The sequence below is a fragment of the Coprococcus sp. RTP31081st1_H1_RTP31081_211007 genome (assembly GCF_040227275.1).
Taxonomy (GTDB): Bacteria; Bacillota; Clostridia; order Lachnospirales; family Lachnospiraceae; genus Coprococcus; species Coprococcus aceti.
The window spans coordinates 1-57,671 of the sequence record NZ_JBEHVP010000007.1; the positions used below are offsets into that span (position 1 = coordinate 1).

Genomic DNA, 57,671 nt, shown 5'->3' on the forward strand with positions numbered 1-57,671 from the left:
GTTGTCATGTTGTTAATTTTTCAAGGTTCTTTATGTTTTCGCCTCTCAGCGACAACTTCTATATGTTATCACATCTGGAGTTCTTTGTCAACAACTTTTTTATCTTTTTTCAAGACCTTTTCGGTTGCTGATGTCCGACCTCTTCGGCGACAACTTCTAAATATTACCACACCGAAGTGTGTATGTCAACAACTTTTTTCAGGTAATTTATAATCATGTCTCAGTGACATATCATGTTGTATACCTATAAAAGCTGTCGTCTGCTGCCTGCTCATGCGACAGCTTTTATAAGATACCACCACTGCAATCTTATGTCAATGACTTTTTTTATTTATCTGACAATTGTGTGCAATTATTCTAAACAGCCTCCCCTACATATGACAATCTACCTATTCTTCCTCTGGATATGTAAATCGCCATGATCTTCTGAACTCTGTCATCATATCCATGACATCCTTTGTATATTCCAGATACATATCTCCATCACCGGATATCGCACTCTCCATGTCCTGAAGCTCATACGCAAGGGCATCCGCATTTTCTCCGGCTGCAACAGTCTCAGTTTTGCCTGTATCTGTGTATGTGACTTTCGCCTCCCACGCTCTTGGATACTCCATCACCTCTATATATCCGTTTTCACATGATACCATTCCACGTTTCGGCTGCTTCGAGTGAAGGGACAGCATAACGGTTGCCATCTGTCCTTCCTTATTCATAAGCAAAAGTCCTGCCTGCTCATCCACTCCAGTAGGCGCAGGCTTAACCTCTGAAAGAAGCTTGTCTGGCTTTGAGTCCATGAACCACCTTATAAATGACAGGGCATACACACCTATATCCAGCATTGCCCCTCCCGCAAGGTTTCTGTTGAAGAATCGATTGTTCATATCATAGTCTTTGAAGCTTCCAAAGTTCATGGTTATGAGATTGACTTTGCCAAGTGCACCCGAGCCCAGTAGCTCCTTAAGTTTTCTGTAAATAGGCATATGATAAATAGTCATCGCCTCTCCTATGATCACATTGTGCTGCTCCGCCAGTTCCAGCATCTCTTCAAGCTCATCGCTGTTCAATGTTATAGATTTTTCCACAAGTATATGTTTTCCATTCTCTATCGCTCTTCTCATAAACTGTATGTGTGTATTGTGCGGAGTCGTTATATATATCACGTCCACTTCCGGATCCGTGAACATCTCATTGTAGTCTGAATAAACCTTACCTATGCCATACTTCTCAGCAAATGCCACCGCTTTGTCATACGTCCTGTTACCAACCGCATAAATGTTCCTGCCATTCTTTTTGAGTGCCACTGCCATCTCATTTGCAATAACTCCTGTTCCGAGAACTGCCCATTTGATATCTTTCATGTCTGTTTCCTCCATATATAATTATGTATTTGGATTGTATATACACTTTTATTCGACAGTATTCCTCTCAGAGAACCTTCCATATCATCCACAGATATATGTCCAGATATCTCTCCGTCATCCTTGGCATCCACGAGTTCTCTCGCCAGCGATATCTTGAGATGGTGAAATCCCTTCAGCTCTATTCGTTTGCAGAATCTCGACACCGAGGCCTCGCTGACACCGCACTCCTTTGCCAGCTCCCCGACTGTCATATCCACAACCTTCTTGGGATTCCTAACGATATAATCGCCTATTTTCTTTTCTGTATCAAAGAATGAATCCATAGATGCGCATATCTGATTTATAACTGATCCCTCTATATTTTCCTATTTTCTTTCTTCTTTCGAAAATAATCCATCATATAGTGTCTTCTATACAATGCCACTAATAGTTTTCTTAGTTAAATTTGTTTTCATATTTGTTGCAGACTTTAAATCTATTTTCATGCCATTTACAACTCTACCATTCTTCTCCCATCCAGTCAAACAAATGTATTTTCACTTGAAACTCATTTATCAAATAAAAACAGAGTATCTGGAACCCCTATCACGATACTCTGTTTTGAATGACTTTCTTCTATATAAATATCTATTCGTTTTATTCGCCATGTGCAATATTTCTTGCTACGTATACACCGCTTGCAGATGCGTGTGAAAGGGAGTGTGTTATTCCGCTGCCATCTCCTATGATATACAGCCCCTTGTATCTTGTCTCAAGCTTATCATCTACTTCAACCTCCATGTTGTAGAATTTGACCTCAACTCCATACAACAGTGTATCTTCATTTGCCGTTCCTGGGGCTATCTTATCAAGAGCGTAGATCATCTCGATTATTCCATCCAGAATTCTCTTTGGAAGGACAAGGCTCAGATCTCCCGGTGTGGCATTGAGCGTAGGTGTGATGAACGCTTCCTCTATCCTGCTCTGGGTGGAGCGCTGTCCCCTTATGAGGTCGCCAAATCTCTGCACTATTACTCCGCCGCCCAGCATGTTGCTGAGTCTCGCTATGCTCTCGCCGTATCCGTTGGAGTCCTTGAACGGCTCTGAGAAATGCTTTGCCACAAGGAGCGCAAAGTTTGTATTATCCGTCTGTTTTGCAGGATCCTCATAACTGTGGCCATTTACCGTTATGATTCCATTAGTATTCTCAGTAACCACGGCACCCCTTGGGTTCATGCAGAAAGTTCGCACCTTGTCTCCATACTTCTCCGTTCTGTATACTATCTTGCTCTCATAGAGCTCATCCGTCAAATGTGCAAATATAGCTGCAGGGAGCTCTACTCTGACTCCTATATCTACTCTGTTAGATTTTGTGGGCACATTAAGATCCTTGCACACTGTCTCCATCCATTTACTTCCGCTTCTTCCAACGGATATGATACATTTGTCACAAGCAAATGTACCCTTCTTGCAGCATACACTATATGTTCCATCGTCCATCTTTTCCACCGTTTGTATAGGAGTGTCAAAATAGAAATCCACCTTGTCCTGAAGATATGCATACAGATTCTCTAGAACTATATAGTTGATGTCCGTGCCAAGATGTCTGACCGAAGCATCAAGCAGATGAAGCCTGTTCTGCAGACACACTGTCTTGAATCTTGTGCCGGCAGTGGAATAAAGCTTCGTACCCTCTCCGCCGTACTCCATATTGATATCATCCACATACTTCATGAGGTCTATGGCCTCGTTCTTGCCGATGTACTCATACAGACTTCCGCCAAAGTCATTTGTAATATTGTACTTTCCATCGGAAAATGCACCTGCACCGCCAAATCCACTCATGATCGAACAGCTATCACATCCCACGCAGCTCTTGATCTTTGTGCCGTCTATCGGACATTTTCTTCTCTTAAGCTCATGTCCAGCCTCAAACACTGCAACCTTGAGATCCGGAGCCTGCTTTGTCAGCTCATATGCAGAAAATATTCCTCCTGGTCCTGCTCCAATAATTATCACGTCATACCTCATACGCGCACCCTCCAAAATCATTTTATATTTTTTGTAAAACCCTATCCATACTCTGTATCCACACACATATTTTTACACAAAAATATAGTTGACCACGGCAATCCATGTCGTAGTCAACTATTATCGGTAGCTGGTAGATACGCCCAACCATATTATGGGCTTATACATATATAATTGTAATTCTTTCGTCATAAAAAATGATTGCACTATTCATATTTACTATATCTCACGTAAAATATCTGTGCTCATGTGGATGCCACAAACTGATCGTCCACATTGCATCCTTAAAAATTATAGCATATTACATTTAGTTTGCGCAAGCTCAACCGTCGCAATGCTCATTATATCATAACGATGCTATGATTGCCGCGATGAATGTTCCAAGCAGGAATAATATGCTTATTACCAAAAGCACTTTCATAAGCGTTCTTTTCCGCTTCCTCATGTTTTCTAAAACTCCGGTTGAATAGAACACCGCAACCAGCAACGCACCTATAGCAACTCCCATAAGCGTCCCCATCAAATAATCATAGACTGGAAGATTGTTATCTCTGCTGATCACCATCATCGTCAGTCCTGCAATGAGCGAAACCAATCCCACTATGCTGATTATACGCAATCTCATCAGCAATGTATTCTTCTCATTTTCTGCATAATCCGCTACAAGCTGCAATCGCTCTTTCTCTTCCTTATTCACGTCCTCACCCTTTCTTTCTCCATCAATGATATCCCTGATATCAACATCATAGAAATCTGCCAGCTCCACCAAAATACTGAGATCCGGCATATTGCTGCCTGTCTCCCACCTTGACACACTGCGGCTTGTTACTCCAAACCACTCTGCAAGTTGTTCCTGGGTAAACTGTTTTTCCTTTCTCAGTTCTCTTAGGAATGAACCGGCCTTTTTCTGATCCATATCTGTTGCCTCCTTTCTATTGAACATCAGCCCATTTTAAGTTGCCTTCAGCAAGGGCTGATGCTACATGTCAAGCTTTTGCTAAAAACTTGACCCATTCATTGACAGAATAGTGTTTTTCGGGTGTTTTTTACAGGACACACTGCGGGAATTGGCTGTTTTCAGCAAATATGTAAATACACCAGATCACTAAATCAGGTTTAGTCTTTTTTATCATTTTAAGTCCCATACATAAAAATATAGTTGACCACGACATTTTTATTGTCGTAGTCAACTATTATCAGCAGCCGATAAATACCCCGGCCATATTATAGATCTATACGTATTATATTATTGTTTTTCTTCTATATTGCGTCTCTTCTATATAAATAATAATTAGCTATTTTTATAATTACCACCATATCCGGCACCATACTGAGCATTGCCATACGGATTGTAATTGGCATTGCCATTCGCCGGACCAATGTACTGGAAATTGCCATAACCGGTGAGTAGAAATTTTTCATTTACTCCCCAAAATAATATTTAACAATGTTCTATATTACAATTCTTATAAATCTAGCTATTACAATATATAATCTCCAATTATTGTAATTATTTTCAGCTACTATATATCACATTCTATTAGACACACTTTTTATTTTTGTTTCAATTTGCTTTACATTTATTATTTAACGATCCAATTTTTTTATTCAGATAAACTACATCTGAATTTTGCTACTATATTATCATCATTCAAGTACTCATCATAATTATACTTGGTTATTTTTTCAAATGCATTTTCTTCCATTATATAAAACTTATTAACGCTATACAGTTTATGAGATTCTAAACTTTCTTTGTATTTCTTATTAAGCTTGTCAAGCATTTCTTTATTATCATCTGTGTTGAGAATAAAGATTTTATTCATTGCAGAAACATTGTTATCATATTTCGAATTATTCTTATCTTTAACTTCAGTTATCTCTGAATATACTTTTACATTTTCTGAATTAACTATTTTTACTATAATATTTTTTATATATGATTCATAATCATCTCTTAATAATAGATTCAAATAATCATCAGTTATAATCTCTTTATCATCTATCTTAGAAACCGTTACTGTTACAATATCACTTTCTGTTAGTCCTTGGGGATAAACTATTAATTGTTCATCTTGTAGCGAGTTTGGAGCAATATAACCTTCATAAATAAATTCTTCATCATATTCACTATCTAAATACTTATATAATTCCTCAATTCTTTTGATTGCAATCCTCTGTGAAGATAACAAATCATCATAATTGGTGGATAATCCCGCTTCCTTTAATATTTTCTTCTGTCTACTTGTTAATTCTACTTGAGAATTCTTCTGTGAATGTTCTGTTTTTATTTTTACACCACACCCTACTAAACATATAATAAAACAACAAATCAAAAATAATGCACTTTTTTTTCGCATGTCGCTATCCTTTCCAAAACTTAATATTATCCTTATCTGTTTTTTCAAATGCTACTCGAGTATCTATAATTGCTTTATGAGTTTCTTTAACTAAAGTATCTAATTGTGTTTGAACATTATTTAAAGTTTCTATAACGTTTTTTTTTTATTTTTCGACGTTTTTCAACTTTTTCCGTGTTGCCCTCATAATTACAGGATGCTACAATCTGGACATGTGTGCTACCATAACGTTAGGCGGTTAGTCCTTCACCAGAGGGACTGTGGTCTACACTCCATTACGGTCGGTGCTAAACGAGTGCCACCGGCACACAGCACCCCTCTGATTACATAGAAACCTTTTACAGGGAGAATTGGAAAGGAGGGCTAAGCCAATGAGTATCATGGATTTCATTGCAGTAGTTGGCTTCGGCATCACCTGCTTTTGTGCCGGATACACATTCGGTAAAGATAGTAATAAACCACAAAAGTAACCGCCCCAGACTCACAAACCTAACGGTTACCTTTGTAATCAATTAGTATATGGGCTGACCGTCTATCGGTAGCACCTTTTTCTGTATTCACATTAACACGCATCTACGTGTATGTCAAAGTATTTTATCCCCTGTACCCTTAATATCCTATCCTTAGATCTTCCCTCTGAGATTTTTATGTCATTTGTAGGGTCAGAGCTCATTTTTTGCTCTAAATTAGGGTCAAAATATGGTCAAAACCCATTTTCGAGCAGAAAAAAAGACCCCCGAGGGCGAACCCTCGAAGGTCTGAAAATCCTTTATTTATGCGGTTTATCAACGATTACTCGATGATAGTTGCAACTCTTCCTGAACCTACAGTTCTACCACCTTCACGATATCAGACCGGTGTATTGCAGTGTGCAAATGGCGATTTTTCGTGTGATTTTCCACTGTGTCCGTGTAGTTTTTGGAGATTTTGTTATCATGGTGTTATCACAATATCTCTGTATTTATCTACATATCTGTATTTATACTATCTGAAAATGGTTTCAATTGTTGAGCATACATTGAACTAAACGATGTCAACGTTGCTCTCAATTGTTTAGCTGCATTTTGTGTGGCTTCCTTACTTTTTAAACCACTTACAATTGCCGATTCAAGCGTAGAATGCCATGGCATCAAAACATCTAATATTGCTTTCCATTCTTCAACTAACTTATCAAAATTTTTATTATCTTTAAACACTAACCTCCAAGAATCTAAAATCTTTTTTCCAAGTAAGCTTTCCATACAAGTGCTTACTGCTGATATCAATAACATTTTAGAGCCACGCTTACTCAAAAAATTAAGTTCATCATCTTCTATATCCGTTCTTTGTTCTTTCTTATTTTTTAAGTTAATTTTAAATTCATCAATAGCTCTCCCCAATGAATATACGAAAATAATATGTTCTGCAGTTAATTGATCCGAAAAAATATTTGTGTATTCTTTATCCTCGTCCCATATCAATTTCTTTGAGTTATAAGCAGTTACACAATCTCCATGAAAAGCCAATAAAGTTTGTGCAACCAAATATGGATCAAAGACTTCTTTGTTTCTAACCCTTGTACTATCTCTTCTACCACCGCTATAATACAGTTGTGGATATTTTTCAAACTCTTTTCTAAGTCTTACTTGTTGTTTATCATTACTTCTTAAATCAGATGGCAAAATTTCATTTTGTTTATTGTTATTATTAATAATTTCTTCTATGATCTTAGGATCACTACATACAATAAAACGTATCGGCACAAGAAAATCTTCTTTTAAGCTTTCAACAGCTCCAATAGCTCCCGTTGATTGTGCTCCATTAATAATAGTTATTCCATGTACCTTTGTTATATTGTCATCATCTATTTCATAATCATTCACTAATGCTGTTAATCCATTGTTATATGCCCAAAAATTTTCTGGTTGCTCTTGCACTGTGTCCATAATGCCTAAATTAATTTTATTTTTTCTTTTTCCCGCCCCTAAATAGTTTCTTGGATTTCCAGAAAAAAGATCATCTTTATACATTAAGTAAAGTTTTCGTATCCAGCTACCTTTTACAGCTGTTACACAAGATTTCCACTTTCCTCCCTTGATTTCAAAGGCTTTTCCATTTCCTTCTACATCAATCTCTTCTTCAATTGTAATTCGTTTACTAGAGCTATTATACCAACGTTCAATCGTATCATTTCCAACTTCTAATGAAACTATTTTAACAGAATTATCTCCAGCCAAATTATTTACCAATTTTTGTGCTGCAATCTGAACAGTATTCAATTCCTCCTGAACTTCTGGATTATTTTTTTCATTCATATTATGAACATACCAAAAATAAACTGTGTTAATATCGCCATCTTTAATAGCTTCTTGTAACTCACTAACTGAATCTTTTATTCTATCTGGTATATCATTTATATCTCTCGTAAAAATCCATGATGCTGCCGTATTTAAATCACTTGCTTTATTTACCTTCGCCAAGTCTGTTTCCGTCGGATTTTTCTTCATATAAGCTTGCGCCACAACTGCAAATCCCGAATCTCTATCTATATAAATCAAATCACACTTTTTATCATCACTTCCATCTGTCAACGCTTCCGAAGCAACTGATATTATATCTTCAATGTCATATCTCAATTGTAACGCATACAATAGCAATGAATTATCTCCATATAAATCGACCAAATCAGTTCGTCCTTTATAATTACTTATATAATTATACATTATCTACTCCTTATCTTATGCAAAATTATACTTTTTATCCTTCATTTACAATATCTTTACACATCCCTCACTAAACACTTTAGGAAAACATAATGGTATTATTTCATTTTGAAAAGCAACCACATATGCACGTATTATACCTTCGCCATATCTTTCATGCAATATAGTTTTTCCATCTGCATACAAACTAATTTCATCTGGAATCCCCACTAAATATGGAATTTTTTTATCTTTCACCTTTGCTTCGGGAAAATACACATCCATTGCAACCACTCGTCCTTCGCCATATATCAGATGACATATGTTTGCTCCTGGTGGCACTATCGGTAATTCTTTACTTTTACTTACTAATGGTCCTTTTTCCATTCTTTTTATTTTTTCATCAACTGCATTTCCTATATACGCCTTCCATCCCGGTGCATTCAGAATATCTCTTCTAGTTTCGCATAGCAAAATCAATTCTCGTAGTTTTTCTGGATTAGCATGACCGGTTCTAAACATTGCCATAAAATATTCCCTGTACTGAGCTAATGTTAGTGGCACAATGTCCAATCTCTGCTTTAAATCTCCTCGTGCGTACCAAATTCCATGTCTAAATGTTTCCGCCGTATTTGTATCTATTTTCACAGCAATAAACATTCCATATACTGGCTTATCATATTTTAAGACAGCATCTGACACATGCCTTCTTACAGGCTCGCCCTCCATTGCTTCTTGGCGTGATGACGTAGACATCGTAACTTCCGTTAGGATTGTAAAATCATTAAATTCACAATATAGATCACCTTTTCCTCCACCAGCGGCAGATACTGGAAGAAAATCAGAATCTAATTTAAATCCTCTTACTTCATAAGGTTTATTGACCATGTGATCAATAGCTAAAGAAGCTCTCCATAAAATCCACTCCAAATATGCCGGAGTCTCATCTTTTGGTACTTCAATAACATTATCATCATCGTATGTACGCTTTCCTCCACCTTTAATCAATAACTCCATATAATCTGCTATTTCCTGCCATTGATTACATTGTTCTTTCGCATACTGGATTTCATCTGTCTGAGATAAAAGATTTTCTAAACTTTTTCTAGCAATATTAATTTCTGTTGCAGTATTTAACGGTAGATCACTAATATCAAACAGAATATGTCTTTCCTTCATCTGCTTCATTAAATCATTCAATAAAGCTTTAGCAGTATCCAAATTATCCGTCGGTAATTCTGCACCTTCACACAATCTTTTATATTGAATCATTATTGATTCTTCATTGGATGTTGATTTTGCCAGTTTTTCAGCCAAAATATGCTTAGCTGGGACGATAATCATTCCCCTACCTTTTCGCTGTAGCACTCCAGAAATACGTAAGTATCGCATGTTCATGTCACTGTAATCAAGAAAATTATCTGATTTCTTATCATAGTGTTTTCCACGTTCTGCAACTTCTTTCTTGTCAAAATTACGTTTTGACGGTGCTTGTTTTCTACGAATACGCAGATCCAAAATATTATCCACGACTTTTTCGATTGAATAACTTGGATTTGTCGTATGACCCCATAATGCAAATTCTATTCTGGCGATCTCGGAACTTCCCGTTCTTCTTTCTAATTCCAACATAATCGCCAGTATCCATCTCAATGGCGAAAAATAAGAATTCCCATCTGGCATAGCAAACTGTTCAACACTTAGTGCCCTTAAATAACATTCTTGCACTGCTGGATATGTATCTGCCTTTAAAAAAGCTCGTCCAAATGGTGGTATATCATCTAACTGACCCAGTTCATCTTGATCTCCATCTTTTTTCTTTACTTGTGGATAGATAAAACCATTTTTTGAAAACATCAAACGCCATTTCCGAGCATGACTACCAGATGTATCCTTACCTGCTTCATTTTGGATAATTCCTTGGTCATTAAGGAAATTCATAAAGCCAATTTCATTTTCTTTCCCACGAAGTTTTCCCACATACGGTGAATTTGCAAATGCTTCAAAGCCTTCCTGTATTCTATTTGGATTTCGTAATCCAGTATTTCCTACTAACCAGATATCTATTTTTTCTTCCATACATCTTCTCCGTTAAATCCAACAAATAAATATTCCTGTACCTTATTTCGATTTGTCTTAGCACGTTTCTGATTTCCAAAAGAATATGTATAATCTATTGGAACTACCTCTACATGTTCTTTGTATTTAGACATAAGTGCAACCATTTCATCTTGTGTTGGTTGACTATTAGAAGAATAAGATACAATCAAAATACTGTCGGAAAACTTTTTAAACAACTTATCGAATGCATCCGCAGCACCTTTTCTAGTTGAAAACGGTGTCGGATATGACTTAAATTTCTTTGTTACTGTATTTTCCTGTATTTCGACACCTTTCCAATCTCGTGCCAGACCTTCGACAAAATGATATCTACGTACATATTCATTATCTGACAATGGAGAATAATACGGTGGATCAATATATACTAAATCAGGATGCTTAATTTTTACTTCCATTGCATCGCCATGTTTAGATTTATTTTCACAACCATTATCAAAAATTGCATTATTAATACTTTCCACTGCTTCCAAAAATTGCTGTTCTAAAGATTTCTGCAAATCTTTTCTTCCGTCATTATACCGATCTCCAGTATATGTGAAAATTCCTCTTGGTCTTTTCTTTGTACAAGCTCTAATCAATGCTGTCATTGCAATTGCTTTCTTATATTGATCTCTAATAGCAGCAATATTAGTCCGCAAAACATCTATTAGCCTATTTTCCTCATCTTTATAATATAAGCCTCGAAATGTCTCTTCTACAAAATGATCAGACTCTCTTTTTTCAATCAATAATTTTTTCGCCTCGTCCAATGGCAATACAACATTATTGTTTTCTACCATTGCCTTGGTAAAGGTTGCTGACATAGCCATATAATCATTGCTAATTACAGTTTTTCCCTGAACTTTAAACATGTAACCTACAATGCCAGAGCCAGAAAACAGATCCACTACTGAGTCAAAATTGAATTGTGAAGCAACAGCCCAAATTTGAGGCAATAATTTACTTTTAGAACCCATATATCTAGTTGCTGGATATTTCATTACCTGTTCAGGTAAAGGTTTCGGAACTATTTTTAACATAGTTTTTTGTTTTGGCAAAATATCTACTATAATATCCTCGCCTTTTCTTTTACTTCCGTTGCAAGAAATATACCTTTTGGTTTGGATAACCTCAATCTTATAATCCGCATATAGCTCATGTACCAATGGATGATTAGAATTGGTCAATATTACATGACAACCTAATTCCTGTAATCTTTTAACCTCTTTCGCTAATTCTACATGATCTTCTTCATAAAATTGTTCTTTTGTATATCTCTTAAAATCCGAATATTCTGAAATTGGTAAATACGGGGGATCTAAAAAGATAAAGTCCCCCTGTTCTGCATATTCTTTCAATACTGACAAATAATCTCCACATGTTATAGTTGCTTTTTTCAACACATCTGATGCAGCATATAAATTTTCTTCATCACAAAAGTTTGGAGCTTTATATTTACCAAACGGAACATTAAACTGTCCTTTCTTATTGACACGATATAAACCATTAAAACATGTTTTATTCAAATAAATCGTTCTCGCTGCTGCTTCTTCTTTTTTTAATTTAAGCCAATCTAACGAACGTACTTCATAAAAATCCTCTTTAGTATTTTTATATTTTTTCAGATATGAAATAACAGTCTCTACGTTATCAGCAACTTGTCGATACATGTTAATCAATTCTGGATTGCTATCTGCGATTATTGCTTTATCTGGACTTAATGCAAAAAACAATGCGCCACCGCCAATAAATGGCTCTATATATTTTCCATATTTCTGAGGAATTTTAGGCATGATATCCCCTAACATCTGGGTTTTCCCGCCGGCCCATTTCATAATAGGCTTTGCCTGTATCTGTTTTTCTTTCTTTAAAACTTGTTCCATCACGCCTTTTCCCTTTCAACCTCTTTTATTTCCATGATATCACTGATATCACATTTTAAGGCAGTGCAAATTTTCACCAGCACATCCGTTGTAACATTTTCATTTTTTCCAAGTTTAGCCACCGAAGCATGACTAATACCTGCAGCCTCACATAAATCTTTCTTTTTCATATCTCTATCGATAAGTAATTTCCATAATTTTTTATAACTGACCGCCATATTTTAACCTCTAAACCATTTTTTCTAAAATATTGCTATGTCGTTATTCTATCATGTGATTTCAGTCATATCAACATTAATTTCAGCGATCGCAGACTTCTTTGCAAACATGTGTTTTTATTCAACAAAGACTATTTCTTTCATTTCAAATGGAATTATGATCGTTTGCTTTCTCCAATATAAAAATATATTCATGTGCCAACATTAAGAATTTTCTTTCTCTTCCCTCCCAATAATCACTAGAACGACAATTATGTTGCTCTTTTATAATAATTTCTTTAAGTCTAAATCCTGTATCAACAAATTTTTGCATAGAGTTCATTCCCAGTGGTAGCACATAGCCTTTCTTACGTATATCCCCAATCATAAATGTACATATTCCTTGCTTTTTTAATACTCTATATGATTCTTTTGCAACCTGTTCCAGTTCCTTCAAAAAAACCTCATATTTTAGATGCGAAATATCTCCAGGGGTTTCTTTACTATACTGTATAATATCTGCATATGGTGGATGTGTACAAATAAGATCTATACTTTCGTCTTTTATAAATGATAAATTGTTTGCATTTCCTTGTTTGGTGAATATTTTTGATTTTTCTTGACAAGTAAAATTTAGATTTGTGTTAGATAATTTGACAGCTTCAGAATTTATATCAACGCCGATTGCATTTCTTCCCAATAACTTTGCTTCAATCAACGTTGTGCCACTGCCTAAGAATTGATCTAGTATCCAATCTTTTTTCTTAGAATATCGTAAGATGATATTTCTAGGAATATACGGAGACCAGTTTCCTCTGTATTTTCCTGAATGTGTAGCCCAATTTCCTCTTTCAGGAAAAGACCATATTGTCGTATCTTCTAATTTGAATCTTTCAGGTGCTTCTATTATAAAAACTTCCCCCTTCTTTTTCTGTTCATTATACTTCTATGGTGTTTATTTGTCTATTAAAAATCTTCACTCAAATATTAAATAACAGTAAACATTTTGGCAGGGATTTCATATTTATTACAAGTATTTTCCTTAATATTATTCATCGTTCCCACCTGTTCCACCCGCCCCTACATCTTCAATTTATTTATCGCTCCCAACCGTTCTTCCATCACTTGTATATCTTGGGGTATAGGGCAAATTTTTGATATCTTTCTTCTGAATGTTCTCGCCTCACCAGGCATCCCCGATTGTGACTCTTTACCAAACAACCAACCCAGGAATATTTGTAATTCCTTTGAATTGTTATCCTATCTTGTGTGTTAACGATGATTTGCATTCTCTACAAAAACAACGCTGTGATCCAGTTTTTGTCTTTACTGATTTTACACATTTCGTTCCACAAATATGGCATTTTACTTGATCCATTTAATCTTCCTCCATGGTTATTATTTCAAGAAAGATTAAATCCCATTTTTTGTCAGAAAAAAAGACCTCCGAGGGCGAACCCTCGAAGGTCTGAAAATCCTTTATTTATGCGGTTTATCAGCGATTACTCGATGATAGAAGCAACTCTTCCTGAACCTACAGTTCTACCACCCTCACGGATAGCGAATGTAAGACCCTGGCTCATAGCGATTGGGTGGATGAGCTCGATTGTCATCTCTACGTTATCACCAGGCATGCACATCTCTGTACCAGCTGGAAGGTTACATACACCTGTAACGTCTGTTGTTCTGAAGTAGAACTGTGGACGATAGTTGTTGAAGAATGGTGTATGACGACCACCCTCGTCCTTTGTCAGAACGTAAACCTGTGCTGTGAACTTTGTATGACATGTAATTGAACCTGGCTTACAAAGAACCTGTCCTCTTACGATATCCTCTCTCTTGATACCACGAAGAAGGGCACCGATGTTATCACCAGCCTGACCTTCGTCAAGGAGCTTTCTGAACATCTCGATACCTGTTACTGTTGTCTTCTGGATCTCTGGCTTGATACCAACGATCTCAACTTCATCATTGAGGTGAATTACACCAGCCTCTACTCTACCAGTAGCAACTGTACCACGACCTGTGATTGTGAATACGTCCTCTACAGGCATGATGAATGGCTTATCTGTATCTCTCTGTGGATCTGGAATATATGAATCAATTGTATCCATAAGCTCCATGATCTTGTCTCCCCAAGGTCCCATTGGATCCTCAAGAGCCTTAAGAGCTGAACCCTTAACGATAGGACAATCATTGAATCCGTACTCCTCAAGCTGCTCTGTAACTTCCATCTCAACGAGCTCGATAAGCTCCTCATCGTCTACCATATCACACTTGTTAAGGAATACAACGATGTAAGGAACACCAACCTGACGTGAAAGAAGGATATGCTCCTTTGTCTGAGCCATAACACCATCAGTAGCAGCAACAACAAGGATAGCACCATCCATCTGAGCTGCACCAGTGATCATGTTCTTAACGTAATCAGCATGTCCTGGACAGTCAACGTGTGCGTAATGTCTCTTCTCTGTCTCGTACTCAACGTGAGCTGTAGAGATAGTGATACCTCTTTCTCTCTCCTCTGGAGCCTTATCAATGTTCTCGAAATCTGTAGCTGTGTTACCAGCAACTCTCTCTGAAAGAACCTTTGTGATAGCAGCTGTAAGAGTAGTCTTACCGTGATCTACGTGTCCGATTGTACCGATGTTACAATGTGGCTTACTTCTATTAAACTTTTCCTTTGCCATGATATAAAATCCTCCTTAAAAATTATACCCCACGCGGGTTACTCGGCTAAAAATCATTATATAGAAAATACTAGAGATTTTCAACCATTTTTTATCTCTTTATACCAGCAGGCTAACGATATGTAATCTTTAACCTGCCAGCATATATAATTTTTTATTTATATGACCTGAAAGACCAGGAAAATGTCTTTCGTCAAATATCTTACTTAGAATGCTCTGCGATAACCTTCTCCTGAATGCTCTTTGGACACTGAGCGTACTTCTCAAAGAACATTGAGTAGTTACCACGACCCTGTGTTGATGAACGAAGCTCTGTTGAGTATCCGAACATCTCTGCAAGTGGAACGAATGCTCTGACGATCTTACCACCGCCGATATCATCCATACCCTCGATCTGGCCTCTCTTAGCATTTAAGCTTCCGATTACATCACCGAGGTACTCCTCAGGCATTGTAACCTCAACCTTCATGATAGGCTCAAGAAGAACTGGGTCAGCCTTAGCCATAGCCTCCTTGAATGCCATAGAACCAGCGATGTGGAATGCCATCTCTGATGAATCGACCTCATGGTATGATCCATCGTATACGTTAGCATAAACACCAAGTACTGGGTAGCCGCCAAGGATACCAGCCTTAGCTGCCTCTTCGATACCCTCTCCAACTGCTGGGATGTACTCCTTAGGAATAGCACCACCGACAACTGTTGACTCGAACTTGAATGTCTCCTCACCGTTAGGATCCATAGGCTCGAACTTAACCTTACAATGACCGTACTGTCCACGACCACCTGACTGCTTAGCATACTTGCTGTCGATATCAACTGGCTTTGTGAATGTCTCCTTGTAAGCAACCTGAGGTGCACCAACGTTTGCCTCAACCTTGAACTCACGGAGAAGACGATCAACGATAACCTCAAGGTGAAGCTCACCCATTCCGGCAATGATTGTCTGTCCTGTCTCTTTGTCTGTATGAGCCTTGAATGTAGGATCCTCCTCAGCAAGCTTTGCGAGCGCCTCACCCATCTTACCCTGATCATTCTTGGTCTTAGGCTCGATAGCAAGCTCGATAACTGGCTCTGGGAATTCCATTGACTCAAGGATAACTGGATGCTGCTCATCACAGATTGTGTCACCTGTAGTTGTAAGCTTGAAACCTACAGCAGCTGCGATATCTCCTGAGTAAACCTTATCAATCTCTTTACGAGCGTTGGCATGCATCTGTACGATACGTCCTACACGCTCCTTCTTATCCTTTGTTGCATTCAGTACATATGAACCTGAGTTCAGTGTACCTGAGTAAACTCTGAAGAATGCAAGCTTTCCAACGAATGGATCTGTCATGATCTTGAATGCAAGAGCTGAGAATGGCTCATCATCTGATGAATGACGAACAACCTCGTTACCGTCTGGATCAACACCTGTGATATCAGGGATATCTGTTGGTGCCGGCATGTACTCGATAACACCGTCAAGCATCTTCTGAACACCCTTGTTCTTGTAAGCTGAACCAAGGAATACAGGAACTGCCTCACATGCGATAGTTGCTCTACGAAGAACCTTCTTCATCTCATCGATTGATGGCTCCTCGCCCTCAAGGTACATCATCATTAAGTCGTCATCTAACTCGCAGATCTTCTCGACAAGGTTCTCATGCCACTTGTCTGCAAGCTCCTTAAGGTCATCAGGGATAGTTGTGATCTCGATGTCCTCGCCCTTATCATCTTTGTAGTAGTATGCTTCCATCTCGAACAGATCGATCAGACCGATGAAGTCTGACTCTTTTCCGATAGGGATCTGTACTGGAATTGCATTCTTGCCCAGACGATCAATGATTGTCTGAACTGAGTAGAAAAAGTCTGCACCCATTTTATCCATCTTGTTGATGAATGCCATACGAGGTACATTGTATGTGTCAGCCTGACGCCATACGTTCTCTGACTGAGGCTCTACACCAGCCTTAGCATCAAATACACCTACAGCTCCGTCAAGTACACGAAGTGAACGCTCAACCTCAACAGTGAAGTCAACGTGTCCCGGAGTATCGATGATGTTGATTCTGTGCTCTAACGCGCCAGCCTTTGGTTTGTGATGATCCTCAAGTGTCCAGTGACATGTTGTAGCAGCTGAAGTAATTGTTATACCTCTCTCCTGCTCCTGCTCCATCCAGTCCATGGTAGCTGTACCGTCATGAGTATCACCAATCTTATAGTTAACACCAGTATAGTATAAGATACGCTCTGTAAGAGTTGTCTTACCTGCATCGATATGAGCCATAATACCAATGTTTCTTGTTCTGTCCAATGGATATTCTCTTCCAGCCAACGGATTGTCCTCCTTTTGCTAATTTTCGTAACACATCTATTGTGTCCCATATACACATAAGCATGCATGCAAATGCATTCTCACACAGATAATTAGAATCTGTAGTGAGCGAATGCCTTGTTTGCCTCTGCCATCTTGTGCATGTCTTCTTTTCTCTTTACAGATGCACCTGTGTTGTTAGCTGCATCCATGATCTCCTTCGCAAGTCTCTCTTCCATAGTCTTCTCACTTCTTGCACGTGAGAAAGCTGTTAACCAACGAAGTCCGAGAGCCTGTCTTCTGTCAGGTCTTACATCGATAGGTACCTGATATGTTGCACCACCGATACGTCTAGCCTTAACCTCGAGGAGTGGCATGATGTTGTTCATAGCCTCTTCGAATACCTCTAATGCAGGCTTACCAGTCTCTTCTGCGATACGATCAAATGCACCGTAGACGATCTTCTGTGCTACACCCTTCTTACCATCTAACATAATGTTGTTGATAAGCTTTGTAACGACCTTATTGTTGTAAATTGGATCCGCTAATACGTCTCTCTTTGCGATATGTCCTTTACGTGGCACGGTTCTTCCCTCCTTAATTATTTATTAAATCTTCGGTACTCACATTCTCTCTATAATTATGGAATGTGTTCGTGCTGTTATCTGTCTTAATTGTTTCTATCTGAATTATTATCTATATAAAAACATGACCTTACCAGCACAAATTAGAATTGTGTTCTAGCATGTTTTATTTTGCATCCTTAGGACGCTTTGCACCATACTTTGAACGAGCCTGACGTCTCTTTGCTACACCTGCTGTATCAAGAGTACCTCTGATGATATGGTATCTTGTACCAGGTAAGTCCTTTACTCTTCCACCACGGATAAGTACAACGCTATGCTCCTGAAGGTTATGACCCTCACCTGGGATATAACTTGTTACTTCGATTCCGTTTGAAAGACGTACTCTGGCGATCTTTCTAAGAGCTGAGTTAGGCTTCTTAGGAGTAGCTGTCTTAACTGCTGTACAAACTCCTCTCTTCTGTGGTGAGCTTGTCTCTACTGGCTTCTTCTTGAGTGAGTTGAAACTTCTCTGAAGAGCTGGTGCAGTTGACTTCTTCTCTACTGTCTGTCTTCCTTTTCTAACTAACTGGTTAAATGTTGGCATGTTTTCACCTCCTGTATATAAATTAAAAATGATAAAGCATGTTTTTACGCATGCTTTATCATTATATAGTCGAGTATTTTCTCTGTCAAGCATTTATTTGACAAATATTTTCTTAACGAACTCAAAGACTCTCTCTGTTTCCATTGCCAGTCTGGCTTGATCAAATTCTGTATAACCTTCATTTACAAGAAACGCCTGTCCCATTATATATTTGTGCATTTCCTCATTTATCTGATCTGCAACAATCTCATCACAGTGAAGTGTCTCAACTAACATCTTCTCTGTCCTGGTATCCTTAAACAGTCCATGTCCCGAGTCATTGTCTGCAACGAGCTGTCTGAACAATACCCTCTCACTGTCTGCAAACTCACAGACAATAGTGGTCTGGCTGACATAATCCGCATTCTCTTTCTTACACAGACTTGTCTTCAGGGAACCGTAAACCTCATTTATACGCTCTGTTGTAATCTCTATAACAGCTCCCATATCAACAAAATTCTCATATATTGGTTGTGTCGAACAGGAAATCTCTTTTGCCAGTTTTCTTGCTGTTATTGCGGCAATTCCTTCTCTTCTGGCAAGGTTATACGCCGCTTCTAATATACCTTCTTTATTGATTTTCTTTACAGCAGCCATATTATTCCATTTCTTTCTTACTAAATATTTCCAAAAAGAAATCCGGCATATTCTATTTCTCACAGGTATATCTGAATACCTTTATGAGAAATTGACATATCCCGGATTCCCCTTATATCCTTCATGTCGAGCAGCTACGCAGCCACTACTTTTTTATATACATCCAAGCAAATGAGTGATTACTCTTCGTCAGCATCTCCGGCTGTATCGAGGGTCTCAAATACGATCTCCTCTGAATTTACATTCTCTAACTCTTCGTAATCATCTGTATCCTCATCTTCATCAAAGAAGTTAAGCTCTTCCATATCAGTGTCAAGCTTTACTGAACGATATCTCTTCATTCCTGTACCAGCAGGTATAAGCTTTCCGATGATAACGTTTTCCTTAAGTCCGATAAGTGGATCAACCTTACTCTTGATCGCAGCATCTGTAAGAACCTTTGTTGTCTCCTGGAATGATGCAGCCGACATAAATGAATCAGTTGCAAGTGATGCCTTTGTTATACCAAGCATTATCTGTGTTCCAGTTGCAGGCTCCTTGCCCTCTGCGATAAGCTTCTCATTTGTATCTTCAAACTCAAGCAGATCTGCCTGTGTTCCTGGAAGATAATCTGAATCTCCCGGCTCATCAATTATGATCTTCTTAAGCATCTGTCTTACGATGATCTCAATGTGCTTATCATTGATATCAACACCCTGAAGTCTGTAAACCTTCTGAACCTCACGGAGCATGTAATCCTGAACTGCACGAACACCCTTTATCTTAAGGATATCATGTGGATTAACTGATCCCTCTGTAAGCTCATCACCAGCCTCAAGTACCTGATCATCAAGAACTCTGATACGTGAACCATAAGGAATAAGATATGCCTTTGACTCACCTGTCTCATCGTTTGTTATGACAACCTCTCTCTTCTTCTTGTTGTCACGGAGCTGTACCTTTCCGCCAAACTCTGCAATGATTGCAAGTCCCTTTGGCTTTCTGGCCTCGAAAAGCTCCTCAACTCTTGGAAGACCCTGTGTGATATCGCCACCGGCAACACCACCTGTATGGAATGTTCTCATTGTAAGCTGTGTACCAGGCTCACCGATTGACTGTGCAGCGATAATTCCAACTGACTCACCAACCTGTACAGGCATTCCTGTTGCCATGTTCGCACCGTAGCACTTTGCACACACACCGAGGTGTGACTTACATGTGAGGACTGTTCTGATCTTAAGCTTTGCATCTGATCTTACAACTTCGTTTCCATCGTCATCCTTAACGGTGAATGGAACGCCGTTGGCATCGACACCCTTCTTAACAATGAGCTCAGCTCTCTTAGGAGTTACCATATGATTTATCTTGACAAGCATGTTGCCCTCTGCATCATATACAGACTCTGCAAGGTAACGTCCTGTGATTCTCTCCTGAAACTCCTCGATCATTTCCTTGCCCTCTCTGAAGGCCTCAATGACCATACCCGGAATTGAATCTCTTCCTATACTACAATCAGGCTCTCTGATTATAAGATCCTGTGATACATCTACAAGTCGTCTTGTCAGGTATCCTGAATCGGCTGTACGGAGAGCTGTATCTGACAGACCCTTACGAGCACCATGCGCCGAAATGAAATACTCCAGAACGTCAAGTCCCTCTCGGAAGTTAGACTTGATTGGGAGCTCAATGGTCTTACCTGTTGTATCTGCCATCAGTCCTCGCATACCTGCAAGCTGCTTGATCTGCTGATTAGAACCACGGGCTCCAGAATCAGCCATCATGAATATATTGTTATATTTATCAAGACCTGCGAACAGGAGATCCTGCAGATGCTTATCTGCCTTCTCCCAGATCTTAACTACTGCCTGATATCTCTCCTCGTCTGATACAAGACCACGTCTGAACTTCTTGGTGATCTGGTCAACGAGCTTCTGTGCATCCTCAAGGATATCCTTCTTCTCATCAGGCACCTTCATATCTGAAATAGATACTGATATAGCACTTCTTGTTGAATACTTATATCCTATTGCCTTGACATCATCAAGAACCTCTGCAGTCTTTGTTGCACCGTGTGTATTGATACACTTGTCAAGGATTGGCTTGAGCTGCTTCTTTCCTACATGGAAATCTATCTCAAGCTTCAGAGCGTTCTCACGAACAGTTCTGTCTACATATCCGAGATCCTGTGGAATGATCTCATTGAAGAGGAGCTTTCCAAGTGTTGTATCGATAACACCTGTAACTTCCTCGCCCTCGAACTCACCGGTTCTTCTTACATGGATCTTGGTGTGAAGTGTAATTCCACCATTCTCATATGCAAGTATTGCCTCATTCTTGGACTTAAAATATCTTCCCTCTCCGATCTCGCCTTCCTTTTCCATTGTCAGATAGTAGATACCAAGTACCATATCCTGTGAAGGAACGGCAACAGGCGCACCATCTGATGGCTTCAGCAGGTTGTTAGGCGAAAGCAGAAGGAATCTACACTCAGCCTGTGCCTCTACTGTAAGTGGAAGATGGACAGCCATCTGGTCTCCATCGAAATCGGCATTGAAGGCTGTACATACGAGTGGATGAAGCTTTATAGCCTTACCGCCTACAAGCACTGGCTCAAATGCCTGGATTCCAAGTCTGTGAAGTGTAGGGGCACGGTTAAGCATAACCGGATGCTCCTTGATGACATCCTCAAGAATGTCCCAAACCTGTGGCTCGAGCTTCTCTACCATCTTCTTTGCCTGCTTGATATTGTTTGCCTTACCTGTAGCTGTAAGCTCCTTCATAACAAATGGCTTGAACAGCTCGATAGCCATCTCCTTAGGGAGACCGCACTGGTAAATCTTAAGCTCTGGTCCAACTACGATAACTGAACGTCCTGAGTAGTCAACTCGCTTACCAAGAAGGTTCTGACGGAAACGTCCCTGCTTACCTTTCAGCATCTCTGAAAGTGACTTCAGTGCTCTGTTACCAGGGCCTGTTACCGCACGTCCACGTCTACCGTTATCTATAAGTGCATCAACTGCCTCCTGAAGCATTCTCTTCTCATTTCTCACGATGATCTCAGGAGCACCGAGATCAAGGAGTCTGCGGAGACGATTATTTCTGTTGATAATTCTTCTGTACAGATCGTTGAGGTCTGATGTTGCAAATCTTCCACCTTCAAGCTGTACCATAGGTCTGATATCTGGTGGGATAACAGGTATTACATTCATGATCATCCACTCAGGTCTGTTCTCTGATGTTCTGAATGCCTCCATTACCTCAAGTCTCTTGATGATCCTTGTACGCTTCTGGCCGCTGCATGTCTCAAGCTCTTTCTTAAGCTCTGCGCTCTCGGCATCAAGGTCTATTGCCTTGAGAAGCTTCTGTATAGCCTCTGCGCCCATCTCTGCAACGAATGAACCGTAACCATACTCCTTCTCTGCCTCTCTGAACTCCTGCTCGTTGAGGATCTGCTTGTAAGCAAGCGGAGTATCCTTTGGATCTGTTACTATATATGATGAGAAGTACAGTACCTTCTCAAGCACTCTTGGTGATATATCAAGGATCAGTCCCATACGGCTAGGGATTCCCTTGAAGTACCATATATGTGATACAGGAGCAGCGAGCTCAATATGTCCCATACGCTCTCTACGAACGTTGGACTTTGTTACCTCAACTCCACACTTATCACACACGATTCCCTTGAATCTGATCTTCTTGTACTTACCACAATTACACTCCCAGTCCTTCTGTGGTCCAAATATTCTCTCACAGAACAGACCGTCCTTCTCAGGCTTAAGTGTTCTATAGTTGATAGTCTCAGGGCGCTTTACCTCACCATGTGACCATTCTCTTATCTTTTCAGGAGATGCAAGTCCGATTTTTATTGCGTCAAAGTTCAATGACTTTTCCTGTTCTGCATTGTCTACATTGTATTCTGGCATCTTACAAAGCTCCTTTCTTATTCTTCCTCATTATTATCCATATAATCTGAATCGCCGAGGTCTTCCATATCACTTATATCGCCGTTCTCATCAACCTCTGAGAATCCGCTTGCCTGAAGCTCATCTGCGTCATCGCCTCTGAACACCTCAGGTGCATCGCTCTCATCCATATCATCGTCTCTGTCTGATGATCTGTCGCTGAGAAGTCTCTTGATACTTGTGTTGTAATCATAAGCTTCCATGGTCTCGCTGAGATCAACTTCAACCATCTTCTTGTTGCCTTCCTCGTCCTCTTCCTCTCTTACGACTCTTACATCAAGTCCAAGAGCCTGGAACTCCTTGAGAAGTACCTTGAATGACTCAGGCACACCAGGTGCTGGTATATTGTCGCCCTTGATAATAGCCTCATATGTCTTAACACGTCCTACAACATCATCAGACTTAACTGTCAGAATCTCCTGCAGTGTGTATGAAGCACCATAAGCCTCAAGAGCCCAAACCTCCATCTCTCCAAAACGCTGTCCACCAAACTGAGCTTTACCACCCAGTGGCTGCTGTGTTACCAGTGAGTATGGACCGGTTGAACGAGCATGGATCTTATCATCAACCAGATGGTGCAGCTTGAGGTAATGCATGTAACCGATAGTTACAGGGGCATCAAAGTTCTCACCTGTTCTACCATCACGGAGCTGAACCTTACCTGTTCTGTTGATAGGCACGCCCTTCCACTCTGCTCTGTGGTCTCTGTTCGTGTAGAGGTAATCCATAACCTCAGGCTTTACTGTATCCTTGTACTTAGCCTCGAAGTCTTCCCATGTACCATTTGCATAGTCATTGGCCATCTCCAGTGTATCCATGATGTCAAACTCTGTAGCACCATTGAATACAGGAGTGGATACCTTGAATCCAAGAACCTGTGAAGCAAGTCCGAGATGGATCTCGAGGACCTGTCCGATGTTCATTCGTGAAGGAACGCCCAGTGGGTTAAGCACGATATCAAGAGGACGTCCGTTTGGAAGGAATGGCATATCCTCAACAGGGAGCACTCGTGAAACTACACCCTTGTTACCATGACGACCAGCCATCTTATCTCCGACCTGGATCTTTCTCTTCTGTGCTATATATACTCTGACCTTCTTGTCTACGCCTGCCGGAAGATCGTCTCCATCAGCACGTGTAAATACCTTTGCATCTATAACAATACCGAATGCTCCGTGTGGAACCTTCAGTGATGTATCTCTTACCTCTCTTGCCTTCTCACCGAAGATGGCACGAAGAAGTCTCTCCTCTGCTGTCAGCTCAGTCTCTCCCTTTGGAGTAACCTTTCCAACGAGGATATCACCAGCACGAACCTCTGCGCCGATTCTGATGATACCATTCTCATCAAGATCCTTGAGGACATCATTTGACAGACCTGCAAGATCTCTTGTGATCTCCTCCTTACCAAGCTTGGTATCACGAGCCTCACACTCGTATTTCTCTATATGAATTGATGTGTATACATCATCCTGTACAAGTCTCTCGCTGAGAAGAACCGCATCCTCGTAGTTGTAACCTTCCCATGTCATGAAACCGATCAGTGGGTTCTTACCAAGTGCGATCTCTCCGCCAGATGTTGAAGGGCCATCTGCGATAACCTCTCCAGCCTTTACGTGGTCACCCTTGAACACGATAGGTCTCTGGTTCATACAGTTACCCTGGTTGCTTCGTGCAAACTTGATGATGTGATATACATCCTTTGTTCCATCCTCATCTGCTCTTACACAGACCTCTGTGCTGTTTGAATATTCTACAACACCGTCTCTCTTGGCAACGACGCAAACACCTGAATCTACAGCAGCCTTTGCCTCCATACCTGTTCCAACCACTGCTGACTCTGTCATCATAAGAGGAACCGCCTGACGCTGCATGTTTGATCCCATGAGGGCACGGTTAGCATCATCGTTCTGAAGGAATGGGATCATCGATGTAGCAACTGAGAATACCATCTTAGGTGATACATCCATGAGATCAACCTTTGACTTAGGGAACTCGGTTGTATCAGCTCTGAATCTTCCTGATACATTGTTCTTGACAAAGTGTCCATTCTCATCTATAGGCTCATTAGCCTGTACTACTCTGTATCTGTCCTCCTCGTCTGCTGTAAGGTAAACAACCTCATCTGTAACAACAGGGTTAGAAGGATCTGTCTTATCAAGCTTTCTATATGGAGCCTCAACGAAACCATACTCGTTGATACGCGCATATGTAGCCAGCGAGTTGATAAGTCCGATGTTAGGACCCTCAGGGGTCTCGATAGGACACATTCTACCGTAGTGTGTATAGTGTACATCTCGGACCTCGAATCCGGCTCTGTCTCGTGAAAGTCCACCAGGACCAAGGGCTGAAAGTCTTCTCTTATGAGTCAGTTCTGACAGAGGGTTATTCTGATCCATAAACTGTGACAACTGTGAACTTCCGAAGAACTCCTTAACAGCAGCCGTTACAGGCTTGATATTGATAAGGGACTGAGGTGTGATAGACTCAGCATCCTGTGTTGTCATTCTCTCTCTTACAACTCTCTCAAGTCTTGAAAGACCGATTCTATACTGGTTCTGAAGAAGTTCTCCAACCGCTCTGATACGTCTGTTGCCCAGATGGTCGATGTCATCGTCATTACCAATGCCATACTCGAGGTGAATGTTGTAATTTATGGAAGCAAATATGTCTTCCTTTGTAATATGCTTTGGTACGAGGTCTGACATGTCTCTCTCTATGGCAGCCTTGAGCTTCTCTGTATCATCGCCATACTCCTCGAGGAGTCCCTCGAGAACCGGATAATATACTCTCTCCACAATGCCAAGCTCAGCAGGATCAAAATCCACATAATTGGCAATGTTGACCATCATATTAGAAAGAACCTTAACGTTTCTCTCCTCTGTCTGGATCATAACATAAGGAACTGCTGCATCCTGAATTGTGTCTGCAAGCTCCTCTGATACTGTTGTTCCAGCTTCAGCGATAACCTCTCCTGTGCTAGGATCGATAGCATCCTCAGCAAGGACATGTCCTGCTATACGAGCCTTGAGAGCAAGCTTCTTGTTGAACTTGTAACGTCCAACCTTTGCAAGATCGTATCTTCTCGCATCAAAGAACATAGCATTAATAAGGCTCTCTGCATTCTCAACTACTGAAGGCTCGTCTGGTCTGATCTTCTTGTAAAGCTCTACCACGCCCTCTGCATATGACTTTGCAGGATCCTTGTTAAGACTCTCCATGATCTTTGGCTCCTCGCCAAATAAATCTATGATCTCCTGATCTGTTCCAAGACCAAGTGCACGGATAAGAACAGTCACAGGTACCTTTCTGGTTCTATCCACACGAACATAGAATACATCGTTGGAATCTGTCTCATACTCCAGCCATGCACCTCTGTTAGGAATTACTGTACATGCATACAGCTTCTTACCAACCTTATCATGTGTTATATCATAGTAAATACCAGGTGAACGCACTAACTGGCTTACTATAACTCGCTCTGCACCATTGATAACGAATGTTCCTGTCTCTGTCATAAGAGGAAGATCACCCATGAATATCTCATGATCTGACATCTCCTTAGCATCTCCGACTCTGAGTCTGACCTTGACTCTGAGAGGCGCCGCATATGTTGCATCTCTCTCCTTGCATTCCTCGATACTGTACTTCAAGTCATCTTTACAGAACTGAAAATCTACGAACTCAAGACTATACTGTCCAGAGTAATCAGTGATAGGAGAAATATCCCTGAATGCTTCCTTCAGACCGTCAGTTAAGAACCAGTTGTATGAATTCTTCTGAACCTCTATGAAGTTAGGCATCTCCAGGACGTCCTTCTGCTTAGCGTAGCTCATTCTGTAGCCTTTTCCAGACTTGACAGGACTAATTCTGTTCTTTTCCATCGACACATTCACCCCTTGGAATTTATTTTTATGCTTTTTAAGACAAACCTTAGTTTAAATAAGTGTTTTAAAGCCATTTATCACCCTATTATGATGTGTATGCACACGAAGCCATAATAGTGACAGTTTACTATCCTAACAGCAAATGCAATATTTGTCAACTATATTTTGGAATTTTTTTAGATTTTTTTATTAATTGAGAAAAGATGTATAGAAAAACCGGCCCGGCGGGATGAGATCCACCTCCGCCAGGCCGAATAAAGTCTGATAATAAAATAAGGATCAAATTACTTTAATGTAACCTTAGCGCCCTCAGCCTCGAGCTTTGTCTTAGCTTCCTCAGCCTCTTCCTTAGTAGCGTCCTCCTTGATTACCTTTGGAGCACCATCTACAGCGTCCTTAGCTTCCTTAAGACCTAAGCCTGTAAGCTCACGAACAACCTTGATAACCTTAACCTTGTTAGGACCAACCTCTGTAAGCTCTACGTTGAATGAATCCTTCTCCTCGGCTGCTGCTGCACCGTCTGCACCTGCTGCTGCAACTACAACACCTGCTGCTGCTGATACGCCGAACTCCTCTTCACAAGCCTTAACTAAGTCGTTTAACTCTAATACTGATAAACCTTTGATTACTTCAATAATTTCCTGAGTTGTCATTATGTTTTTCCTCCATATAATATAATTTGTTATTTTGTAATGTATCCACACATCATTCTCGTATCATGCGGATACCATTTGTCCATGATATAGACAGTTGAATATCTGACAGCATATGATCCCGGCAGTGCCGATATATACATCAGATGTTCTATCAGGCTTAATATTAAGCCTCCTTCTGCTCTGCGATCTGCTTGATAACACGAGCGAAGTTTGCGATAGGTGACTGGATACTTCCAAGGAACTTGGAAATAAGCGCGTCTCTTGAAGGGATCTTTGCAATAACCTGGATTCCTTCTGCATCGTAGAATGTACCTTCTACAACGCCGCCCTTAAGCTCAAGAGCTGGGGCATTCTTTGCGAAGTCTGCAAGAACTCTTGCAGCCGCTGTAGCGTCATCCTTGCAGATTGCAAGACCAGTTGGTCCCTCTAAACAACCCTTAAGGCCTTCGAACTCTGTTCCCTCGATAGCGAAGTTAACCATTGTGTTCTTGTATACCTTGTATACAACACCAGCTTCTCTTAAATTCTTACGGAGCTGTGTATCCTGCTCAACTGTAAGACCACGATAGTCTACAACTACTGCAGTAGCAGCGCCTTCAAGATTTGCCTTGATCTCTTCTACTATTGGCTTCTTTAACTCTACCTTTGCCATAATGCGCCTCCTTATTTTACTAATGACTGCACATTCCAAGATATAAAAAAACTCTCAAAGCCCTAAGACCTGAGAGTAGATTGTTAATTCAATAACGATATCTTTCCTCGGTAGGTGATATAACATCTTACGCCCTAGGGCACCTACTGTCTTCGGCAGTTCATCGTTGCTTAATGTAACACACTGCAAATGCAATGTCAACAATTTTTTTATTTTTTACCCGGCCTGACTCAAATCCGTTTATTGCCAGGCTCACGCTCGCGCGCCGATCGTCTCATCCACAGCATTTGCTATTGCGTCTGCTATGGCTTCAAAATTGTAATCATACAGGTAATTGTCGTAATCGTTGTTGATAAAGCCTGTTTCTATGAGCACTGCGGGCATTTCAGTCCGGCGCAGCACGGCCAGCCCCGGCCTCTCCTCAACATTTATATTTCGAAAGCCCAGCTTTTCAAGCTCGCTGTTGATCTCCTGTGCAAGATTGTATTTCACTCCGCTTTTATCGTAGACAAGGGTCTGCACTCCGCTGTACTTGTTGGCCTCCGGTGCAGAGTTGCGGTGAAGCGATATAAAATAATCTGCTCCGCTCTCATTTCCCTTCTGTGCTTTGCGGACCGGAGAATCGTATACATCCTCCGTTCTGGTGTATACCACATCATATCCCCTGCGGGTGAGTTCATCCCCAAGTGCCAGCGCCAAGTTCAGGTTATCGTTTTTCTCAAGCCTGCCCTCATACGATGCACCGTTGTCATATCCGCCGTGCCCAGCATCTATCATAATTTTTGTTGCCATATAAAACATCCAGCCCCGGTTGTTTATTCCATTTATAATATGTAACAACCGGGGCTGTGATAACACGTTTATTCAAGGTTTATTATTTGAACCAGAGATCCAGATCCACGTCTCCGGATATACCGTCAACGGTTCCGGACTCGGTGTACTGCCATCCTGTATATTTGTATGGGAAATTAGGAACATTTGCATAGTGTGCAAGCCACAGCTCGTAATCCCCGAGTCTGTCCATGTCAAGGCACTGTGCGAACATATTCCTGCTGGCATATATCATCGGCGTGTAGCCTGCCGCCTTTATCGTCTCACAGAAGCCGACTATGCCATCCGTTCTCTCATCATTCGATGCGTTGTCGCCTCTCGCCTCACTGTCGCCGATAAGCTCCGAGTCGATAACTATAGGATACTTGACGTTCATCTTGCCTATCTGTTTGAGGACAAAATTCGCTTCCTCTACACCCTCGTCATATGTTATCGCCTGGGTGAAGAAGTAAAGCCCTGTCGGTATTTTGTATTTGATGACGGCCGCCTTGCTGTCCTCAAAGCTTGAATCCAGCATCAGTCCGCCCTGCGTGTAGCCTCTGTAACCCACTCTGAGCATAACAAAATCTATGTCTTTGTTCTTCGCCAGAGTCTCCCAGTCTATGTCTGACTGGAATGTTGACAGATCCACACCCACCAGTGTGTCCTTTATATTGTCATCGCTGTAATGCATATATCCATCGTCGCCCGTGTAGAACTTCTCAACATCGAGATTGTTTCTCTCCACCTTGTCGCTGATCTTGTACAGCAGCGCATCAGGGCCGAGTTCTCCGACATTGATGTACGCTGTCGGTATATAGTTCCAGTAATTGTCATATATAAGACTGGTTATCTCCGTATCCTCGAGCGTATATCCCGATTCATAGGAAAGCCCCGGAGATGCCTTGGAGTTGGTAAATCCTCCCGCTCTTCCTATAAATATTCCTATAACAATTCCAGCAATAAGACATACCGATCCAACCAGTATGCACCAGTTTCTGGTAAATTTCTTTATCTGTTGTGTGTCCATATCTCTACCTGTCTCTTCCTTCTTAGCTTAGTCCGCATACACTGATTACATATTATCAAGGAAATGTTCCGTGCCAAGCCGCAAATGTATGACCTTGTCATACTTCTTCTTTATGGCATGTCTGAACCTTCTCGCCTCACTGTGTGAGAACATTCTCTCAAGATCCGCTTCTCTGAGTATCGGTTCATCACAGAGTATCTTGTACTTGATGTTCCAGTCATACATAAGACTTGTGCAATTATCTATGCTCACCCGCAGCATCGTTCCTTTGTTTTTACCCACGAACACGCTTCTGTTCCATCTGTGTTTTGCAACCGAATTCTTGGCATCAAATACAACCTCAGCCCCCGGATACTTCTTCCATATCGCATCCAGGAACAACTTCAGCTTGTCCTTGTCAAAATATCTCATCATATCGTATACAACAAACAGGATCGCCACATCCTGAGGCTTCTGCACTTCATCAAGCCATTCGTAATCAAATATTGAACTTCCTATGTTGACCTCTCTGTCCCGGATCTCCATGTATTTTCTTCTTATATCTATGCGCTCCGGGAGATCAACATTGTACCACTTTATACGGCCGTTATCCACACGGGAAAACATGGTATCCAGTTCGCATCCGACATTGACGATAATTCCGTCCGCATATCTGTTTATGAAGTTTCGAACCCTCTCGTCCACAGCGACCAGCCTCTCCATCATGACTGTCCTGTCGTAAAATGTGTATCTGGCATTCCTCTTCTTATGCTCGATGCCTAATTTGTCCGTGAGCTTTATGGCCTCGTTGTCCTCATATAACTTTGGATAACGCTCCGCCATCATCGCCCTGCACCAGATGTCATTCTCTATGTCAGCAGGTACAAAATCCGAATCTCCCTTGATGCAGCCGGCGATCTTCTTCATGATGGTCTTGCACTCCGGTATGAGGGGATGCTCGAGATAATCGTGTGTCACCGCATAATACTGATAGTAATGCACCTTCATATTCGTCCTGCTCGCGTTATCATACAGCCTTCTGGCATAGCAGTTAAGCATGTCGTCATTTGTCGTGAATATATCCATCTCATCGCATATATCCGTTATGTCGTAATACACGGGACTTGTCATATCCGTCCTGCCTGCCGCATCCTTCACCCAGTAAGCAGAGAGAAAATGCTTTATCCCCGGCGTGTAGTAATATCTGTACATAAAACGGCTCTTGTCACTCATCTTCTGTTCAAGCTCCGTGTCCTCAAATTCCGTGTCAAGAACCGGGGAGCACAATATGAGCTTGTCCGGTCTTCTCCTGCCCTTCTTCCACAACTGTATGGCAAGCGATAACGCCAGACAGCCTCCGGATGAATGTCCGAGAAGCACCAGACGCTGGACATCCTCCGAGTCACACAGCTTGTCATACGCACCCGTAAGCATATCCAGTGCCTCTGTCACCGAATGCTCCGGCGCAAGCGGGTATATCGGAACCACCGCCCCATAGCCGGTTCTCTCCACCGTGTCGAACACAAACTTCCATTCATTGTGTGTTATCCTCGACACAAATCCTCCGCCGTGTATATACATGAAGAACTCCGTCGCCCTGCCGTCTTTAGGCATCACATAAAAGCACAGTCCGTCCTTCTCAAACACCGATCTGACCTTAAACTTATCTTCATTATAAGAAGGCGGATTATAATCCTCTTTTTTGTGAAGCTTAACCGCTGTTTTATATATGTCAGAGGCTTTCATATGCCTGTCATCAAGCATGACGTGCCCCATCTTTTCTATTGCAATAGTTAAGTAATTCTGACTCTCCATTGTCCACCTTTCCAAATGTCCGGTCTACAACTCTCTTTCAGTTATTTTTGCACATGTCAATAATATAATCAAGAAATGATTTTATTTACTGTTGCAATATTGTCAATTTATGATATTATAATTGCGGTAAACAGGATGCATACAGCATAGAAAGGCAAATCTTATGAATATTACGATGTTAAAGAGTAAGATACACCGCGCAGTTGTAACTCAGGCTGAGCTCAATTACGTAGGCAGTATAACTGTAGATTCTGAGCTTTTAAAGGCCGCCGGAATCCTTGAGTATGAATTAGTACAGATTGTTGACATAGAAAATGGTAATCGTTTCGAGACATACACCATAGCAGGAGAGCCGGGATCAGGAGTTATGTGCCTCAACGGTGCTGCTGCCCGTCAGGTCCAGGTCGGAGATCACATCATTCTCATGTGCTACGCATCAATGACACCTGAGGAGGCAAAGGAGCACACGCCTAAGGTCGTATTTGTAAATGATGACAACTCCATCTCACGTATTACCGATTACGAGAAGCACGGAGAGCTTTTCAGCTAGATCATATATAGAATAAAAAGAACTATTCGTTTTAACTAAAGACGAATAGTTCTTTTTTATATTCGGATATGACCGGTCTTATCTGTCGGCATCCTCAAGGATAAGTCTGCACATCTCCGGCACATTTACCTCATCCATAATTATGTCTGCTTTTATGTCTCTGTCGGCATCATCCACCGGGGATATATTGGAGTGTACATAACAGGTGTGGAGTCCGACCTGCTTCGCCGCCAGCACATCACATACCGCGTCATTTCCCACCATTATGGATCTGTTCGGATTGATATGATTTCTGTCCAGGAGCTGCTGATAGAACGCTGCATCCGGCTTCATTGCACCGAAATCCGAAGAGAGCGATATATCTGTAAAATATCCCTCTATGCCAAGTGACTGAACCTCAGGGAAGGTGAAAACTCTCTGTGCATTTGACAGAATGTATAATTTCTTTCCGGCCTGCTTGAGCTGTTCGAGCATATCCGTCACGCCGTCATACAGTCTTATATATCCTGTAGACGCCTTGCGGAACTCCTGAGCCGCAGCCACTGTCAGCTCTGCACAATCGGACGGTGTCTGATCTTTTTTCAACGTGAGCTGCTCAAATACCTCAAGTATCTGTATCTCAGGGAATTTGAACCTCTTCTTTGCCATGGCCTGTTCTGCGCGTCTGATCTGTCTCTTGTACCTTGATCTGAGTCCTGCCGGATTGTATTTCACTCCGTGCTGCGCATAGAACTCACACATATGTTTCCACACAGCGATGTCCTCCTCATCAGTGTGAATGTCTATCAATGTTCCATATAAGTCAAATATAATATTGTCGTACACGTCATACCTCCGGGTAATTCTTTATTTTTTAGCGATAGCAGGCTCTCGCACCGCCAATGTATTTTGCACGGGTTCTCGCCATAACCACATGTGCACTTCCGACCATGCTGTGCTCAGATCTGACCGGAACGGCCACCGGCGCAAGATGCATGCCTATGAGAGTATCTCCTATATCAATGCCTGCCTGTGCCTGTATAGCCTCGATAGCCACTGGCTCCTTCATATCTGCGTATGCCGCTGTGGCAAATGAACCGCCCGCCTTGAGCTGTGGCACAACATTGACTATCGGTATCCTGTTCGCCTTTGCATATTCCTTCTCAACTATTATTGCCCTGTTCAGATGTTCACAGCACTGCGCCGCCATGTAGACACCTGTGTCTTTGAGTTCATCGAGTATTGCTCCCGCTATACATTTGCCGATCTCCTCACTGGAGAATGAGCCTATCCTCATATTTGCAACTTCGCTGGATGAGCAGCCGACCACCAGTGCATCGCCGGGTTCAAGTCCCGCAACTGCAAGAAGATCCTTCACTGCGCCGCGGACCTCATCTTTGATCTCCTTCAAATGGTCAAAGGCTTCTGTTGAAACGCCCTGTCCCGCAGGTCTGAGTCCTTCCTCAATGCTCGTAGGTTCAGCTTTCTCCGGCTCAGAAATATCCTGAACCTCCTCATATTCATCCTTATCTATGGACACCGGCACACCGGTCTTGCCGAGCACAGTCACGCCGCCGTACCATGTGCTGTCCACCTTGAGCACATCGCCCACTTCATATTCCATTGAGTATTCATCTTTCTTTTTTATTATCTTCACCATCTTTGCCATGTCACAGATCTCCTTTCCTGTACATTTGCATTTACATGCGCTTTATTATCTTATATAGAAGAGAGCCATACATAACTCTCATAACCTCTTCGTATTCGTCCCGTGTCACGTACTCTCCGTAGGTCATCATCTCATATGTAACACCGGCTTCTCTGACCTGGTAATCCAGGCAGGACAGGCCATTGCGCTCGTAGAACGCCTTTCTCCGGCACCTCTGGTCGTAATTCGGCGCATTCTCATCAAGGGGCTCGATATTCAGAAACAGCTTCTGATCCGGATACTCTGTTCTCACCTTTTTTAATATTGCAGAGCCGTATCCACCATCTCTTGCCGATTCATCTATCGCAAGGAACATGAGCGTTTTCACCCTGTCATCACCTATCACATATGTCAGTCCGACAAATCTGCCCGAGTCCACAACCGCACGAAACCTCGCCTTTCCCTGTCTGCATCTTCTGGTGAGCATCCACATAGGAGGTCTTTCTTCCCTTGGGAACGCAGTCACGAACAGGTGCTTTACCTGTTTTCTATAATCATCAATATCAACAAATTTTAATTCCATATTATAACCTTCTAAGCTCAGTTGTTCTATCTGTCAACATATTTTATCTGGACATCGCCCGATGCGGTATCGACAATGCACTTGTTTTCATTTGCCATATGGGGCTCAGGTATGTCCATCTCTCCGCTCTTGCTGTTCACAAGGAAACGTTTCTCCGACAAGAATGATATATCCACGTTACCACTCTCCGTCGCAAACCAGAGCATATGTCCATCGCACGCATCTACATTTATATCTCCTGAAGATGTCATGAACTGTCCAACCTTTGCCGCCTTTATATTATACCCCTCAAGCAAACCCTTGCCCGCGGATATTATGACATTGTCGCCGTGAACGTTCATTATCGAAAAGTCGCCGCTGCTGCCATTCACCTTCACACTGTCCGCATCCACAGAAGCCATGGTGACCTCACCGGAATCTGTGACGACATTTACATTTTCTGCGGTTATATTGGACAGATACGCTCCGCCATTCACCTCAGTTACTTCAAATGTCCCACAGGATATCTGCACACTGGACACCAGAGTTCCCGTCTTCGAGGTCATGGATATATCTCCATACTCTCCCTCAGGTATACTCACCACGACATAAGGATCGTCTCCAAAGCCCATGTCTGAGCCAAATGTCCTGTTGTCGGCACAGGTCATGACCAGCGCATCATCCTGCACCGTCACGGAATGTATGACGTCGGGCGAATCGAAATATGTGACGTGACATTTGTCATCGTCGGATTCCACCAGTTTCACATCCATGTCGTCTGCCACCTGTATGTTAATGTCCCGGAACTTCTCAGTTATGGTCATCTCTTTTTCTGTGTAAGAGTTTTTCGCTTTTGCCTTTTTTTCTTCTTTCATCGTCATACGCGCCTGTCTTCCAAGCCCGGCGGATATGATCACCGCAGTCAGCATGACTCCGACCACCAGAACAACTATGGCCCGCATGATCCATTTTGCAACTTTCAAATGCATTTACCTCAATACAAATATGTTTTACATCCAACCCATTATATATACAAAACGGATGTATTGCAAATCCTGCAATACATCCGCGTGTTGTAACTCTATAATTCTATATATCCAGTGCCATGTGGTTCATTATTTCTTAACCACAGTATTTTTTGCAGCACTCCATGTTGAATAATATGTCACCTTGCCGGTATCCTGTGCCCAGGCGGTCACTTCCGGCATATTCACCGTGGTCAGCATCATAGCCGCCGACAGTGCAAATGCCATAAATCATTTCATCCTTCTCATAAGCCGCTCCTTTTATTCACATAATTTTTTTGACAACATTCTGGAAAAATTATACCGCCGATGGAACCAGGCCCCTCCACTATCTCTGCCTAAAATAGAAAAAATCCACAGGTCGGCTGACATTTGCCAGATATCCTGTGGATCCTTAGACTTCATTATCACTATACAATTATTTCCCCAGCGTGTTCGCCCTGTTGTCGATATTCTTCTGGAAGTTGATGACCTTATGGTCGTATGGCTCATCCATCAGCTTGGACTGGATCATGAAATCCGCTGTGGCTTTGTTGTTCGCCATCGGTATGTCGTACACCTGAGCGATACGGAGCAGAGCCTTCACATCCGGATCGTGTGGAGCTGCGGTCAGAGGATCCGAGAAGAAAACCACGAAATCTATCCTTCCCTCAACAATCTTCGCACCTATCTGCTGGTCTCCTCCAAGCGGACCGCTGTTATAGCCCTTCACCTGAAGATTTGTCCTGTCTGTTATCATGCGGGCTGTGGTTCCCGTTCCGCACAGCTCATGCCGGCTCAATATGTTCCTGTTGTCCTCGCACCATTTGATAAGTTCTTCCTTCTTCGCATCATGGGCGATAAGAGCTATTCTCTTCTGCTTTGGTATGGTCATTGTGATGTAATCTGCACTCATGTCTGTACCTCCTGTTCCTGCTATTTGCGAGCATTACTCCCATACCCTTACTCTACCCAATCCATCCATCATTTTCAATATAAAACACTATAATACAGAAAAAATTTACTACATTATTACATTTGCAATTTTGCCGAACTTTCCTCTGTTTTTTCTCCCATCTGTGTGGTATTCTCTTATAGGACGCTTTATAAATTTAAGTATTCTTACTTATTACATTATTTCATAAAGAGATACACAGACAAAACCATATGTCTGTTCAATTATAGTTTAAGGAGATTCACAAGATGAGAAAAATTGGCTTTGACAATGACAAATATCTGTCCATGCAGTCTGAGCATATCAGAGAGAGGATCGGACAGTTCGGAGACAAGCTGTATCTGGAATTTGGTGGAAAGTTATTCGACGACTATCACGCATCCAGAGTCCTTCCAGGATTCGCTCCGGACAGTAAGCTTCAGATGCTTCTCCAGCTTGCAGACCAGGCTGAGATGATCATATCTATAAATGCTGCCGACATAGAGCGCAACAAGATCAGACACGACCTCGGCATCACTTACGATCAGGATGTCATCAGACTTATAGGCGTATACAAAGAAAAGGGACTGTATGTGAGCAGTGTGGTAATCACCAGATACGCTGGACAGTCTTCTGCGGATGTTTTCCAGAAGAAGCTTGAAGCAATAGGGATCAAGGTTTACCACCACTATTCAATCGACGGATATCCAAACAACGTAGAAAAGATCGTCAGTGATGAGGGATACGGCAAGAACGAGTATGTTGAGACTACCAGACCTCTCGTCATCGTCACAGCACCTGGCCCTGGAAGCGGCAAGATGGCTACATGCCTCTCCCAGCTCTACCATGAGAATAAGCGCGGTGTGAAGGCTGGCTATGCAAAGTTTGAGACATTCCCTATCTGGAATATTCCTCTCAAGCACCCTGTAAACCTGGCATACGAGGCTGCAACCGCCGACCTCAACGATGTGAATATGATCGATCCGTTCCATCTGGAAGCATACGGTGAGACCACAGTCAACTACAACCGTGATATAGAGATCTACCCTGTCCTTGCGGCTATGTTCGAGGGAATCTACGGACACTGCCCATACAAGTCACCTACAGACATGGGTGTCAACATGGCAGGAAACTGCATCGTTGACGACGAGGCTTGTCAGGAGGCTTCAAAGCAGGAGATCATCAGAAGATATTATCAGTCCGTGAACAGATTTGTCAGAGACGAGGCTACAAAGGATGAGGTCTACAAGCAAGAACTCATCATGAAGCAGGCAAAGATCACCGTGGATGACCGCGCCGTTGTCCCTGTTGCTAACAAGCTTGCCGAGGAGACCGGTTCTGCTGCCGCTGCACTTGAGCTGCCAGACGGAACCATCGTCACAGGTTCTACCTCAGACCTTCTCGGACCTTCATCAGCAGTCCTCCTGAATGCCATCAAGATACTTGGCGGCATCGACAAGAAGACACACCTGATCTCAAGAACATTTATCGAACCTATACAGAAGCTCAAGACTCAGTACCTTGGCAGCAAGAATCCAAGACTCCACACAGACGAGGTTCTCATCGCCCTGTCCATGTGTGCAGTATCAGATCCAAATGCCAAGCTTGCTCTGCAGCAGCTTCCAAAGCTTGCCGGATGCCAGCTTCACACATCTGCCATACTGTCGGCGGTTGATATGAACACATTCAAGAAGCTTGGAATCGAGTTCACGAACGAAGCGGTGTATGAGGGTAGGATGTAAGCGCATAATATTTTCGCATTTTATGAAAAAGCGGCAGAAAGATACAAAATAATTTAAAATTGTATCTTTCTGCCGCTTTTTTGCTGTTTAGCGATAATTTTGTGATATTTTGAACATCCAGCTACTCTTCAGATAAAAACAGTGCGTTATCTCTTCTCCTTATACATCATGAGATGTGCCACCATAAGAAGTACACTGGATATCCAGATCGACTTGAACCCCAGATGTAGCGTGCACACGCCGCCAGCTCCGGCGCCAAGTGCGAATATGATGATGATTCCATAATAGTGCATGGCCTTTCTGAGTGCCCCAGGCTCTTTGTCCCTGAGGTATACCGACAGACTCTCCGTCCCGCTTCGGAGATTTCCTATACACATCGTGCTGGCATAGCCGTAGCCATTTACCTTTCTGAAAGTCTGAACCTGCATGGAGCAGGCAAATGACACAAGCATCGTGGCGAGCAGATTGAACCTCACCGGTATGAATCCAACCGCAAACAATATCACGATCTCCACCAGCACAACTATCTGTCTCCAATGTATGCGGGATGCATTCTTGTATCTATGGCTTATCCTCTCCGCCACCAGCACGCCAAGTGCAAATGCGATCAACGGAAAAAGGTATCTCAATGCAATCTTAAAATCTCCCATCATAAGATGCTGGCTCATGAGAACCACATTTCCTGTCTGGGCGTTGGAGAACACCTCATCTCTGGCATTGTATGTATATGCATCCTGAAATCCCCCCGAAAGCGCAAGTATCGCACTGAGCAGGAATGTTTCGGATGTCTGTCTGAGTTCTCTGTTCTTTCTTAGCATACGCATCGTCTCTTTTCTATCTATATTTAATATTTGCAGTCTGTCTCATGCAGTAGGTAGTTCCCTGATACAAACTGCAATCCAATTAAACAAGATAACACAAATTCTTTATTTTACAATATGTATTCTTTTATAAACATTCTGTTAAATATCCTTGGCTGTTATTGCATTTTTTACCATAACAAATTATTATACTTACACAACTTGACAAATGCTGGTTCTATGCTATTCTATAGTCATATGGAGAGTCCTGCCAATTATATAAGTGGACATTCAGCAGAATAGCGTCACCTTTCAGGTGAACTATAAAAAGGACTATGTACGCATAGTCCTTTTACATTTTATAAGGAGGCATATTGAAACACGAATTAAAATTATATTGGATAGATATGAAATATATCCGCAATCTACACGCCAAAGATGACAGAATATACAACTCAAGTCCACAACTAGCTAAACATACTCGACCATATATCGGAATTATAGTCACTTGTAATGGTCAAAAATATTGTATACCATTAACATCCTTCAAACCAAAACACGAAAACATGTCTGATAGGATTGATTTTTCTCGAATTATTATAAATAGCAAAATCATCGCCGCTCTCAATTTCAGCAGAATGATTCCAGTTGAAACATCCCAATTATCAAGAATAGATACCAAAATAAGAAAGCACGATACCTCTGAAATTGCCAAAAGAAAGCAACTCTACAGGCAGGAGCTCCAATGGTGTAATGAAAATTACGACAAAATAGTCAACAAAGCCAACGTTCTTTACAACAAATACATGTCCGGCGAATATTTTAAACGAAGGCATGATTGCTTAAACTTCGCAGAATTAGAAAAGATATGCAAGCACTATAATTCACAATAAAAACCGCCACAGTCGGAAACCCATCCGGCTGCAGCGGTTTGCTATCCTTTATATTACAATTTACATTGCCTTCTTATATATCTCAGCGATCTCCTCCTGTGTGAATACCACAGGGTTGTTAGCTATGCTGGCTGCCGAAACCTTCATACAGTTCTCAGCCATCCAAGGAATATCCTTCTCCTCTATGCCGAGGTCTGAAAGCTTGACATCAAGATCAAGATTCTTCAGAAGAGTTCTGATCTTCGGTGCCAGATCATCCGCCGTGATACCTCCAAATATTCTGGCGATCTTCGCGAACTTGAAGTGATCTCCCTTGTAGGATGCCTCGATGATAACTGGTGTCAGAGCTGCAAGTCCCTTGCCGTGAACTATGTCCTTAAGGCCGCTGGCTGGATGCTCCATTCCGTGAGCCAATGTGACTCCGGCTGTGTTGATGACCATACCGCCTATGGTGCTGGCCAGTGTTATCTTCTCCCAGCTCTCCTGGGTTCCTCTACCCTTATATACATCCACAAGATTGTGGGCGATAAGATCAATCGCATACAGTGCAAGCGCATCTGTAAATGGCTGCGAGATCTTTGATGTGTATGCCTCCATGCAGTGGCACAGTGCATCGAATCCAACTGCTGCAAGCACGTGCTTTGGCATAGTCTTCATGCAGTCCGGATCCACGATGGATACCTTTGCCACGATGGCATTGCATCTGAGTGACTTCTTGTCGCCATTTTCCGGATTGGTGAGAACCGCAAATCCATTTCCCTCTGAACCTGTTCCACAGGTTGTAGGAATAAGTACAAGCGGAAGTGCCGTATCGCTGACCCAAGCGAAAATACAACCTCAACCTGATATCCGGCGGAAAGGGAATGGAGAACATCGTAAGCTGGGTATACATATCAGAGGATATATCCACATCCACATTCTTGAACGGAGGGGAACCTGCGGACTTATTCTGAATACCGGCAGATATATATTTGAGGAGGACATAACCGATGAGATCGTCAGACTGTGCCACCGCTATTCATTTCCTCTTTTTACCATGCCATGGGACACAAGGATATTCGATATCACCCACGACTACTACAACAGGATATTTGAAGACTCCAGGGATGATGGCAACATGACCGCAGCATTCCAGAATATCCTCATGGGGAATTCCCTGACCGACGAGCAGACTGACACAATAAAAGGCTCCGGATTCAACAATGGCTGCTACAACGTTCTGTCCATCGATACAGAAGCAACAGATGAGTTCATGTATATCCTGCAGAAGGTCTGCAACAATACAGATCTTGTCTTCCATGCATTTGTATATGATGGCAATCCGACAGTTATCCTGAGATGCCCTTCCTCCGGATCCATCGCAGACAAATGTAGTGACATCGCAGAAGCTCTGGTGGCAAGATTCCCGGACCGCAGCATACATATGGGTTCCGGAAGCACGGTTTTGTCCCTTACAGAACTCTCCTTGAGTTACCGCCGTGCAATTTCCGCAAGGGAATTTGCTGCAGACAACATATACTGTGATTACAACAGTCTTGGATTCCTACGTATTCTTCTGGAAGTTAATGATGCCCAGCTCATAAACTCATTTATCGCAGAGCAGCTCGGTGGGGTCATAGAGTACGACAAAACCCATCACTCAGCTCTGACGGACACTCTGTACGAATATCTTAAGTGCAGCGGCAGTGTTCAGCACATCTCTGAGAAAATGTTCTGCCACAGGAATACGATAAATTACAGGCTCCGGATAATAAAAGAAGAGCTGGAATATGATCTCTCCAATGCGGAGGTCAGATTCCAGCTCATGGCTGCATATAAGCTCAGAGAGATACGAAAAGTATAACTCTCTCCAATTATATCTATTACATAAAATGTGCATACACCGATGCAAGTATAACCGTAAGTATTCCCGTAACTGCAATCGACAGACTGCTCATGGCTCCCTCAACCTCGCCGATCTCCATCGCCTTGGCAGTTCCGATGGCATGGGCTGATGATCCCAGGGCAAGTCCCTTTGATATAGGTTCTTTGATACGGAATATCTTGAACACGATCTCTCCGATTATATTGCCGATCACTCCGGTCACAACTATGACTGCAACCGTGATGGTCACATATCCGCCAAGCTCTTCCGAAACACCCATTCCGATAGCTGTGGTTATGGACTTCGGAAGAAGTGTCACATAATCTTTATGGGAAAGTCCCATGACCTTGCACAACACAAGGACTGTAGTCAGACTCGTTATAACTCCGGCAACTATACCGCCGAGCACAGCCTTATAATTGTGCTTTAAAAGCTCCCACTGCTCATAGAGTGGGATTGCAAGACACACTGTAGCCGGTGTGAGGAACCAGCTCAGATACTTTGCGCCTTCATTGTACACATCGTAATCCACATCAGCCACAACCAGCACCACTATAGTCACTATGATGGACACCAGCAGTGGGTTAAGTATAGCTATCTTAAGTTTCTTTTTAAGTACACTTCCAAACATATATGCCAGAAGGCTTATAGTCACCCCTGCAAATATGGACGATTCAAACAGATCACTCATTTTCAGTCTCCTTCTTCTTGTCTCTCCTTATTATAAGCTGTGATACCCAGCCTGAAGCAAGCATGACCGTGATGATGACGACCACCGTTATGACGCTGACTGGCACAAGCACAGGCTTAAGCGTTCCCCACGACGACATAAGGCCCACACCAGCTGGTATGAACATGACCGGCATGATCTCTATGAGAAACTTGCCCACACTCTTCACATCGTCCAGCTTGAGGATCTTGGTCTGTAGGCAGATAAACATGATAACCATACCATATATACTCGCCGGAATCGGTAGTGGAACTATGTACTTAAGTATCTCACCGATAAAGGATATGGCGAGGATTATAAGAAACTGCTTCAAATATTTCATCTTTTTTGTCTTCCTTCTATATATTTATCATGCACATATGGAGCAACGATTCACAACTTTGGTATACATGCCTGTATACAACCTCCACATATCGGGCCTTTTTCATAAAAAAGGAGGTTCGATACACAGATATAATTACTCTGTATATTCAAACCACCCTTTAACCCTTTGATTATTATATTCTCACTCTAATTTTATTCAATAGAATATTCTGCTTTTTCTAATTTTTGATAAATATAACAAATTTTTTAATTCAATCTGAAAATATTTCGTAAATATTTCTATTGACTATTATTTTTTGCAGGAATCTCATCCTATGAATTTTTCATGATCACTGTGTTCACAATATCCGCCGCATGCTCGCACACATCCATACAGTTCTCTATGCAGGCATATATGTTTTTCCACACGACCACAGTCCTAAGGTCACTCTCACCGTACAGTCTGTGCATATTCTCCACATACAATCTGTCTCCCTGCTCCTCAAGATCATTTACCCTGATTATGCTCTGCCCAATGGTCTTTGAACTTTTGAATCTCTTCAATTCTCCGATCACATCCTGCAGTGCCTTGATGCACTCGAGGAGCAGTTCTACCATCTGGGGTACATCCTCTCTGATAGTATCCACATTGCACATATAAATCTGTAGGAACACATCCTCAACAGCATCGGTAATATCATCCAGATAGTTAGACAGGGCAACCAGATCCTCCCGTTCAATCGGTGTTATGAACGCCTGACTGAGCACAGTCATCATCTTATGTTTCTTGCCATCGGCCTTCTGCTCAAGCTCATGCATACGATCAAGATTTTCCTTGATGGTGTCCACCGAAAAATCCACGACTACGTTCTTCAGAAACTCCGCAGCCTGATACGAGATCTCCACACATGTATTCAGATTTTTAAAATAAAACTCGTCCTTTTTCTTCTTCATAGTTTTTCTCCTTATAATAAAAACTCTGTGTTTGTAGGTGGTTGAAAAACTCATACGCTGCAATCGTGTAAGTGATTTTTGCATTACCAAATCAGGGGAATACGCAGCCGCCGGTCCTTAGGTGGAGCCTCAAGCGGCACCTTAGTACCGCTGCAGGCTAAGTTAAGTGGGAACGACCCCTGATTGGTATGTCAAAATATCACTTGCACTTCTCAGCCTGCATTTTCAACCACCTACAAACTACCCCAGCCACACGATCAGCAGCTTTGCCATGCCATATCCTATGACACCGCAGCCAGGGAATGTGAGCACCCAGGCGAGCACCATATCACGCACCACCTTGAGGTTAATCGCAGATGCCCTCTTCTCAGCACCCACGCCCATGATGGCTGTCGTCTTCACATGGGTGGTGCTGACCGGGATTCCACATACCGTCGAGAGCAGGATACAGAGTGCCGCCGACAGATCAGCCGCAAATCCCTGGTATTTCTCAAGCTTTACCATATCCATTCCAACAGACTTGATGATCTTCTTTCCTCCAATTGATGTTCCAAGTCCCATGACAACCGAGCAAAGTATCATCATCCATATTGGTATCATTACATTTTCTGCACTGCTCTGTCCATTTACGAGAAACAGCCCAAGCAGGAGAACTCCCAGGAACTTCTGACCGTCCTGGGCTCCGTGCATGAATGCCACCGCCGCCGAGCCGGCCACCTGTGCTTTTGAGAAGAAAGCATTTGTCTTTCTTCTGTCAAAGCGGTAACAGATAACCGCGAGCAGCTTGCACACCACAAATCCGACTGCGAATCCGAGAACGGTTGACAGCACAAGACCATATATTACTTTTATCCACTCTGAAGGATTTACACCGTCCAGTCCTCCCTGAAGTGCTATGGCTGCGCCCGTAAGTCCGGCTATCAGTGCATGGCTCTCACTTGTTGGTATGCCAAATGCCCATGCACCGATTGCCCATATTACGATCGCCGTCATTGCCGCACACAGAGCGATCATAGCTGAGTCTGTGTCACCGCCGAAATTCACCATGTTCTTGATAGTCATGGCTACCTTTGAATTGACAAGCGACATGATAAGCACCCCAAGGAAATTGCAGGCAGCCGCCATAATTATCGCCTTATCCACATCTATACATCTGGTAGACACACACGTCGCTATGGCATTTGGTGCATCCGTCCATCCATTTACCAGAATTACTCCAAGTGTCAGCAGGACGGCGATCAAAAGCGCCGGATGGCTCACAACCTGCTCTGCAAAATATGAAAATGTAATATTCTCCAGCATGTCTATCTCCTATTATCCTGTATGGCCTTAATGATCTGTATTATCGCAGTTGGTGCAAATGCAAGTCCCGCTATCTTCAGCACATCCGCTGCTCCAAGACTTACCACGCTGAACAGACTGTGAAGTCCCGGTATGAACAGGACCGCAGCCAGAAATGCCACTCCGGCTAAAAATGCATATACGCTGTATTTATTTGATCTAAATCCAAGCTTAAACATCGACTCCTCACTTCTGCAGTTAAAACCATGGAACAGTCTGGCAAGTGTCAGTGTTGCAAATGCCATGGTAGTGGCTTTTGCCGGACTTACCGGCAGTCCAAGATGGAATGCTGTCATGGTCGCTACAGCGATGAGAAGGCCCTCCGAGAGCATCTTTGCCATAAAGTCAGATGTCAGGATTCCCTTCTTAGGATCCCTCGGTTTTTCTGATAGCAGCGATGGGTCAGCCGGCTCCATTCCTATCGCGAGCGCAGGAAGAGAATCTGTGAGTAGGTTGATGAACAACAGATGTACCGGTGCAAACGGAACAGGCAGGGCGGCTATCGAGGTGTAAAGCACCGCCAGTATTCCAGCTGTGTTTCCTGACAGCAGGAACAGTATCGCATTCTTTATGTTCCTGTATACATTTCGTCCATTTGACACAGCCTTGATGATGGTTGCAAAGTTGTCATCTGAGAGGATCATGGCCGCCGCGTCCTTGGACACCTCCGTGCCGGTTATTCCCATGGCAACACCTATGTCTGCCTTCTTGAGTGCAGGGGCATCATTGACACCATCGCCTGTCATGGCTACTATATTGCCGTTCTTCTGCCATGCATCGACTATCCTTATCTTATTCTCCGGTGACACCCTGGCATATACAGATATCTTTGTTATGTCACGTGCAAGCTCCTCATCAGACAGAGCGTCAAGCTCCTCTCCCGTGAGTGCCATGTCCCCATCTTCGTATATTCCGATCTGCTTCGCTATGGCAACCGCTGTGATCTTGTGGTCTCCAGTTATCATGACCGGCTTTATGCCCGCACGCCTTGCATCGGCAACCGCTGCCATAGACTCCGGACGTGGTGGATCCACCATGGACACAAGTCCAAGAAATGTAAATCCATACTCTGTATCAACACCCAGTACCTCGTCACTTTCCTTATATGCAAATGACAGTACACGGAGGCCATTCTCTGAGAATGCCTTGTTCTGAGCCTTGATCTTCGCTTTTTCTTCATCTGTCATAGGCTTTACGCCATCGCTATATCTCACGCTCACGCATCTGTCAAGCAGCACATCCACAGCACCCTTGGTGAGTATGGTCGGAACCCCATGAAGCAGATACTTTGTACTCATAAGCTTTCTGTCCGAGTCGAACGGAACCTCCTCCATTCTGTCCATGCAGTCCCTGAGTACATCCTCCTTCAGACTCCATTTTACAGTCTCCGCAGGAACAGAGATACCTGTACCATCCGTCTCCATGCCTGGCATCATGTGGACCTGACGGAACATCTCAAGCAATGCATATTCCGTCGGATCTCCTATTCCTTTTCCATCCACTATGCTGGAATCATTGGTGAGAACCGCATCATATAGCAGATATCTGTGGAGCTGGTTATGGGAATCAAGCTCCTCCGGCTTGTAAAGTTTTCCATCCAGATATATCTCCTGCACGGTCATCTTGTTCTGTGTAAGTGTTCCGGTCTTGTCTGAGCAGATGACTGACACACATCCAAGGCTTTCAACCGCCTTGAGGTTCTTGATGATCGCATTCTCCTTCGCCATCTTCTGGGTGCCAAATGCCTGCACGATGGTAACTATCGAACCAAGAGCCTCAGGTATAGCTGCAACTGCAAGGGCGACTGCGAACATCATGGAATCAAGCACCGCCATCTTCCTGTATATACAGAGGACAAATACCAGCGCGCACACGATCATGATGAATGCCGCAAGCCTTGCACTGAACTTGTCAAGACTCTCCTGAAGCGGAGTCTTTCTCTCCTTTGCCGCATTCATAAGTCCTGCGATCTTACCGAGCTCCGTATCCATTCCTGTTCCGGTCACAAGCACCTCTGCTCGTCCGTATGTAACAAGACTTCCTGAATACACCATATTTGTCCTGTCTGCAAGAGGCACGGAACCTTCTATTATTGCATCATTCTTTTCCACATTTGTAGATTCTCCGGTGAGTGAACTCTCATTTACCTGGAGTGAGAAGTTCCTGAGTATCCTTCCATCGGCAACTATCATATCGCCCGCCTCGAGCAGCACGATATCACCCGGAACTATCTCGCGGGACGGAAGCTCCTGCTTCACACCATCTCTCATAACTTTTGCATTTGGGGATGAAAGCTGTTTCAAACTGTCAAGCGAACGCTCGGCTTTCACATGCTGCACCGTTCCAAGCACAGCATTCATGACGAGTACCGCCAAGATTACTATGGTACTCTCGATATTGTCAGAAAACATAGAAATGACCGCTGCTATGATCAGTATGATCACCAGCAGGTCACAAAACTGGCTGAGGAACACCTGTAATGTGCTCTTTCTCTTGCCTTCCTGGAGAACATTTTCTCCCTTTTCACTGCGGATCTCCTCTGCCCGCTCCGTCGACAGTCCGCGGCTGTCTGTCTTGAATTCTTTTAGTAATTCATCACCGGAACAGTTCCAAAAATTTTTCTCTGTCATACACACCAGACTCCTTTTCTTCTTAATCTCTGTAAACAGGTTGTGTGTGTCATGCAAAGAAAAAGGAACGAGACCTTCATTGCATGATAAACACACAATAAAAGTCTCGTTCCTTTCAAGTTCTATATACGCTACTATATATACTCCGAAAGCGTGCGTCCCGGTTCCCTGCACAGGTATGTCCCAGCCAGAAAACGTGATGACGAGATCGCACAACATCTTATAACCGATGTGAACTACTCCCTGATATTTCCGACATAATAACACGGGAACCCTTTGATTGTCAAAGGATTCCCGGCTAGTATTTGGTAAAGAATTTATAAACTTTTAATTCAACGCATCATATCCGCTCTCCTTTGTACGGATCTTAGTTGCAGTACGGATCTCGTAGCTGAATATCTTGCCGTCTCCAACCTCGCCTGTATATGCCGCCTTCTGGATAGCCTCGATGGTCTTCTTCTCCCATTCCTCAGATGACACAACTATCTCAAACTTGATCTTCGGCTGCATCACCACATCTACCTCCGTACCACGGACAAGCTTCTTATATCCTCTCTGTGCTCCGCATCCCATAACCTGAGATACTGTAATTCCATTTACATCTATGGCATTCAACGCTTCCTTGACGTCCTCAAAGACCTCCTCGCGCACGATAGCCTCAACCTTTATCATCATAATAGATCTCTCCTTCCTATATCTTTGCTGTCCTACGAATCAAGTCCATTGAATGTTGGATATGCACTCTCGCCGTGCTCTGAGATATCCAGACCTACCTTTTCTTCTCTGTCTGTTACACGGAGCGGTGTGAAAAGTCTCACAATTCCAAGACAGATAAGTGTTCCGACTACGGCAACTACGATCGTAACCACAATGCCAACAAGCTGCATCAGGAACAAATGTACATCTCCGAATACCAGACCATCCCAACGAGCTACACTGTTGATCGAGCTCTTTGCAAATAAACCTGTTGCGATACCTCCCCAGATACCGCCGATACCATGACATCCAAATGCATCAAGTGCATCGTCTATCTTCAGCTTACCCTTAAGGAATGATATTGTAAAGCAGCAGATCGGGCTGACAAGCGCACCGATGATGAATGATGACCAGATCGGCACAAATCCAGCGCCAGGTGTTATAGCCACAAGACCGACAACAAGACCTGTCGATGCACCGACCAGGGTAGGCTTTCCATCCTTTATCACATCTATTATCATCCATGAGAGCATTGCGCTGGCACTGGCAATTGCCGTTGTCATGAATGCATGTGCTGCAAGACCATTTGCGCCGAGGGCACTTCCGGCATTGAAACCGAACCATCCAAACCAAAGGATGAATGCACCGAGTGCTACAAATGGAATGTTGTGAACTCTGTATGCTGTGTTCTCATATCCCTTTCTTCTTCCAAGGATGATAGAGAATACAAGAGCGCTCACACCTGAACTTATATGTACTACATTTCCTCCCGCGAAATCAACTGAACCGATCTCTCCGAGGAAACCACCCTGGCCCCATACCATGTGAGCCATCGGATAATAAACGATGATCGACCAGAGCATGATGAAGAAGAACAACGCCTTGAACTTCACACGTCCGACCAGTGAACCGGTGATAAGCGCCGGTGTGATCATGGCGAACATCATCTGAAATGCAACGTATACAAGATGAGGTATATTGTCCGCATAAGGACCAGCCTCATCCATCTTTATCCCGTTAAGTGCAAACCACTTGAGATCTCCTATAACACCTCCGTGATTAGTGCCAAATGAGAGTGAGTAACCGAACAACACCCACATGACAACTGAAAGTCCCATGATGGCCGTACATGCCATGATGGTATTTACAACATTTTTCCTCCTGACGAGGCCTCCGTAGAAGAATGCAAGTCCGGGTGTCATGAAGAACACCAGAGCCGCACAGATCATAATAAAACCAGTATCTCCCGTATTCATAGTTTCTTCCTCCTTAATTATACTCATCTGGGGAACGCGATATCTCATTCTCCCATGGGGACGGAGGTACCTGTCCCCTCCGTCTCCATTGTCGAAACAAAAAAGGCGCCAAACGAATCTTTTCGATTCATTTGACGCCTTTGTCGTGATTTATAATAGCAGACTTCAGAAAATAATGCAAGGGGTAATTTTAAATTGTTTTTCGCAAGCTATTATGTTGTTTTTGTGAAGTTTCTTAACTAAATCTTTATCGTGCACTCAATTTAGACATATCAGATTTTTTACGGCTGCTATTTCTACGCCACCCCTGTAGACTCCATTCCAGTCTTGCCAGCTGCTGCCATACTTGCATTTGCCGTAACCGGGATATGTTCCTTATATGCAATTACAACATCCCGCATGGATGGCACTGACACACTCTCTGTCTGCCAGAACCGCTCTGTAACCACGGATATTGCATGTGTGATATGTCTGTAATCATTCTCGCATCCCAGAGCCTCACTGACATACCTGTCATGCATTTCTCTGAGATATTCCACTATGTCTCGCCCATCATCTATGCTTTCCATATTGACACCTACTGAAGATATCGTCTTATTCACATAGTCATGCAGCTCTGTCTCGTACTGGCAGTGTTCTCTAAGATTCCCAGGAAATATACTGTTGTGCGGATATGTGAATGAATCTGCCACGTAGTGAACAAGCTTTCCGAGAAGAAAGCTCTGTCTTATAGTTCCCATTCCGCCTTTTTCAAGTTTCTTTGTAAGTTTTTCCATATACTTTTGGACATTTTCATAGTTGTGTCCTCTAAGCTTCTCCTCGCCATGGATGCTGCCCCTGAAATAAGTCAACATATTGATATCCGGCTCTATGCTGCCAAATATGAACGCCGCCTTCTTCAGCTTAGATGCGCCGGCATCCATATGATCCATAATATATCTGCTCAGATTCATGTGGTCTGCTGTTCTCATATTTAACGCCTCCTGCCTGTTCTGCCATCAAGCACAGCTTGATAAGCTTCTCATGTACAAATGTATCCTCTATACCTTTTTCGTTGTATATAGTGTAAACGATAGATATAAAATCCACAGGAAGAAACTATAAATACTTTCTAAATAGACCGTAAAATATTCAGAAATTCATGGCAATTAAGAGAGTTCCAGCAGTGATGCATACCACGCCAACAGCCGCTTTCTTGGTCAGCTTTTCATGGAACACGATTCCTGAAAATGCAATGGTGATGAGCATGCTCAGCTTGTCTATCGGTACTACCACGCTTGCCGGTCCGTCCTGAAGTGCCCTGTAATAACACAGCCAGGATGCTCCCGTGGCTATTCCGGAGAGCGCAATAAACAGCAGCTCCTTCATCTCTATGCCATTTATCTCATGCTGTTTTCCTGACACAAACACCATAAGCCAAGCCATGACAAGAACCACCGTTGTCCTGATCGCCGTGCCCAGATTTGAGTTGATATCCGATATCCCTACCTTGCCGAGTATCGCTGTCAGACTGGCAAAAACAGCTGAGAGCACGGCGTACAACAGCCAGCTGCCATGCAAAAGTCCCATTCCCCGCTGTTTCTGTGCCACACTGCCACCGTCTGTTGACATATGTTCGACATCTTTCCCTGACAGCTCCTGATCATCTGCAGTTTTCTTTTTGGTGATCATAAGCATAGTGCCCACACCTATCATAACTATTGAGATACCCTTAACCCAGGTGATCCCCTCATGTAGGAATATAAGGGCAAGCAGAATCGTGAGCACGGTGCTTGATTTGTCTATGGGAACGACCTTGTTGATATCCCCTTTCTGCAGCGCCCTGAAATAACACAGCCAGGATGCGCCGGTTGCAAGGCCGGAGAGGACCAGAAAAAGCAAAGTCTTGCCGCTGATATATGTGTCTGCAGTCCAGGCTCCTGTGACAAGAACCATCAGCCAAGCAAACAGCAGAACCACAACTGTCCTTATGGCCGTCGCCACATCAGAATCCGTCTTTCTTATACCGCATTTTGCAAGTATCGCCGTGATTCCCGCAAAGAACGAAGAACCAGCAGCAAATAATATCCACATTTTACGCGCCTCCCATTTATATGTGACCGTAAGACACACTTACATTTATCATTTTGTATCATCTTTATAGCTAACAGGAAAATGATTAGAAAAAATTTTGATCTTTGATTAAGGTTGCGGGCGTAACAGTTACTGCAAAGTGATTTATTCTACAATGGCGGCGTCCGTCAGTCTGGAATAGTGAGCAGTATATTTCCGTAAAAACAGCAAAGCCGCCCGGTTTCGGACGGCAAATTGGCACAGGCTGTGTTTTATACTCCCCAAAGCAAAGCCAAGCACTTTTCTATTGCATATAAGTTCAAATCCTTGTTTTCTCGCTTTTCTCAGTCTACCCGTAGCATACGGTAACCGACGCCGATATGCGTCTGAATGTATTGCGGACTGTCCTTTTGCGACTCCAGCTTTTTGCGCAGGGTCGCCATAAACACCCGCAGAGAAGCAATATCTTTTTCCCAGCTGCTGCCCCAAATCTGCTGCGTGATATAGGTGTGCGTCAGCACCTTTCCGACATTATGAGAGAGCAGACACAAAAGCTTGTATTCAATCGGGGTCAGGTGCAATTCCTCCCCATTTAGATAAGCACAGCCGGCAGCATAATCAATTTTAAGCTTGCCGTTTTGGAAAACGGGTGAGTCGGCGTCGCCGCTTGCCTGAAGCAGCAGCAGCCGTCTTTGCGTGACCCGAAGGCGTGCCAAAAGCTCCTCTATGGAAAAGGGCTTTGTCAGATAGTCGTCCGCCCCGGCATCCAGCGCCGTGATTTTGTCTTTATCCTCGCTGCGCGCACTGATCACAATAATGGGCATATTTGACCATGAGCGGATGCTTTCGATCACCTGTGTGCCGTCGATATCCGGCAACCCCAGATCCAGCAGAACGATATCCGGGTTATGGGAGGTCGCTTCTATAATAGCGCTGTGTCCGTTCTCCGCGGTCAGGTAGCGGTAATCGTGCGCCTTTAATGTTGTTACGATCAGATTGCGGACGGGACGGTCGTCCTCCACAACGAGAACAAGGGGTTTATTCATTCAGAGTCACCTCGCTGAGCGGTAAAGTAAAGGTAAATATGCAGCCGTGCGGTACGTTATCCGTAAGCGTCAGCGTTCCGCCGTGCAGCTCTACGATAGATTTACACAGGGTAAGCCCGATCCCGAAGCTTCTGCGGCTGTCTGCAACGGTATTTTTCCCGGTGTAAAACATCTCAAAAATATGCGGTTTCATATCGTCTGCAATTCCGTTTCCGTTATCGGCGACTCGGATTACGGCATCCCCGCCCTGTTTTTCGGCACTTACGCAGATCTCGGAGCCTTGTTCGGTATATTTCAAAGCATTATCAATAAGGTTGACAATGACCTGCACGATAAGCTGTGCGTCCATACGGGCAAGGATCAAATCGTCGCACCTTACCGTCACCTTGTGTCCGACGGATTTTTTCTTCAAGTGCGAAACGGCTTCGTTGACCACTTCGTCTACAAGCTGGTCGGTAAGCTCCAGCTTCAGGCGTCCGTCATTCAGCCGTGTAACATACAGCAGATTTTCCACCACGCCGATCAGCCATTCGGAATCGTCATAAATATCTTTATAGATCTGCTGCTTGGTTGCTTCGTCCAGGCAGTTTCCGTTATGCAAAAGCGTGTCCGCATTACCCGAAACGGAGCAAAGCGGCGTGCGCAGATCGTGTGAGATCGACCGCAAAAGGTCGGCGCGTAGCTGCTCGCTTTTTGCAAGATCTGCCGCCCGTTCCTTTTCGGCGGCGTTGTGAGCATTATCCATTGCCAGCGCACATTCGTTCACAACCGAAAGTACGATGCTGCTCTCAAATGAATCGGGCTTTTCGGGTTTCATCGGTATCCCGATTACACCGTATACTCTGCCGCCTGCCCGGATCGCAAGATAAAGACATTCGGATTTTCCAAACTGTGCTGTCGCTGCTCCTGCACGGCAACCGTTTTGAAGCACCCATTCTGCGGTCTGCCGCTCTGCATCGCTTAGCAGCTTTTCAGCGTGTGTATCCTTTTTTTCGGCATACAGCCGCCCGGACAACATTCCGTTTTCGCCTTTCGTATAGGCAACAATGCTTCGGTCAAGCAGCCGCGAGAGCTGCATACAGGTCACGCTTAAAACATCATCGTTGCTTTTTGCTTTTTGCAGCAGACGATCAGTGTCGAACAGCACCTGCACACGGAACGCGGAGCGTGCCGAGAGCCTTGCATGATCTTTCAGCTTCGAGGCAAGCGTGCCGGTGAGAACGGAAGACGCCAGCATGACTGCAAAGGTAACGGGATAGCCTACGGCATATGTCTGAAAGGACAACCTGGGTTCGGTAAGGAAAAATCCGAACAATACAACACTTAGAAGTGAGCCTGCCATACTGCAAAGGTATCCTTTGGTCAAAACGGAGATCATCAGCACACCTAGGATGTATACCGTAACGATATTGGTATCGGGAAAGTCGAGATGGTCGAACAGAAACCCGATCGCCGTACATACGGCAAGCGCCAGGACGGTCACGGCAATATCCCGCAGCGACGGTATCTCTGCACCTAAGAACAGACGGCGTCTGTGCGGCTTTGTGTAGTTCAGTGCATCGGGAATAATATGAATGTCAACATCGGGGGCGGAGGAGATCAGCTTTTCAGTGAGAGTCGGTCTTCCGAACAGCCATCTGCGTCTGGCACTGCTTTGCCCGATCACAATTTTTGTGACATCGGAAAGCCTGACATATTCCGAGATCTGCAGCGGTACATCCTCGCCGTGCGTCATAACGATCTCGGCGCCGAGCCTTTGCGCGAGCTGTATGTTCTGCGAAAGTCGGGACTGATCCTCATCATTTATGACCGTATCCGTCTGCACATAGATGGCGGTAAATCTTGCATGAAGGGTCTTAGCCATCTTTGCGGCGGTGTGTATGATCCTTGCATTGGACGGAGAAGAGGATAGGCAGACAAGGATATGCTCGTCTGTATCGAATTTTGACTGTTCGTTTTGTACTTTCATCGGTTTCACCGCCATTTTTATTTTATTATTATACAGTAAAACTGTAAAAAAATCTACCGCAGTCTAAAAATCATTCTTCTGCCCATCGGAAAGAATAATATCGACATTTCCGTGCGTTTCACGAAAACGGCGGATCTCACATAATATTTCACTTTCGGACAGCCCCTGCGGCAGCAGAATTTCGGAAGGCTCACGGGATTCGTTTTCCTTTAACAATGCTTTTCTGTTTTCTTCAAGAAATCGATCCAGCCTGCTCATAAGATAAAATCCGAAAGCAAATATGCCAAGCAGGCTGACGATCAGCAATAGTTCAGCCATCCTCACTCACCTCTGTTAAATGCGAAAACACTTTTGCAGTTCTTTGTAAGCACCGAGAACCAAAAGAGTGGTCTTGTTCGTAAGAACGGTTTCCGGTGAAACTGCCATATTGATTTTTCCGTTCTCCTTGGTCGCCATGATATTGATGCTGTATTTTCTGCGGATATCCAGCTCTCCGACGGTTTTTCCGATCCACCCCTCCGGAACCTCTACCTCAAAAATGGCATGAGCCTCATCGACCTCGATGTAATCCCGTATGTGATCGGCGGTGTACCGAATAGCAGCCCAATTTGCTACCTGTTTTTCTGGGTAAACGACCTCGTCCGCTCCGTTACGCAGAAGAAATTTCTCCTGCACATCACGCTCGGCACGGGATACAACTAATTTTGCGCCGAGTTCTTTCAGCAAAGAAGTGGTTTCCAACGAATTTTGAAAATTTCCTCCTATGGTGACTATGCACACATCAAAGTTTCCGATTCCGAGCGACTTTAAAAATTCCGTGTTTGTGCTGTCACCTATCTGTGCGTTAGTAACGATCGGCAGAATTTTATTGACCCTTTCTTCGTTGCTGTCTACCGCCATCACCTCATGCCCGAGCTTATTCAGCTGCAAAGCGATATGCCTACCGAATCTGCCGAGACCTATCAACAATATGTTTTTCATAATATAGTAACTCCTTTATCCGACTGTGATATTTTCGAGCGGCAGCTTTGCACCGCTCTGATTTTTATTGGAGATCGCCGCGTAAATCAGGGTAAGTCCGCCGACTCTGCCGAGATACATCAAGACGATCAAAATAAGCTGAGAAAGAACACCGAGCTGCGGTGTGATCCCAAGGGTAAGCCCGACCGTTCCGACAGCGGACGCCGTTTCGTAAAGGCAGGTGCTAAGCGGCAGACCTTCTGCCGTGCTGATAACAATGCCGCCGACAAAAAACAGCAGGAAATACATTACGGCAACGGCTGCGGCGTTTTTCACTGCCGAACCGTCAATGCGCCTGCCGCAGACTTCGACATCGTCCTTTTTGCAACAGACGGAGAATGCACTCAGAATCAGAACGGCAAGCGTGGTCGTTTTCATACCGCCTGCCGTGGAGCCGGGCGATCCGCCGACGAGCATCAGCAGAATCATAATTGCCTTGGAGGAACCGGTCATAGCGGGAAGATCGGCGGTATTGAAACCGGCGGTTCTCGGTGTGACAGACTGAAAAAGCGACGCAAGAATCCTTTCGGCGAGCGGCAGCCCCGTAAAATCACAGAAGAAAAAGAATACTGCGGGAGCGATAATGAGGATTGCCGTTGTTACCAATATGACCTTACTTTGCATACGGTATTTTTTGAAATGCCACTTGTTTGTGTAAATATCATCCCAGGTCAAAAATCCAATACCGCCCACAATAATTAAAAGCATAATTGCAATGTTTATTGTAGGCTCTCCGATGTATCCCGTAAGAGACGGGTATTTGTTTTCTGCGGTGCCGAGTATGTCAAAGCCGGCGTTGCAAAAGGCGGAAATCGAATGAAATGCCGCCATCCAAATTCCCTTGATACCGAAGTTTCTACAAAATGTCGGCAGCATGACGATCATTCCGATAAGCTCGATCAAAAAAGTTCCCCGTACAATAAAGCGGGTCAGGCGGACGATCCCGCCGACCTTCGGGGCAGAGATGGCGTCCTGCATGGTACTGCGCTGCATCAGCGATATTTTTCTGCCGGACAGCATGGCGAAAAATGCCGCAACTGTCACAACACCGAGCCCGCCTATCTGGATCATCAGCAGTATTACCGTCTGCCCGAAAGCGGACCAATAACTGCCCGTATCCTGCACGACCAGCCCCGTAACGCAAACGGCCGAGGTCGATGTGAACAGCGCCTCGTGAAACGGCGTAACAACTCCGGCAGTCGATGAAAACGGCAGCATCAATATCAGTGCTCCGAGCAGAATAACCCCGGCAAAGCCCAAAACGATCAGCTTAAAGGATGACAGTCGCTTTTTTCTATGTGTAATTTCAGACATATATACTTCTCCTATTTTTGTTTGTTTACAAAGAGTATATCATGAAATATAAAAAAACGGTGTAATGATCCGGTGTGCTGTATTAAGATTGCATTAAGGCTCTCGGCTTTGACAAAGACACCGCCGAAGGAGCCATATCAATTCTGACAGAACTCGGCATCATATCATGATCAGACATTTGAATAAAATATCCCCATATAATTTCTGGGAATAAATAATTTCAGAAT

At 43.2% G+C, this 57,671-nt stretch carries 47 protein-coding genes, 2 pseudogenes, 1 riboswitch and 1 other annotated feature; of the genes and pseudogenes, 4 read left to right on the plus strand and 45 right to left on the minus strand.

The window, feature by feature from the left end; genetic code table 11:
• Positions 1-389: 389 nt before the first annotated feature.
• The 23 genes and pseudogenes from ABUA31_RS11280 to ABUA31_RS11390 form a co-directional block, all read right to left on the minus strand.
• On the minus strand, positions 390-1,361 hold the full coding sequence (locus ABUA31_RS11280; protein WP_055224366.1) for a Gfo/Idh/MocA family protein: 972 nt from the start codon (positions 1,359-1,361) through the stop codon (positions 390-392).
• Entirely contained in the window at positions 1,358-1,723 is a 366-nt protein-coding gene (locus ABUA31_RS11285; protein ID WP_082418105.1) for a MurR/RpiR family transcriptional regulator, read from the minus strand. Before ABUA31_RS11285 ends, ABUA31_RS11280 begins: the two co-directional genes overlap by 4 nt.
• 277 nt (positions 1,724-2,000) lie before the next feature.
• Complete coding sequence (locus ABUA31_RS11290; RefSeq protein ID WP_022216321.1) at positions 2,001-3,374, minus strand: NAD(P)/FAD-dependent oxidoreductase; 1,374 nt, start codon at positions 3,372-3,374, stop codon at positions 2,001-2,003.
• Between the two features lie 90 nt (positions 3,375-3,464).
• A riboswitch (purine riboswitch) is annotated at positions 3,465-3,563 on the minus strand.
• Between the two features lie 157 nt (positions 3,564-3,720).
• On the minus strand, positions 3,721-4,290 hold the full coding sequence (locus ABUA31_RS11295; protein ID WP_349818717.1) for a helix-turn-helix domain-containing protein: 570 nt from the start codon (positions 4,288-4,290) through the stop codon (positions 3,721-3,723).
• A 688-nt stretch (positions 4,291-4,978) separates the two neighbouring features.
• Positions 4,979-5,782 carry a hypothetical protein gene (locus ABUA31_RS11300; RefSeq protein ID WP_349818716.1) on the minus strand — a complete coding sequence of 268 codons (804 nt, stop codon included), beginning with the start codon at positions 5,780-5,782 and terminating at the stop codon, positions 4,979-4,981.
• A gap of 917 nt (positions 5,783-6,699) precedes the next feature.
• Entirely contained in the window at positions 6,700-8,436 is a 1,737-nt protein-coding gene (locus tag ABUA31_RS11305; protein ID WP_349818715.1) for an AIPR family protein, read from the minus strand.
• Positions 8,437-8,481: 45 nt separating this feature from the next.
• Positions 8,482-10,494 (minus strand): AlwI family type II restriction endonuclease, encoded by a 2,013-nt coding sequence (locus ABUA31_RS11310; protein ID WP_349818714.1) that lies wholly within the window; start codon positions 10,492-10,494, stop codon positions 8,482-8,484.
• On the minus strand, positions 10,479-12,398 hold the full coding sequence (locus tag ABUA31_RS11315; RefSeq protein WP_004850566.1) for a Dam family site-specific DNA-(adenine-N6)-methyltransferase: 1,920 nt from the start codon (positions 12,396-12,398) through the stop codon (positions 10,479-10,481). The genes ABUA31_RS11310 and ABUA31_RS11315 overlap by 16 nt, the downstream gene beginning before the upstream one ends.
• Entirely contained in the window at positions 12,398-12,616 is a 219-nt protein-coding gene (locus ABUA31_RS11320; protein WP_004850568.1) for a helix-turn-helix domain-containing protein, read from the minus strand. Before ABUA31_RS11320 ends, ABUA31_RS11315 begins: the two co-directional genes overlap by 1 nt.
• A gap of 145 nt (positions 12,617-12,761) precedes the next feature.
• A pseudogene (locus ABUA31_RS11325) lies at positions 12,762-13,520 on the minus strand (TRM11 family SAM-dependent methyltransferase); the annotation flags it as partial.
• Positions 13,521-13,717: 197 nt separating this feature from the next.
• Positions 13,718-13,973 (minus strand): annotated as a pseudogene (locus ABUA31_RS11330) (IS256 family transposase); the annotation flags it as partial.
• 124 nt (positions 13,974-14,097) lie between these two features.
• Positions 14,098-15,285, minus strand: a complete 1,188-nt coding sequence (gene tuf, locus ABUA31_RS11335; protein WP_055147771.1) for an elongation factor Tu — start codon at positions 15,283-15,285, stop codon at positions 14,098-14,100.
• A 202-nt stretch (positions 15,286-15,487) separates the two neighbouring features.
• Positions 15,488-17,605, minus strand: coding sequence for an elongation factor G (gene fusA, locus ABUA31_RS11340; RefSeq protein WP_071849530.1), 2,118 nt, complete (start codon positions 17,603-17,605; stop codon positions 15,488-15,490).
• Between the two features lie 92 nt (positions 17,606-17,697).
• Positions 17,698-18,168 (minus strand): 30S ribosomal protein S7, encoded by a 471-nt coding sequence (gene rpsG, locus ABUA31_RS11345; protein ID WP_004850607.1) that lies wholly within the window; start codon positions 18,166-18,168, stop codon positions 17,698-17,700.
• Between the two features lie 166 nt (positions 18,169-18,334).
• Positions 18,335-18,754 carry a 30S ribosomal protein S12 gene (rpsL, locus tag ABUA31_RS11350; protein WP_004850608.1) on the minus strand — a complete coding sequence of 140 codons (420 nt, stop codon included), beginning with the start codon at positions 18,752-18,754 and terminating at the stop codon, positions 18,335-18,337.
• Between the two features lie 93 nt (positions 18,755-18,847).
• The gene (locus ABUA31_RS11355) at positions 18,848-19,390 is read right to left on the minus strand and encodes a hypothetical protein (protein WP_015534191.1); all 543 of its coding nucleotides are present in this window, start codon (positions 19,388-19,390) and stop codon (positions 18,848-18,850) included.
• Positions 19,391-19,569: 179 nt separating this feature from the next.
• On the minus strand, positions 19,570-23,292 hold the full coding sequence (rpoC, locus tag ABUA31_RS11360; protein ID WP_015534192.1) for a DNA-directed RNA polymerase subunit beta': 3,723 nt from the start codon (positions 23,290-23,292) through the stop codon (positions 19,570-19,572).
• A 17-nt stretch (positions 23,293-23,309) separates the two neighbouring features.
• Positions 23,310-27,212 carry a DNA-directed RNA polymerase subunit beta gene (gene rpoB / locus ABUA31_RS11365; RefSeq protein ID WP_022216760.1) on the minus strand — a complete coding sequence of 1,301 codons (3,903 nt, stop codon included), beginning with the start codon at positions 27,210-27,212 and terminating at the stop codon, positions 23,310-23,312.
• A 287-nt stretch (positions 27,213-27,499) separates the two neighbouring features.
• Positions 27,500-27,868, minus strand: coding sequence for a 50S ribosomal protein L7/L12 (gene rplL, locus ABUA31_RS11370; RefSeq protein ID WP_015534196.1), 369 nt, complete (start codon positions 27,866-27,868; stop codon positions 27,500-27,502).
• A gap of 166 nt (positions 27,869-28,034) precedes the next feature.
• A complete protein-coding gene (rplJ, locus tag ABUA31_RS11375; RefSeq protein ID WP_015534197.1) occupies positions 28,035-28,523 on the minus strand; it encodes a 50S ribosomal protein L10 in 489 nt (162 codons plus the stop codon).
• 36 nt (positions 28,524-28,559) lie between these two features.
• Positions 28,560-28,697: a sequence feature (ribosomal protein L10 leader region), on the minus strand.
• Between the two features lie 78 nt (positions 28,698-28,775).
• Complete coding sequence (locus tag ABUA31_RS11380; RefSeq protein ID WP_055224424.1) at positions 28,776-29,315, minus strand: N-acetylmuramoyl-L-alanine amidase family protein; 540 nt, start codon at positions 29,313-29,315, stop codon at positions 28,776-28,778.
• An 82-nt stretch (positions 29,316-29,397) separates the two neighbouring features.
• Complete coding sequence (locus ABUA31_RS11385) at positions 29,398-30,363, minus strand: glycoside hydrolase family 25 protein (protein WP_022216759.1); 966 nt, start codon at positions 30,361-30,363, stop codon at positions 29,398-29,400.
• Positions 30,364-30,408: 45 nt separating this feature from the next.
• Positions 30,409-32,157 carry an alpha/beta hydrolase fold domain-containing protein gene (locus ABUA31_RS11390; protein ID WP_349818713.1) on the minus strand — a complete coding sequence of 583 codons (1,749 nt, stop codon included), beginning with the start codon at positions 32,155-32,157 and terminating at the stop codon, positions 30,409-30,411.
• Between the two features lie 163 nt (positions 32,158-32,320).
• Here ABUA31_RS11390 and panD point away from each other — a divergent pair, with 163 nt between their 5' ends.
• Positions 32,321-32,707: an aspartate 1-decarboxylase gene (gene panD, locus ABUA31_RS11395; protein ID WP_015534201.1), complete on the plus strand. Its 387-nt coding sequence runs from the start codon at positions 32,321-32,323 to the stop codon at positions 32,705-32,707.
• Positions 32,708-32,785: 78 nt separating this feature from the next.
• Here panD and ABUA31_RS11400 read toward each other — a convergent pair whose 3' ends face one another.
• From ABUA31_RS11400 to ABUA31_RS11425, 6 genes are all read right to left on the minus strand, one after another.
• On the minus strand, positions 32,786-33,532 hold the full coding sequence (locus tag ABUA31_RS11400) for an HAD family hydrolase (RefSeq protein WP_022216757.1): 747 nt from the start codon (positions 33,530-33,532) through the stop codon (positions 32,786-32,788).
• 28 nt (positions 33,533-33,560) lie between these two features.
• A complete protein-coding gene (locus ABUA31_RS11405) occupies positions 33,561-34,097 on the minus strand; it encodes a TIGR01440 family protein (RefSeq protein ID WP_161172242.1) in 537 nt (178 codons plus the stop codon).
• Positions 34,098-34,386: 289 nt separating this feature from the next.
• Positions 34,387-34,917, minus strand: coding sequence for a GNAT family N-acetyltransferase (locus ABUA31_RS11410; protein WP_015534203.1), 531 nt, complete (start codon positions 34,915-34,917; stop codon positions 34,387-34,389).
• 26 nt (positions 34,918-34,943) lie between these two features.
• The gene (locus ABUA31_RS11415) at positions 34,944-35,879 is read right to left on the minus strand and encodes a DUF4097 family beta strand repeat-containing protein (protein WP_208896101.1); all 936 of its coding nucleotides are present in this window, start codon (positions 35,877-35,879) and stop codon (positions 34,944-34,946) included.
• Positions 35,880-36,011: 132 nt separating this feature from the next.
• Positions 36,012-36,149 (minus strand): hypothetical protein, encoded by a 138-nt coding sequence (locus ABUA31_RS11420; protein WP_158565899.1) that lies wholly within the window; start codon positions 36,147-36,149, stop codon positions 36,012-36,014.
• 190 nt (positions 36,150-36,339) lie between these two features.
• A complete protein-coding gene (locus ABUA31_RS11425; protein ID WP_015534205.1) occupies positions 36,340-36,816 on the minus strand; it encodes a methylglyoxal synthase in 477 nt (158 codons plus the stop codon).
• Between the two features lie 287 nt (positions 36,817-37,103).
• Between ABUA31_RS11425 and ABUA31_RS11430 the strand changes: the two genes are divergently transcribed.
• The gene (locus ABUA31_RS11430) at positions 37,104-38,576 is read left to right on the plus strand and encodes a DUF1846 domain-containing protein (protein ID WP_015534206.1); all 1,473 of its coding nucleotides are present in this window, start codon (positions 37,104-37,106) and stop codon (positions 38,574-38,576) included.
• A gap of 146 nt (positions 38,577-38,722) precedes the next feature.
• Here the strand turns inward: ABUA31_RS11430 and ABUA31_RS11435 are convergent, their stop codons facing one another.
• Positions 38,723-39,394 (minus strand): YoaK family protein, encoded by a 672-nt coding sequence (locus tag ABUA31_RS11435; RefSeq protein ID WP_349818712.1) that lies wholly within the window; start codon positions 39,392-39,394, stop codon positions 38,723-38,725.
• Between the two features lie 356 nt (positions 39,395-39,750).
• Between ABUA31_RS11435 and ABUA31_RS11440 the strand changes: the two genes are divergently transcribed.
• Positions 39,751-40,269, plus strand: a complete 519-nt coding sequence (locus ABUA31_RS11440; RefSeq protein WP_118649377.1) for a type III toxin-antitoxin system ToxN/AbiQ family toxin — start codon at positions 39,751-39,753, stop codon at positions 40,267-40,269.
• Positions 40,270-40,329: 60 nt separating this feature from the next.
• On the opposite strand, the gene ABUA31_RS11445 is transcribed toward ABUA31_RS11440, so the two are convergent.
• Complete coding sequence (locus tag ABUA31_RS11445) at positions 40,330-41,058, minus strand: iron-containing alcohol dehydrogenase (RefSeq protein ID WP_349818719.1); 729 nt, start codon at positions 41,056-41,058, stop codon at positions 40,330-40,332.
• Here ABUA31_RS11445 and ABUA31_RS11450 point away from each other — a divergent pair.
• Positions 40,961-42,112, plus strand: coding sequence for a helix-turn-helix domain-containing protein (locus tag ABUA31_RS11450; protein ID WP_349818711.1), 1,152 nt, complete (start codon positions 40,961-40,963; stop codon positions 42,110-42,112). The two genes, ABUA31_RS11445 and ABUA31_RS11450, sit on opposite strands and share 98 nt — an antisense overlap.
• A 19-nt stretch (positions 42,113-42,131) precedes the next feature.
• Here the strand turns inward: ABUA31_RS11450 and ABUA31_RS11455 are convergent, their stop codons facing one another.
• From ABUA31_RS11455 to ABUA31_RS11520, 14 genes are all read right to left on the minus strand, one after another.
• Positions 42,132-42,824 (minus strand): LrgB family protein, encoded by a 693-nt coding sequence (locus tag ABUA31_RS11455; RefSeq protein WP_004850650.1) that lies wholly within the window; start codon positions 42,822-42,824, stop codon positions 42,132-42,134.
• Positions 42,817-43,185 carry a CidA/LrgA family protein gene (locus tag ABUA31_RS11460; RefSeq protein WP_022216747.1) on the minus strand — a complete coding sequence of 123 codons (369 nt, stop codon included), beginning with the start codon at positions 43,183-43,185 and terminating at the stop codon, positions 42,817-42,819. Before ABUA31_RS11460 ends, ABUA31_RS11455 begins: the two co-directional genes overlap by 8 nt.
• Positions 43,186-43,499: 314 nt before the next feature.
• A complete protein-coding gene (locus tag ABUA31_RS11465) occupies positions 43,500-44,120 on the minus strand; it encodes a DUF47 domain-containing protein (RefSeq protein ID WP_015534211.1) in 621 nt (206 codons plus the stop codon).
• Positions 44,121-44,360: 240 nt separating this feature from the next.
• Complete coding sequence (locus ABUA31_RS11470) at positions 44,361-45,422, minus strand: inorganic phosphate transporter (RefSeq protein ID WP_015534212.1); 1,062 nt, start codon at positions 45,420-45,422, stop codon at positions 44,361-44,363.
• 2 nt (positions 45,423-45,424) lie between these two features.
• The gene (locus tag ABUA31_RS11475) at positions 45,425-48,091 is read right to left on the minus strand and encodes a cation-translocating P-type ATPase (RefSeq protein WP_055147798.1); all 2,667 of its coding nucleotides are present in this window, start codon (positions 48,089-48,091) and stop codon (positions 45,425-45,427) included.
• 327 nt (positions 48,092-48,418) lie between these two features.
• Positions 48,419-48,766, minus strand: a complete 348-nt coding sequence (locus tag ABUA31_RS11480) for a P-II family nitrogen regulator (protein WP_004850656.1) — start codon at positions 48,764-48,766, stop codon at positions 48,419-48,421.
• 32 nt (positions 48,767-48,798) lie between these two features.
• Entirely contained in the window at positions 48,799-50,043 is a 1,245-nt protein-coding gene (locus ABUA31_RS11485) for an ammonium transporter (RefSeq protein ID WP_022058952.1), read from the minus strand.
• 296 nt (positions 50,044-50,339) lie between these two features.
• Entirely contained in the window at positions 50,340-51,014 is a 675-nt protein-coding gene (locus ABUA31_RS11490; protein ID WP_055147801.1) for a zinc dependent phospholipase C family protein, read from the minus strand.
• Positions 51,015-51,174: 160 nt separating this feature from the next.
• Positions 51,175-52,116, minus strand: coding sequence for an EamA family transporter (locus tag ABUA31_RS11495; protein WP_055147804.1), 942 nt, complete (start codon positions 52,114-52,116; stop codon positions 51,175-51,177).
• Positions 52,117-52,439: 323 nt separating this feature from the next.
• Positions 52,440-53,141, minus strand: a complete 702-nt coding sequence (locus ABUA31_RS11500; RefSeq protein ID WP_015534217.1) for a response regulator — start codon at positions 53,139-53,141, stop codon at positions 52,440-52,442.
• Positions 53,134-55,110, minus strand: a complete 1,977-nt coding sequence (locus tag ABUA31_RS11505) for an ATP-binding protein (RefSeq protein ID WP_015534218.1) — start codon at positions 55,108-55,110, stop codon at positions 53,134-53,136. The genes ABUA31_RS11500 and ABUA31_RS11505 overlap by 8 nt, the downstream gene beginning before the upstream one ends.
• A gap of 63 nt (positions 55,111-55,173) precedes the next feature.
• Positions 55,174-55,428 carry a hypothetical protein gene (locus ABUA31_RS11510; protein WP_015534219.1) on the minus strand — a complete coding sequence of 85 codons (255 nt, stop codon included), beginning with the start codon at positions 55,426-55,428 and terminating at the stop codon, positions 55,174-55,176.
• A gap of 15 nt (positions 55,429-55,443) precedes the next feature.
• Positions 55,444-56,091 carry a potassium channel family protein gene (locus ABUA31_RS11515; RefSeq protein ID WP_015534220.1) on the minus strand — a complete coding sequence of 216 codons (648 nt, stop codon included), beginning with the start codon at positions 56,089-56,091 and terminating at the stop codon, positions 55,444-55,446.
• Between the two features lie 15 nt (positions 56,092-56,106).
• On the minus strand, positions 56,107-57,444 hold the full coding sequence (locus tag ABUA31_RS11520; protein ID WP_055147807.1) for a TrkH family potassium uptake protein: 1,338 nt from the start codon (positions 57,442-57,444) through the stop codon (positions 56,107-56,109).
• Between the last annotated feature and the right edge of the window lie 227 nt (positions 57,445-57,671).

Coding starts and splice junctions, on each gene's coding strand:
- ABUA31_RS11425 (WP_015534205.1), bottom strand. CDS start 36,816: ATGAGTGCAGATTACATCACAATGACCATACCAAAGCAGAAGAGAATA.
- ABUA31_RS11460 (WP_022216747.1), bottom strand. CDS start 43,185: ATGAAATATTTGAAGCAGTTTCTTATAATCCTCGCCATATCCTTTATC.
- ABUA31_RS11280 (WP_055224366.1), bottom strand. CDS start 1,361: ATGAAAGATATCAAATGGGCAGTTCTCGGAACAGGAGTTATTGCAAAT.
- rplL (WP_015534196.1), bottom strand. CDS start 27,868: ATGACAACTCAGGAAATTATTGAAGTAATCAAAGGTTTATCAGTATTA.
- ABUA31_RS11500 (WP_015534217.1), bottom strand. CDS start 53,141: ATGAATAAACCCCTTGTTCTCGTTGTGGAGGACGACCGTCCCGTCCGC.
- ABUA31_RS11295 (WP_349818717.1), bottom strand. CDS start 4,290: ATGGATCAGAAAAAGGCCGGTTCATTCCTAAGAGAACTGAGAAAGGAA.
- ABUA31_RS11385 (WP_022216759.1), bottom strand. CDS start 30,363: ATGGACACACAACAGATAAAGAAATTTACCAGAAACTGGTGCATACTG.
- ABUA31_RS11505 (WP_015534218.1), bottom strand. CDS start 55,110: ATGAAAGTACAAAACGAACAGTCAAAATTCGATACAGACGAGCATATC.
- ABUA31_RS11470 (WP_015534212.1), bottom strand. CDS start 45,422: ATGCTGGAGAATATTACATTTTCATATTTTGCAGAGCAGGTTGTGAGC.
- ABUA31_RS11485 (WP_022058952.1), bottom strand. CDS start 50,043: ATGAATACGGGAGATACTGGTTTTATTATGATCTGTGCGGCTCTGGTG.
- ABUA31_RS11380 (WP_055224424.1), bottom strand. CDS start 29,315: ATGGCAACAAAAATTATGATAGATGCTGGGCACGGCGGATATGACAAC.
- rpoC (WP_015534192.1), bottom strand. CDS start 23,292: ATGCCAGAATACAATGTAGACAATGCAGAACAGGAAAAGTCATTGAAC.
- ABUA31_RS11420 (WP_158565899.1), bottom strand. CDS start 36,149: ATGGCATTTGCACTGTCGGCGGCTATGATGCTGACCACGGTGAATATG.
- ABUA31_RS11320 (WP_004850568.1), bottom strand. CDS start 12,616: ATGGCGGTCAGTTATAAAAAATTATGGAAATTACTTATCGATAGAGAT.
- ABUA31_RS11290 (WP_022216321.1), bottom strand. CDS start 3,374: ATGAGGTATGACGTGATAATTATTGGAGCAGGACCAGGAGGAATATTT.
- ABUA31_RS11455 (WP_004850650.1), bottom strand. CDS start 42,824: ATGAGTGATCTGTTTGAATCGTCCATATTTGCAGGGGTGACTATAAGC.
- ABUA31_RS11430 (WP_015534206.1), top strand. CDS start 37,104: ATGAGAAAAATTGGCTTTGACAATGACAAATATCTGTCCATGCAGTCT.
- ABUA31_RS11490 (WP_055147801.1), bottom strand. CDS start 51,014: ATGAGAACAGCAGACCACATGAATCTGAGCAGATATATTATGGATCAT.
- ABUA31_RS11435 (WP_349818712.1), bottom strand. CDS start 39,394: ATGCTAAGAAAGAACAGAGAACTCAGACAGACATCCGAAACATTCCTG.
- rpsL (WP_004850608.1), bottom strand. CDS start 18,754: ATGCCAACATTTAACCAGTTAGTTAGAAAAGGAAGACAGACAGTAGAG.
- ABUA31_RS11310 (WP_349818714.1), bottom strand. CDS start 10,494: ATGGAAGAAAAAATAGATATCTGGTTAGTAGGAAATACTGGATTACGA.
- ABUA31_RS11515 (WP_015534220.1), bottom strand. CDS start 56,091: ATGAAAAACATATTGTTGATAGGTCTCGGCAGATTCGGTAGGCATATC.
- panD (WP_015534201.1), top strand. CDS start 32,321: ATGAATATTACGATGTTAAAGAGTAAGATACACCGCGCAGTTGTAACT.
- ABUA31_RS11475 (WP_055147798.1), bottom strand. CDS start 48,091: ATGACAGAGAAAAATTTTTGGAACTGTTCCGGTGATGAATTACTAAAA.
- ABUA31_RS11480 (WP_004850656.1), bottom strand. CDS start 48,766: ATGATGATAAAGGTTGAGGCTATCGTGCGCGAGGAGGTCTTTGAGGAC.
- ABUA31_RS11355 (WP_015534191.1), bottom strand. CDS start 19,390: ATGGCTGCTGTAAAGAAAATCAATAAAGAAGGTATATTAGAAGCGGCG.
- ABUA31_RS11520 (WP_055147807.1), bottom strand. CDS start 57,444: ATGTCTGAAATTACACATAGAAAAAAGCGACTGTCATCCTTTAAGCTG.
- tuf (WP_055147771.1), bottom strand. CDS start 15,285: ATGGCAAAGGAAAAGTTTAATAGAAGTAAGCCACATTGTAACATCGGT.
- ABUA31_RS11315 (WP_004850566.1), bottom strand. CDS start 12,398: ATGGAACAAGTTTTAAAGAAAGAAAAACAGATACAGGCAAAGCCTATT.
- ABUA31_RS11410 (WP_015534203.1), bottom strand. CDS start 34,917: ATGGAATTAAAATTTGTTGATATTGATGATTATAGAAAACAGGTAAAG.
- ABUA31_RS11450 (WP_349818711.1), top strand. CDS start 40,961: ATGGCATTGCATCTGAGTGACTTCTTGTCGCCATTTTCCGGATTGGTG.
- ABUA31_RS11465 (WP_015534211.1), bottom strand. CDS start 44,120: ATGAAGAAGAAAAAGGACGAGTTTTATTTTAAAAATCTGAATACATGT.
- ABUA31_RS11390 (WP_349818713.1), bottom strand. CDS start 32,157: ATGGAGAGTCAGAATTACTTAACTATTGCAATAGAAAAGATGGGGCAC.
- rplJ (WP_015534197.1), bottom strand. CDS start 28,523: ATGGCAAAGGTAGAGTTAAAGAAGCCAATAGTAGAAGAGATCAAGGCA.
- ABUA31_RS11510 (WP_015534219.1), bottom strand. CDS start 55,428: ATGGCTGAACTATTGCTGATCGTCAGCCTGCTTGGCATATTTGCTTTC.
- ABUA31_RS11305 (WP_349818715.1), bottom strand. CDS start 8,436: ATGTATAATTATATAAGTAATTATAAAGGACGAACTGATTTGGTCGAT.
- rpoB (WP_022216760.1), bottom strand. CDS start 27,212: ATGGAAAAGAACAGAATTAGTCCTGTCAAGTCTGGAAAAGGCTACAGA.
- ABUA31_RS11495 (WP_055147804.1), bottom strand. CDS start 52,116: ATGTGGATATTATTTGCTGCTGGTTCTTCGTTCTTTGCGGGAATCACG.